Here is a 55,908-nt window from a genome sequence, read left to right on the forward strand (position 1 = left end):
CGACTGCCTGCTGGAACTGCAAGGCACGGCCAACGAGATCAACCTGATTGTCTCGGACATCGAGATGTCGGAGATGGACGGCTATGCCCTGACCCGCACCTTGCGGGAAACCCCGGATTTCGCCCACCTCTACGTGCTGCTGCACACCTCACTGGACAGCGCCATGAACAGCGAGAAAGCCCGCGTGGCCGGTGCCAACGCCGTGCTCACCAAGTTTTCCTCGCCAGAACTGACCCGCTGCCTGATCGACGCAGCCAAGACCATCGCCACCCAGGGCGCCTGAGGCATGAGCCAGATCCACTGCTTGTTGATGCGCCGCGATCTCACTGCCCCTTTGGCAGCGCCACAGTGGCCTGCCGGCGTCACTGTGCACAACTACAGCCCCGAGCATGCGCAGGCTGTGCATCAGTTGATGCATCTGGGCTACCAGGACGGAGGCGGCGACGTCCCGGTGCTGGACAGCTGGCGCCAGGCCTTCGAGAGCGATGCCGAATACGACCCCGAACTGTGCCTGGTGGCCCGGGATGCCGAAGGCATGATCGGCGTCGCCCAGTGCTGGACCAGCGCCTACATCAAGGACCTGGTGGTACACCCCCGCGCGCGCGGCCAGGGCCTGGGGCGCGCCTTGCTGCAACAAGCCTTCATCCTGTTCGCCGAACGCCGGGAAGGCTGCGTCGATCTGCGGGTACTGGAAGGCAACCAGAGGGCCCGGCGCCTCTACGAAAGCGCCGGCATGTACATCGTGCGTCATGAAACCCTCGACTGATCCTCCGGTCACTATCCTGTAGCTGCCGAAGGCGGCCAACGGCCGGATCAGCCCCGACGATCCCTGCGCCCCCCAAGGAACCGCCCCATGAACGCCAAGCCTCTGTGCCTGCTCTGCCTGGCCATACTCGCCGGCCAGGCCCGCGCCTCCAGCGACGATGCCTGGGCCGCCCTGGAGCAGGCCATCCGAATCAGCTGTACCCAGGCCAGCGGCCTGCAAAACCCCGAACCCGTGGGAACCCTCGCGCAATTTCCCGACCAGGTCGGCGTCAGCGCCCTGTTGCTGCAAGGCCGCTACCGGCAGAAACACATGCGCGGCCAATCGGGCATCGAACTGTGCCTGTACAACAGGCAGACCGGCCAGGCTGCGGTCAGCGAGTGGAACTCGATCCGGCCGGCCCTCAAGGCCCGGTGAATGGCGCATAACTTGCTTCGGCATAGACCCGGGTAGCGTCCATGACGGTTTTCCCACCTGACCTCTGCTGATCCACAAGGCGCTTCGTGCAATGAACACTCAGTTTTCCTGCGTCGGCTGCGGCAAATGCTGCAACGATCACCATGTCCCCCTGACCCTGCTGGAAGCCCGCGACTGGGCGGCCGACGGCGGCCAGGTGATCATTCTGGTGGAAGCCTTCCTCGGCAATGGCCTGGGGCTGCCGATGCAGCAGCGCGAGCACGCCGAACGGCGTTCCTGCCGGGTCCGCAGTGGCGCCACCGATGCCTATGTGGCGATCACCTTCGCCGCCTACAACGTCGGCCCCTGCCGGAATCTTGACGAAGACCAGCTGTGCCGCATCTACCAGCGCCGGCCCCTGGTGTGCCGCATCTACCCCATGGAAATCAATCCGCACATTCCCCTCAACCCGCAGGCCAAGGATTGCCCGCCGGAATCCTGGGAACAGGGCCCGCAACTGATTCTGGGCAATGAACTGGTGGATCAGGAACTGGCCGAGCTGATCCGCCGCTCGCGCCAGGCTGACCGCGACGACATCCACACCAAGGAAGCCATTTGCGCCTTGCTGGGCATTCGCACCACGGCGCTCAAGGGCGACGGTTTCACCGCTTACCTGCCGGACATGGGCGCCCTGGCTAACGCCATCGACCAGGTCCAGGCCGCACCGCCCGGAGCACCGGGCCAGCCCTGGCGCTTTCACCTGTCCGGAGACGATATCGCCGGGCAGGTCCAGGCCGCCGGCGCCCAGGTGGTCAGTGAAACACCTCTGGACTACGCCTTCATTCCCCTGCGCGCCGCTTGAGCCGCGGGCAACAGCAAGCCGGCGAAGAGCCCTAGCCGCGCTTGTGCCAGAACTCCAGGGCCAGTTGCCGCAAATCCCCCGCCAGCCCGGCCACGTCGCCTGAATTGACGTGGCTGAGCTGGCCGGCATTGACGGTCGCTTCACAGGCATTGCGAATGCCGATGATGTTGCGGTTGATGTCCTCGCTGACCGCGCTCTGCTCTTCCACTGCTGCGGCGATCTGCAAACTCATCTCGGTAATCTGGTTGACCCGCTGGCTGATGCCGTCCAGGGCCACCGCCGCGCGCTTGGCCTGATCGACACTGCTCTCCACGTGCTGGCTGCTGTGCTGCATGGCTTCCACTGCATTGCGCGCGCCCATTTGCAGGGTGCTGATCATGCGCTGGATCTCGTTGGTGGAATCCTGGGTGCGCTGGGCCAGCCCGCGCACCTCATCGGCGACCACGGCAAAACCCCGGCCCTGCTCCCCGGCCCGCGCCGCCTCGATTGCCGCATTCAGGGCCAGCAGGTTGGTCTGCTCGGCGATGCTGCGGATCACCTCCAGCACCCCGGAAATGTCGGTGCTATGGCTTTCCAGTTGATGGATGACCTCGGTGGCCCGCTCCAGCTCGCTGGCCAGGCGCAGCACCGCACTGCGGCTTTCGCCCACCAGCAGGTGGCCCTCACGGGTTTCGCTTTCCGCCTGGTCCGCCGCCACCGAAGCCTGCTGGGCATGGGTGGCGACTTCGGCGACGCTGGCCGCCATCTGGTGAATGGCCGCCGCCACTTGATCGGTTTCCGCCTGCTGTTCCAGGGTGCTGTTGTGGCTGCTGTGCAGATGCTCCACCAGTTCCGCGGCATGCCCCTCCAGACGCTGGGACGCATCGCCGATGCGCCCCACTACCGCGCCCACCTGGGCTTCGAGCATCTGCAGGGCGAACTCGATGCGCCCGAACTCGTCGGTACGGCCGGTATAGATGCCCTGGCTCAAGGGGTTGTCACCGATCTGCCGGGCGCGCTCGGCCAATCGATCCAGTGGTCGCGTTTGCACGCCGACCGCGGTCAGGCTCAGGCACCACCCCATGGCCATCACGGCCCCCTGGACCATCCAGGATTCGGGCAGCAACCACACTGAAACGCCGTAGCTCCCCATGAAGCCGGCGCTGATGGAGGCCCACAGACGCAACCGCAGGCTGATCACCGGCAACAGGCTCCACCACGAGGGGCCGGCACCGTTGAGCTGGGCATAGGCCCGCTCCGCCGCCTCGATCTGGCGGACGCTGGGTTTGGTGCGCACCGACTGGTATTCCACCGCCTGGCCATCGCGGGTCACGGGCGTGACATAGGCACTGACCCAATAGTGATCGCCGTTCTTGCAACGGTTCTTCACCATGCCCATCCACGAACGGCCGCGCTTGAGGGTGCGCCACATGTGGGCGAAGGCCGCGGAGGGCATGTCCGGGTGGCGCAACAGGTTATGGGGCGAGCCCAGCAACTCCTCACGGCTGTAGCCACTGATCTTGATGAAATCAGGGTTGGCGTAGGTGATCGCGCTAGTCAGATCAGTGGTCGAAAGGATATTCGCATCAGGGGCAAAGTCCACGTTTCGCCCAGTAACCGGAAGGTTGATCTTCATGGATAGCGCGCTCGTATGTGTTGAGTGGAGTCGGCAGGGCTGCTGACTCTAAGCGCACTGATGCCACAAATACTGATCCAGCTCAGGTTTAAAGCAATTAGCCATCATTGCGATTAAAAAAGCGCAAATCGGGATTTTTTCTGCGAATGTCGGCGATATCAGCGTTTGCCCATGGAGCGACGGGTACCGGGAGGCGCTGCGCCGGGGGTCTTGGTGTGTCCGTTGCTGGCACCATTTTTGTACCAGGGCTGCTGGGCATTCTTGGCTGGAGCAAACTCGGAAGGCTTGAAAGGAAACTTGAACGCCGGGATCGCCGCTGTGCTCGGGGTGTCGGTAGCGGTTGCGTCGGCGGCCGGGTCGACGTTCAGGGCGTCATCCGCAGCGGGTTGTGCAGGGGAAGTCATGGAAACTCCAGGAGAGAAAGGAAATCCGCGCCGGGGTAGAGGCCGCAGTGGGCGCCAGTATACCTGTGCGCCAGCCATCTTTGATCGGGGCCCACCGGGAGTTTTCTGACAGCGCTGACAGCTGGCCGTCACGGTGCTGACCGGGTTGTCGGGCTATAACTGTGCCCAGATCATGGCCATCTTTCCGACATCATTGCCCGGCGCTCTCCTCCCATGCCCATTGCCAAGAAAACAGTCGTGACCGCAGCGGTACTCGTGGTGTTCATCGCCGGTGTCGCGTGGTTCCTGAACAAGCCCGCCACCGCCAGGCTGGCCGCGCCCACGGCCATTCCGGTACGGGTGGTCAGCGTGCAGCAGCAGGATGTGCCACGTTACGCCAGCGGCATCGGCACGGTGCTGTCGCTGCACAGCGTGGTGATTCGCCCGCAGGTGGATGGCATCCTGACCCGGCTGCTGGTCAAGGAGGGGCAACTGGTCAAGACCGGCGACCTGCTGGCGACCATCGATGATCGTTCGATACGCGCCAACCTCGATCAGGCCCGAGCCCAGCTGGCGCAGAACCAGGCCCAGTTGCAGGTGGCCCAGATCAACCTCAAGCGCTACAAGCTGCTGTCGGTGGATGACGGCATCTCGAAGCAGACCTATGACCAGCAAGTGGCCCTGGTCAATCAGCTCAACGCCACGGCCCAGGGTAACCAGGCCGCCATTGATGCCGCTCAGGTACAGCTTTCCTACACTCAAATCCGCTCTCCCGTCAGCGGCCGGGTGGGGATTCGTACCGTTGATGAAGGCAACTTCCTGCGCATGAGCGATACCCAGGGCCTGTTCTCGGTGACCCAGATCGACCCGATTGCCGTGGAGTTTTCCCTGCCCCAGCAAATGCTGCCGACCCTGCAGCAACTGATCGGCGCCCAGGACCCGGCAGCGGTCAAGGCCTTCCTCGGCGCTGACAGCAACAGCGCCGGGGCCCTGCTGGGCAACGGCCACCTGACCCTGATCGACAACCAGATCAACACCGGAACCGGCACCATCCGCGCCAAGGCGGAGTTCAGCAACGCCCAGCAGCAGCTATGGCCAGGGCAACTGGTGACGGTGAAGATCCAGACCGCCCTGGACCGGAGTGCCCTCACCGTACCGCCGACTGTGGTCCAGCGCGGCCTGGACCAGCATTTCGTATACCGGGTCAAGGGCCAGCAGGTGGAAGTCGTGCCGGTGCAGGTGGTGTATCAGGACAGCGGGTTGAACATCATTTCCGGGGTCCAGGCTGGCGATGTGCTGGTCAGTGACGGCCAGTCGCGGCTCAAGCCCGGCTCCCAGGTCCAGGTACTGAGCGATCCCCCCCAGGTGGTACAGGCGACGGAGCCCCAGCCATGAAAGGCCATGGCTCGGTGTCCGCCTGGTGCGTCGACCATCCGGTCGCCACCGTCCTGCTGACCTTCGCCCTGGTGCTGTTGGGCGCCATTGCCTTCCCGCGCCTGCCGGTGGCCCCGCTGCCAGAGGCCGAGTTCCCGACCATCCAGGTGTCCGCGGCCCTGCCCGGTGCCAGCCCGGACACCATGGCCTCTTCCGTAGCCACGCCCCTGGAGGTGCAATTCAGCGCCATTCCCGGCATGACCCAGATGACCTCAAGCAGTGCCCTGGGCTCGTCCCTGCTGACCCTGCAGTTCACCTTGAACAAGAGCATCGACACCGCCGCCCAGGAAGTGCAGGCGGCGATCAACACCGCCGCTGGCAAGCTGCCCAAGGACATGCCCACCCTGCCCACCTGGAAGAAGGTCAACCCGGCGGACAGCCCGGTGCTGATCCTCAGCATCAGTTCGACGCAGATGCCCGGCACCGAGCTGAGTGACTACGCGGAAACCCTGCTGGCCCGACAGATCAGCCAGATCGACGGGGTCGGCCAGATCAACATCACCGGCCAGCAGCGACCAGCGATCCGGGTCCAGGCTTCGGCGGACAAACTGGCGGCCATCGGCCTGACCCTGGCCGACATCCGCCTGGCGATCCAGCAGACCAGCCTCAACCTGGCCAAGGGTGCACTGTACGGCGAGTCGAGCATCTCCACCCTGTCCACCAACGACCAGTTGTTCCACCCTGAGGAATACGGCCAGTTGATCGTTTCCTACAAGGACAGTGCCCCCGTGCACCTGCAAGATGTGGCGCGGGTGGTCAACGGTTCGGAAGATGCCTACGTCCAGGCCTGGTCCGGCGACCAACCGGGGGTCAACCTGGTGATCTCGCGCCAGCCCGGGGCCAATATCGTCGAGACCGTGGACCGCATCCAGGCTGCCCTGCCGGGCCTGGAGGCCATGCTCCCGGCCTCGGTGCAGGTCAAGGTGCTGGTGGACCGGACCCAGACCATCCGCGCGTCGCTGCATGAAGTGGAGATCACCCTGCTGATCGCCGTGCTGCTGGTGGTGGCGGTGATGGCGCTGTTCCTGCGCCAGTGGTCGGCGACCCTGATCGTCTCCGCGGTGCTGGGCGTGTCCCTGACCGCCAGTTTCGCCTTGATGTACGTGCTGGGCTTCAGCCTGAACAACCTGACGCTGGTGGCCATTGTCGTGGCCGTGGGCTTTGTGGTGGATGACGCCATCGTCGTGGTGGAGAACATCCACCGCCACCTGGAAGCCGGCGACGGCATGCGCGAGGCGGCAATCAAGGGCGCCGGAGAAATCGGCTTCACCGTGGTCTCCATCAGCTTCTCCCTGGTGGCGGCGTTCATTCCCCTGCTGTTCATGGGCGGCGTGGTGGGCCGGCTGTTCAAGGAATTCGCCCTGACCGCTACTTCCACCATCATGATTTCGGTGGTGGTCTCGCTGACCCTGGCCCCCACCCTGGCGGCCCTGTTCATGCGCGCGCCGGTGCACCCGGCCCATGCCAAGCCGGGCTTCGGCGAGCGCCTGCTGGCGGTCTACGAGCGCGGCCTGCGCAAGGCCCTGGCCCATCAGAAACTGATGCTGGGGATCTTCGGCCTGACCCTGAGCATGGCCATTGCCGGCTATATCCTGATCCCCAAGGGCTTCTTCCCCGTGCAGGACACCGGCTTCGTGCTTGGGACTACCGAGGCTGCGGCGGACATTTCCTACCCGGACATGGTGAAAAAGCACCAGGCGCTGGCTGAGATCGTCGCCGCCGACCCGGCGGTGCAGGCGTTCTCCCACTCCGTGGGGGTCTCCGGCAGCAACCAGACCATCGCCAACGGCCGTTTCTGGATTTCCCTCAAGAACCGTGGCGACCGGGACGTGTCTGCCAGTGCCTTTATCGACCGCATCCGCCCGCAACTGATGAAGGTGCCCGGCATTGTCCTGTACCTGCGGGCCGGCCAGGACATCAACCTCAGCTCTGGTCCCAGCCGCGCCCAGTACCAGTACGTACTCAAAAGCAATGACGGCCCGACCCTGAGCACCTGGACCCAGCGCCTGACGGAGAAGCTGCGCAGCAACCCGGCCTTCCGTGACATCTCCAACGACCTGCAACTGGGCGGCAGCATCACCCACATCCATATCGATCGCACGGCCGCCGCGCGTTTCGGCCTTACCGCCAGCGATGTCGACGAGGCGCTGTACGACGCCTTCGGCCAGCGCCAGATCAACGAGTTCCAGACCGAGATCAACCAGTACAACGTGATCCTTGAACTCGACACGCAGCAACGGGGCAAGGCCGAGAGCCTCAACTATTTCTACCTGCGCTCGCCGCTGACCGGAGAAATGGTCCCGCTCTCTGCCCTGGCGCGCTTCGATGCACCCACCATCGGCCCGCTGTCGATTGCCCACGACGGCATGTTCCCAGCGGCCAACCTGTCCTTCAACCTGGCCCCCGGCGTTGCTCTGGGCGATGCGGTGATCCTGCTCAACCAGGCCAAGAGCGAAATCGGCATGCCAGCGGCCATCAGCGGCAATTTCCAGGGCGCGGCCCAGGCCTTCCAGAGCTCCCTGGCCAGCCAGCCTTACCTGATCCTGGCGGCGCTGGTGGCGGTGTACATCATTCTCGGGGTGCTGTACGAAAGCTTCGTGCATCCCTTGACCATCATTTCCACCCTGCCTTCGGCCGGGCTGGGCGCCTTGCTGATGCTCTGGCTGTGCGGCCAGGACTTTTCCATCATGGCGCTGATCGGCCTGGTGCTGCTGATCGGCATCGTCAAGAAGAACGGCATCCTAATGATCGACTTCGCCCTGGAAGCCCAGCGCCACGGCGGCCTGCCTCCCGAGGAGGCGATCTACCAGGCCTGCATCACCCGCTTCCGGCCGATCATCATGACCACCCTGGCCGCCCTGCTCGGTGCCCTGCCGCTGATGCTCGGCTACGGCGCCGGCGCCGAACTGCGCCAGCCCCTGGGGATAGCCGTGGTGGGCGGCCTGCTGGTCAGCCAGGCCCTGACGCTGTTCACCACGCCGGTCATATACTTGTGGCTTGAGCGGCTGTTCCACCGGCCCCAGCCGGCCCTGTTGCCGGCCACCACTACCTGAGGCGGGTCATGCGCGTTCTGATTATCGAAGACGAAGAAAAAACGGCCGATTACCTGCACCGCGGGTTGACCGAGCAAGGCTACACCGTCGACCTGGCCCGGGACGGCGTCGAGGGCCTGCACATGGCCCTGGAGGGCGACTATGCCGTGATAGTGCTGGATGTGATGCTGCCCGGCCTGGATGGCTTTGGCGTATTGCGGGCACTGCGTGCGCGCAAGCAGACCCCGGTGATCATGCTCACCGCCCGCGAACGCGTGGAAGACCGCATCAAGGGCCTGCGCGATGGCGCCGACGACTACCTGGGCAAGCCCTTCTCCTTCCTTGAACTGGTGGCCCGCCTGCAAGCCCTGACCCGTCGCAGCGGCGGGCATGAGCCGGTGCAGATCAGCATCGCCGACTTGTGGGTCGACCTGATCAGCCGCAAGGCCAGCCGTGCCGGCAGCCGCCTGGACCTGACCGCCAAGGAGTTTTCCCTGCTCAGCGTGCTGGCCCGGCGCCAGGGCGAGATCCTGTCCAAGACCGCCATCGCGGAAATGGTCTGGGACATCAATTTCGACAGCGACGCGAATGTCGTCGAAGTGGCGATCAAGCGCCTGCGGGCCAAGCTCGACGGCCCCTTCGAACAGAAACTGCTGCACACCATCCGTGGCATGGGCTATGTGCTGGAGAGCCGCAGTGCCGAGTAACTCCATCGCCCTGCGCCTGAGCGGGCTGTTCACTCTGGTGGCGCTGCTGATCTTCCTGCTGATTGGCGGAGCCCTCTACCAGCAGGTCGACAAGGGCCTGGGGCTGCTCCCGGAAGCCGAACTGGATGCGCGCTACAGCGTGCTGGAGTCGGCCCTAACCCGCTACGGCAATCCCGAACACTGGGCCAAGATCAACGCCAAGCTCAAGCTGCTGAGCGAGGAAGACAAACGCATCCGCTTCTGGGCCATCAGCGGCGACCCCGGCTATGAATACGGCAGCCCCGACGCGCAGATCCGCGAATTCGCCCAAGGCCCCCTGGGCATGCGTGACCTGAACCTGAGCGATCACCCCTATCCGCTGAAAGTCCTGGTCAGCCAGTTGCCGGCCAAGGAACAACGCCCGGCCATGCGCTTTCTGATCGCCATCGACACCGACACCTTCCACCAGACCCAGCATCAGTTGCTGATGGCCCTGATCGGGCTGGCCATTGCCGGCGTGCTGCTGGCCTCGGCCCTGGGCTACTGGGTGGCGCGGATCGGCCTCAAGCCGCTGATCAAGCTCTCCCAGGAGGCCCAGCGCCTGGCACCGCCACGGCTGTCCGGGCGCCTGCAACTGTCGCCGCTGCCGCCGGAGCTGAAGCAGTTCGTCAATTCCTTCAACTCCACGTTGGAACGGGTCGAACACGCCTACTCTCGCCTGGAGTCGTTCAACGCCGATGTGGCCCACGAACTGCGCTCGCCCCTGACCAACCTGATCGGCCAGACCCAGGTCGCCCTGACCCGGGGGCGCTCGGCGGAGCATTACTTCGAGGTACTGCAATCGAACCTTGAAGAGCTGGAACGGCTGCGTTCGATCATCAACGACATGCTGTTCCTGGCCAGTGCCGACCAGGGCAGCAAAGCCACCCAGCTCACCACCAGTTCCCTGGCGGCGGAAGTGGCAACGACCCTGGACTACCTGGACTTCATCCTCGAAGACGCCCAGGTCAGGGTCGAGGTCCAGGGCGACGCCCAGGTGCGGATCGAGGTTGCCCACCTGCGCCGGGCCCTGATCAACCTGCTGAGCAATGCAGTGCAGCACACCGCAGCGGGGGAAGTGATCCAGGTGCGGATCGAGGTCCAGGAACACCAGGTGGCGATCGCCGTCAGCAACCCGGGGCAGGACATTGCCAGTGAACACCTGCCACGGCTGTTCGAGCGTTTCTACCGGGTGGATGCCTCGCGCAGCAACAGCGGTGCCAATCACGGCTTGGGGCTGGCCATCGTCAAGGCCATCGCCCTGATGCATGGCGGCGATGTGTTCGTGCGCAGCGACCGGGGCATCAATACCTTTGGCCTGTACCTGCCCCTGTAGCTCTCGGATTCTGTAGGAGCCGGCTTGCCGGCGCAGGCGTCAACACATCCGGCGCAAGGCGATCTGGCGCGTTCGCTGGCAAGCCAGCTCCTACAAGCCAGCGCCTACTATTGTTTTTTTTGTAACAGTCCTTATCCTGTTCGACTCTTTTTCCAGCAGCCACGTGGTTATATTTTTGTCGCACCGAATTGAACTTGCTCTGCAAGAAGGTCTTCAGAAATGTCCAACAGTATGGGTATCGCCAGCGCGTTTGTTTTGTCTTCCCTGTTCGTGGCCCCGATGGCCATGGCCGAAGAATCCCAAGGATTCGTGGCAAGAAATACCGCACGCGCCGCCGCTTTCGAACAAGCCCAGATCGCCCAGGCAGCCCAGCAGCAAAACACTCAGCAAGCCCAGAAGATCACTGCCGAACAGAGCAAGAGCGACACGCAGAAAGACAGTTGATCCTAGCTTTCGACTTGTTTCCCTCGACAACTTCTCTGCTTTCAACCCGGGAGTAAGTTGTCTTAAAGCCGCTGAGTTCAGCGGCTTTTTTTTGCCGTATGGAAACCCTCGGCACACTCGTCATACCCAGAACAAGAAACACCCGAATTCACAATAAGAAGCCATTGTCGTTCACCAAAGGAGCTAAACGTTGTTCAAGACCTCACTGAAGATCAGCCCCCTGTTCATTGCAATCGCCGCAACGATCCCAACACTCGGGCAAGCCGCCGAAGACCCCAGGGCCGAGGGTTTTGTCGAGGGTTCGAGCCTCAAGCTCAACGCCCGCAACTACTACATGAACCGCAACCGCCTGCAGCAGAACAACGACAACATCGAATGGGGCCAGGGTTTGCTCGGCGTCTTCGAGTCGGGCTACACCCAGGGCACCGTGGGTTTCGGCCTTGATGCCAACGCCATGCTCGGCCTCAAGCTGGACGGCGGTGGCGGCACCACCAATTCGAGTATCCTGCCTATCAGCGACGATGGCCGGCACAAGGCACCCGGCTCGTTCTCCACCGCCGGCGCCACCTTGAAAATGCGCGCCTTCGATACCGAGCTCAAGGCAGGCGACCTGTTCCTCAACAACCCGGTGATCGCCGGCGGCATGAGCCGCATGCTGCCCCAGACCTTCCGCGGCGTGAGCCTGACCAACCACAGCTTCGACGGCTGGTTGATCGAGGGCGGCCAGGCCAGCTTCACCAAGCCGTACAACCAGAGCGGACACAAGCGCATCGGTACTTCCTACGGCAGCCTGCGCGAGGGCGACGAGAGCCTGCACCTGAACTGGGCCGGCGTGGCCTGGAGCGGCGTTCCAGGACTGACCAGCAGCCTCTATGCGTCCGAACTCAAGGACATCTGGAATCAGTACTACTACGACCTGGACTACACCTACGCGGTCAACGAACTGGTCAGCCTCAACCCGGGCCTGCACTTCTATCACACCCAGGACACCGGCCAGGCGCTGCTGGGCAACATCGACAACAACACCTACAGCCTGCACTTCACCGTCGGCGTGGGGAACCACAGCGTCACTGCGGCCTACCAGCGGGTCAATGGCAACACGCCATTCGACTACATCGCCCAGGGCGACAGCATCTACCTGGACAACTCCCAGCAGTATTCGGACTTCAACGGGCCCAACGAGCGTTCGTGGAAGCTCAAGTACGCCTATGACTTTGCCGGCCTCGGCCTGCCGGGCCTGACTTCGGCGCTGTCCTACTCGCGTGGCGAGCTGGACCTGACCAAGGTCGATCCCGCCAGCCGCGGCTATGCCAGCTGGTACAGCGCCGACGGCAAGAACGCCAAGCACTGGGAGCGCGACCTGGACCTCAAGTACGTGGTGCAGGGCGGCAGCGCCAAGGACCTCGCCGTACGCCTGCAGTGGGCCACCAACCGTGGCGGCAACGGCTACGGCGCGCTGGACAACGACACCGACGAATACCGGGTGATCGTCGACTACCCGATCAACGTCTTCTAATAAGCCACTCAAACAAAAAGACCAGCATGTTTTGCTGGTCTTTTTTTTATCGGAGATTTATACAGGCGCGCAGGCGTGACCGATTTCTGTAGCCCACGTCCACACTAGACTCAAAACTGTCGACGCAGCAGAAATCAAAATCATGAACGTGAGTAGTGCGACACCCCGCACAGGGAAAATCGCGTCAAATACCGAGCGCCTGCTGATCCTCTCCAGCTCGCTGATCGTTGTAGCCATTCTCGGCATCGTCACCTACCTGTTGATCCGCGAGCACGCCGCTGCCGAACAGGCTGCCACACGTGCCGCCAACAACATCGTGCAATTGATCGACGCCGATGTATTGCGCAACGTCGAGCTCTACGACCTGTCTCTCAAGGGACTGATCAGTGCCGCGCAACGTGACGATCTGAAGGATGCCTCGGCGTCCATACGTCACCTGGCGCTGTTCGACCGGGCCACCGCAGCGCCCTACAAGGGCGACATCCTCCTGCTGGACAGGCACGGCGACGTGCTGGCCGACTCGGCCTCGGTCGTGCCGCGCACGGGCAACTACGCCGATCGCGAGTACTTTCGATCGCACATCGACAATCCCGACCCGAGGATGATGATCAGCCCGCCGTTTCGCGCGCGCACCGGCGATCACGACTGGCGGATCAGCTTCAGTCGGCGGCTCAGCGACGAGCATGGCCAATTCATCGGGGTGGCCGAAGCGGCCATGCGCCTGAGCTACTTCAATGAGCTGTTCAGAAACCTGGATATCGGTCGCAACGGTACGATCAATCTGGTGAGCCGCGACGGCGTTCTGCTGGCCCAGCAACCCCCGCTGGCGGACGACCTGATAGGCAAGAACTTCAGCAGTCGCCCCAACTTCGTCCGCATTTTGCGCGAAGGCAACGGCAGCTTCAGCAGCGTCTCCAGCGTTGATCAGAAGCAGCGGCTGTACACCTTTTCCCAGGTCGGCGATCTGCCGCTGATCGTGATTGTCGCGCTGTCCATCGACGAGGTCTTCGGTGCCTGGCAACGCACCGCGTTGCTGATCAGCGGCGCCACTGGCGCCCTCTGCATCGCCCTGTTCTGGCTGACCTGGCAACTGTGTCGCGAACTGAGGCGCCGGCAGAACGCCGAGCAGGAACTGGCGCGCCTGGCAGCCGTCGATGCCCTCACCGGCCTGGCCAATCGCCGTACCCTGGACCAGGTGCTGAGCAACGAATGGTCGCGGGCCCGGCGCGCCAACCTGCCGTTGTCGCTATTGATGGTCGATGTCGATCACTTCAAATCCTTCAACGACCGCTTCGGCCACCCGCTGGGGGACCAGGCCTTGCGTGCGGTGGCACAGAGCATCGGCGCCTGCGTCGGGCGCCCATCGGACCTGGCGGCGCGCTATGGCGGCGAGGAGTTTGCGGTCATCCTGCCAGGAACAGACAGTGCCGGCGCCGCCGTACTCGCTGAGAAGATCCGCACCAGCATCGCCGCCTTGCCGGCCATCAGCGAACACGCCGCGCCGCTGACCGTGAGCATTGGCATCAACACCTGGTCGGGTAACCCCGATATCACTCTTGAACAATGGGTGAGCGACGCCGACAAGGCGCTGTATCAGGCCAAGTACAGCGGGCGCAACCGAGTGGTGTCCAATATGTCCCAGGGCGGCTTCAAGCGCGGCGCCTGAAACCGCAGGCATAAAAAAAGGCCATCCGGGGGGATGGCCTTCAAAAACAAAAGGAAAGAGAGAGTGACTTACACGGCCGCAACCGGACGCATGTAAGAGATCGGTGCAGTGCTGGCATCTTCGAAGGTCACGACTTCCCAGGCATCTTTCTGCTCAATCAACTTGCGCAGCAGCTGGTTGTTCAGTGCATGGCCCGACTTGAAGCCTTTGAACTCACCTATCAGGCTGTTGCCCAGCAGGTAGAGGTCGCCAATTGCATCCAGGATCTTGTGCTTGACGAATTCGTCTTCGTAGCGAAGACCGTCTTCATTCAGTACGCCATCCGAATCGACCACAATTGCGTTTTCCACGCTACCGCCGAGTGCGAGGTTGTGCTTGCGCAGGTACTCGATATCACTCATGAAACCAAAGGTACGGGCGCGGCTGACTTCTTTTACAAACGAAGTGCTGGAGAAGTCCACGCTTGCACTTTGGGTGCGGTCACGGAAAACCGGGTGATCGAAATCGATCTCGAAGCTCACTTTAAAACCATCGAAAGGCACGAAAGTGGCGCGCTTGTCGCCGTCTTCCACGGTCACTTCACGAAGGATGCGGATGAACTTTTTAGCTGCGTCCTGTTCTTCGAGGCCAGCAGATTGAATCAGGAATACGAAGGGTCCGGCACTGCCATCCATGATCGGGACTTCAGACGCGGAGAGCTCGACGTAGGCGTTATCGATGCCCAGGCCAGCCATGGCCGAGAGCAAGTGCTCCACCGTGTCCACTTTGACGTCACCGTTGACCAGAGTGGTCGACATCGTGGTTTCGCCAACATTTTCCGCGCGAGCAGGAATCTGCACCACAGGGTCCAGGTCGGCACGACAAAACACAATGCCGGTGTCGACAGGCGCAGGCTTGAGGGTCAGGTATACCTTCTCCCCGGAATGCAGGCCTACACCTGTGGCACGGATAATATTCTTCAGGGTGCGTTGTTTAATCATGGCTTGGGCCGCTTCAGCGCAAATTGCGAACTGGTATCAACAAAGGCTGGCGATAATAGCAGACCATGCCTTTGCTGAACACCAATCACCCTAATACCCCTGATGCATTCCATCAATCGGCCTGACGACGCAAGAATGCCGGGATGTCCAGGTAGTCCAGATCATCTTGCGGATTCAGCTTCGCCGCGGTGGCCGCGTTCGACTGCGCCTGATTGCGCATGACGGTCGGACGGTCCAGGTCACGGTAGTTCACCGACGGCAGTTCCTGGCGAGCAGGGGCTGGCGCTTGCGACTGGGCGGACATGGAAGTCTGGACGGTGTTGTCGATGACCTTCACAGGCTTCTCGATTTTCGCGCCCAGGCCGGTGGCCACGACGGTTACATGCAGCTCGTCACGCATGTCCGGATCGATAACGGTACCGACCTTGACCATGGCGTGCTCGGAAGCGAAGGCCTCGATGATGCTACCCACGTCGGAGTACTCGCCCAGGGACAAGTCGGGACCGGCGGTGATGTTCACCAGGATGCCGCGTGCGCCTTCCAGGTTCACGTCTTCCAGCAGCGGGTTGCGGATCGCCGCTTCAGTGGCTTCACGTGCACGGTTAGGACCGCTGGCGCAGCCAGTGCCCATCATCGCCATGCCCATTTCGCTCATCACGGTACGTACGTCGGCGAAGTCGACGTTGATCATGCCCGGACGCTTGATGATGTCGGAGATACCGCGAACGGCACCGGCCAACACGTCGTCCGCCTTGGCGAAAGCCGACAGCAGGCTGGCGTCCTTGCCGAGGATGGTCAGCAGCTTCTCGTTGGGGATGGTGATCAACGAGTCGACGCTTTCGCTCAGCGCGCGGATGCCCTCATCAGCGATCTGCATGCGCTTGCGGCCTTCGAACGGGAACGGACGGGTCACCACCGCAACGGTGAGGATGCCCATTTCCTTGGCCACTTCAGCAATGATCGGCGCCGCACCGGTACCGGTACCACCGCCCATGCCGGTGGTGATGAACACCATGTTGGTGCCCGCCAGTACTTCAGCGATACGCTCGCGGTCTTCCAGAGCGGCTTGGCGGCCGACTTCCGGATTGGCACCCGCACCCAGGCCCTTGGTCACGCCGGTACCCAGTTGCAGGATGGTCCGCGCGCCAATGTTTTTCAGCGCTTGAGCATCAGTGTTGGCGCAGATGAATTCGACGCCTTCGATGTTGCTCTTGACCATGTGATTGACCGCGTTGCCGCCGCCACCGCCAACACCGATAACCTTGATTACCGGACTTTGCGGGATGTTGTCTACGAGTTCGAACATTTTCCCTCTCCTTTCATTTCTCTAGTTTTTCGCCTACTGCCTACTGCTTTGAAACGGTGTTGCGGTAAATCTTTAGAAGTTGCCCTGCACCCAGCTCTTGATACGATCGAGCAGTGGCGCCTTGGGCTCGTCGCTGCTGTAGCTGTCGCGGCTGCCAATGCCGGAGAACGAGATGCCGTCGGACTGTTTCTGCAGTCCATACAGCAGCAAGCCGACACCGGTGGAATAGATCGGGTTGCGCACCACGTCGGACAGGCCCTTGACACTGTGGGGCACGCCCAGGCGAACCGGCATGTGGAAAATTTCCTCGGCCAGTTCCACCGCGCCCTCCATCTTCGAAGTGCCGCCAGTGAGCACGATGCCCGCCGGGATCAGGTCTTCGTAGCCACTGCGGCGCAGTTCGGCCTGGATCAGGGTGAACAGTTCGTCGTAACGCGGTTCGACCACCTCGGCCAGGGCCTGGCGCGACAGTTCGCGCGGAGGGCGGTCACCAACGCTTGGCACCTTGATGGTTTCGCCGGCACCGGCCAGCTTGGCCAGCGCGCAGGCGTAACGGATCTTGATTTCCTCGGCGTACTGGGTCGGTGTACGCAGGGCCATGGCGATGTCGTTGGTCACCTGATCGCCGGCAATCGGAATCACCGCGGTGTGGCGGATCGCGCCTTCGGTGAAGATCGCCATGTCGGTGGTGCCGCCGCCGATGTCCACCAGGCATACGCCCAGCTCTTTCTCGTCGTCGGTGAGCACCGAGTAGGCCGAAGCCAGTTGCTCAAGGATGATGTCGTCGATTTCCAGACCGCAGCGGCGCACGCATTTTTCGATATTCTGCGCGGCATTCACTGCACAGGTGACCACGTGCACCTTGGCTTCCAGGCGTACACCGGACATGCCCAGGGGTTCACGCACGCCTTCCTGGTTGTCGATCACGTAATCCTGCGGCAGGGTGTGCAGAACCCGCTGGTCAGCCGGGATCGCCACGGCCTGGGCAGCGTCGAGGACCCGCTCCAGGTCCGCCGAGCTGACCTCACGGTCGCGAATCGCCACGATGCCGTGGGAGTTCAGGCTGCGGATGTGATTGCCCGCCACACCGACGAACGCCGAGTGGATACGGCAGCCAGCCATCAGTTGCGCCTCTTCCACCGCACGCTGGATCGACTGCACGGTGGATTCGATATTCACCACCACGCCCTTCTTCAGGCCGCGGGAAGGATGGGTGCCGATGCCGACGATTTCCAGCGAGCCATCGGCCGCGACTTCGCCCACCAGCGCCACCACCTTGGAGGTACCGATATCCAGGCCGACGATCATTTTGCCGCTTTGCACATTTGCCATGGTCCTGCCTCTTCTTAATTCTTCGCGACGGCAGGTTGCGCCGTCGTGGGTGCCGCCGGATCGCGCCAGCCGACGGCCAGGCCGTTGGCGTAGCGCAGATCAATGCGCGCGATGTTCGTGATCTGTTCTTTCAGCGTTTTTTCATAAATGGCAATGAAGCGGCGCATCTTCTCCACCAGGTGATCGCGGCCCAGAAGCAGTTCGATACCCGGACCGGCACTGCCGGCGCCGGTGGTCAGGAACCAGCTGCCGCGCTCGCGCAGCTCCAGACGGGCGATCGAAAAGCCCAGCGGCCGCAGCATCTGGCTCAACACCTGATACTGCTGCATCACTTGCTGCTGGGCCCGCTGCGGCCCGAACAACTGCGGCAAGTGCTCATAGTTCGCCAGTTCACGCGGGGTGAAGGCCTGGCCCTGGTTGTTCAACAGCGCCTCGTCGCCCCAGCGGGCCACCGGCAGTTGTTCTTCCAGGCGAATCACCACTTGGTCCGGCCACACCCGACGTACCTCGGCGTGAGCGATCCAGGGCATCTGCTCCAGCTCGGTGCGCATGCTCGCCAGGTCGATGGTGAAGAAGCTCGCCGCGACGTAAGGCGCGATCCGCTGCTGCACCGCCTGCTGGCTGATGTAGCTCAAGTCCCCCTGCACCGCGACCTTGGTGATCGGGCGGTCGGCGTACGGCAGCAGGCGCTGGGCCCCTTCATAGGTGCCGAACCCCAGAGCCACCAGCAGCACCGGCCAGAACAGGCTTTTCAGAAAGCCGAAGTTGGCTTTCGGCAGGCGCACCGACATCGGCTCTTTGGCCACCATTCGGCTGGCACCCCGCGGCACCGGCTTGCGGCCGGGTGCGGGTTGCTGATGACGAAGCGACGCGCCTTGCATGGACTTAACCTCTCGCCTCAAGACTGGCTGCCAGGATGGCCAATACCAGTTGCTGGAAATCCAGGCCGGCCGCGCGGGCCGCCATCGGAACCAGACTGTGATCGGTCATGCCCGGAGCGGTATTCACTTCCAGGAACCAGAACTGCCCCTGGGCGTCCTGCATCACGTCGGCACGCGCCCAACCGGCGATACCGAGCGCCTCACAGGCTTTCGCCGTGAGTTCCATGAGTTCCTGTTCCTTGGAGCTGTCGAGCCCGCACGGGATCCGGTACTGGGTATCGGAAGCCAGGTACTTGGCGTCGTAGTCGTAAAATGTGTGGGGAGTGCCCAGGGCAATGGGTGGCAGCACCTGGTCACGCAGGGTCGCGATGGTGAACTCCGGACCCTGGATCCATTGCTCGACCAACACTTGCGAATCGTAGGTACTGGCCGCCTTCCAGGCGTCGATCAATTCGGGCGCGGAAGTCACCTTGGCCATACCGATACTGGAGCCTTCATGAGCCGGTTTGACGATCAAAGGCAGGCCCAGTTCCGCCACCGCAGAAATACAGTCGGCCTCGGAACTCAATACGGCGTGGCGCGGCGTCGGAATGCCCAGGCTGTGCCAGACCTGCTTGGTACGCAGTTTGTCCATGGCCAGGGCCGAAGCGAGGATGCCGCTGCCGGTGTAAGGAATCCCCAGGCACTCCAGCAGGCCTTGCATGCTGCCGTCTTCACCGCCACGACCGTGGAGAATGATGAAGGCACGATCGATCTTCTCGCTCAAGAGACGCTGCAGCAGATCATCGCCCACGTCGATGCCGAAGGCGTCCACACCGCCGCTCTGCAGCGCTTCAAGCACGGCCTTGCCGGACTTGAGCGACACTTCGCGCTCGGCGCTCTTGCCACCGTAAAGAACGGCGACGCGCCCGAAATCGCTCGGTTTCACGGTAGAGAACAGGTTGGCGTAGGCAGCGGTCATTTCGCCCCCTTGCCAGCGGCTACAGCACCGGCGAACAGCGGGCTGGCGAGCAGTTTTGGCGCCAGGCCACCGATGTCACCGGCACCCTGGCACAGCAGGATGTCACCGGCGCGCAGCAACGGCTTGACCAGCGGTGCCAGGTCGACCCCACGTTCGATGTAGATCGGATCCAGTTGGCCACGTTGACGGATGCTGTGGCACAGCTGACGGCTGTCGGCGCCCGGGATCGGCTCTTCACCGGCCGGGTAGACCTCCATCAGCAGCAATACGTTGGCATCGGCCAATACCTGCACGAAGTCGTCGTACAGGTCGCGGGTACGGCTGAAACGGTGCGGTTGGTAGACCATCACCAGGCGGCGTTCCGGCCAGCCACCGCGCACGGCCTTGATCACCGCAGCGACCTCGGTCGGGTGGTGACCGTAGTCGTCCACCAGCATCACCTTGCCCCCTTCCACCGGCAGTTCGCCGTAGACCTGGAAGCGTCGGCCCACACCCTGGAAGCCCGACAGGCCCTGGACAATGGCTTCGTCACTGATGCCTTCGTCAGTGGCGATGCAGATGGTCGCCAGGGAGTTCAGCACGTTGTGGTTGCCCGGCATGTTCACCGACACGTCCAGCGGCTCGCGGTCGCGACGCAGTACGGTGAAGAAGGTCTGCATGCCTTGCTGGCGTACATTGATGGCGCGCACGTCGGCTTCTTCGCTGAAGCCGTAAGTCACGGTCGGACGCTTGACCTGCGGCAGGATCTCGCGCACCACCGGGTCGTCCAGGCACATCACCGCCAGCCCGTAGAACGGCAGGTTGTGCAGGAAGTCGACAAAGGTTTTCTTCAGTTTGTTGAAGTCACCGTCGTAGGTCGCCATATGGTCGGCGTCGATGTTGGTGACCACAGCCACCAGCGGTTGCAGGTGCAGGAAGCTGGCATCGCTTTCGTCGGCTTCGGCAATCAGGTAACGGCTGGTACCCAGTTGTGCATTGGTGCCCGCTGCATTCAGCCGGCCGCCGATGACGAACGTCGGGTCCAGGCCGCCCGCGGCGAATACCGAGGCCAGCAGGCTGGTGGTGGTGGTCTTGCCGTGGGTGCCGGCCACGGCCACACCGTGACGGTAGCGCATCAGTTCGGCGAGCATTTCCGCCCGCGGCACCACTGGAATGCGCCGTTCCAGAGCGGTGGCTACTTCCGGGTTGGAGGTGTTCACGGCGCTGGAAACCACCAGCACATCGGCATTGGCAGCGTTCTCGGCGCGGTGGCCGATGAAAATCTGTGCGCCAAAGGACTCCAGGCGCTCGGTAACCGGCGATGCCTTGAGGTCGGAACCGGATACCTGGTAGCCCAGGTTCAGCAGCACTTCAGCAATCCCGCACATGCCCACGCCGCCGATACCGACGAAGTGGATGCGGCGGATGCGGCGCATTTCCGGCTGCGGCATGGCTTTCTGATTCTCAACCATGGGCCACCTCCAGGCAGATATTCACTACGTCGTGGGTGGCGCCGGGCTTGGCCAGGCGGCGGGCGGCCTGGGCCATGTTGTCGAGTCGTTCTGGTTGCATCAAAACCTCTGTCAGGCGAGCGGCAAGGTCCGCAGCACCAGTCGTTCTTTGCGGCATCAGGAAGGCAGCACCTTCACGAGCCAAATATTCGGCATTGCGGGTCTGGTGGTCGTCGATCGCATGGGGCAAAGGCACCAGCATCGAGGGCAGACCGGCGGCAGCCAGTTCGCTGACGGTCAACGCGCCTGCGCGACAGACCACCAGGTCGGCCCAGCCATAGGCTTGGGCCATGTCTTTGATAAAGGGCTGCACCTGCGCCTCGACGCCGGCGGCGCGATAGCGCTCTGCAGTGACTTCATCGTGGTTTTTGCCGGCCTGATGGAACACCTCCGGGCGCAGCTCGGGGGCGACCTGTGCCAGGGCTTGCGGCAACAGCTTGTTCAACGGCTCGGCCCCCAGGCTTCCGCCCAGGATCAGCAAACGCGCCTTGCGTCCGGCCAGGGCCTCGCGCGGCGTTTCGAGGAACAGTTCGGTGCGTACCGGGTTACCCGTGGTGCGCCGGCTTTGCGAGGCACCGAAGGTGTCCGGGAAAGCTTCGCAGACTCGGGCAGCCAACGGCACCAGCAGCCGATTGGCGGTACCGGCCACGGCGTTCTGTTCGTGAACGATGACCGGTACCCCGGACAACTTCGCGGCAACCCCGCCAGGGCCGGTCACATAACCACCAAAACCCAGGACACAGACCGGCTTCAACCGGCGAATGACCCGCCGCGCCTGGAGCACGGCCTTGATCAACACGAACGGCGCCTTGAGCAGAGACAGCTTGCCCTTGCCCCGCAAACCGCTGACGTTGATCAGGTGCAACGGCAGCCCGGCCGCAGGCACCAGATCGTTTTCGATGCCGCGCGGGGTGCCCAGCCAGTGCACGGTGTAGCCACGGGCCTGGAACTCACGGGCGCAGGCCAGCGCCGGGAACACGTGGCCACCGGTGCCGCCGGCCATGATCAGGACGTTAGCGCCCATGGCTCGGCTCCTCGGCAAAGTCACTTTCACTGAACTCCATCTCCTCGCTGCCCAGGTGGGTCCTGCTCTCCCATTCGATACGCAGCAACAACCCCAGACAGGCGCAGCAGATCACCAGCGAGCTGCCGCCATAACTGAGGAAAGGCAGGGTCAGGCCCTTGGTCGGCAACAGGCCGACGTTCACCCCGATGTTGATCAGGAATTGGCCAATCCACAGGAACGACAGCCCGTAGGCGACATAAGCGGCAAAGAACTGCTTGGCCTTTTCCGCCCACAGGCCGATGTACATGCCGCGGATACAGACAAAGACGAACAGCGCCACCGTGCACAGCGAACCGACGGCGCCCAGCTCTTCAGCCAGTACCGAGAACACGAAGTCGGTGTGGGCCTCGGGCAGGTAGAACTGTTTCTGCACGCTGTTGCCCAGGCCGACGCCCAACCACTCGCCGCGACCAAAGGCGATCAACGCCTGGGACAGCTGGTAGCCGGCACCGAACTGGTCGGCCCAGGGGTCGGCAAAGTTGGTCAGACGAGCCATACGATAGGGCTGCATCTGGATCAGCAGCACCACTGCGGCAACCGCCAGCACCACCATCAGGGAAAACCGGAACAGCCCGACCCCACCCAGGAACAGCATGGCCGCAGCGGCGCCCATCATTACAACAGTGGCACCGAAGTCCGGCTCCATCAGCAGCAGGCCAGCCATGGGCAGCAGCACGATGAACGGCTTGAAGAAGCCCATCCAGCTCTCGCGCACTTCTTTCTGGCGCCGCACCAGGTAACCGGCGAGGTAGATCACCACGAACACCTTGGCGATCTCGGAAGGCTGGACGTTGAAAAAGCTGAAGCCGATCCAGCGCATCGAACCGTTCACTTCCCGGCCGATCCCCGGAATGATCACCATCACCAGCAGGCCGAAGGCACCGATCAGCATCAACCAGCCCAGGCGCTGCCAGGTGGCGATCGGGATCATCATGGTGACGATGCAGGCACCCAGGCCCAGCAGGATGTAGATCAGGTGGCGAATCATGTAGTACAGGGCGCTGCCCGACTGCGCCGCCGCCACTTCAGTGGAGGCCGAGGCAATCATGACCAGGCCCAGGCCGAGCAGGGTCAGGCAACCGGCGAGCATCGGGAAGTCGAGATCGATGCCTCGACCGGTGATGATCGGCGATGGATAGGGCTTGATGATATTCCTGAAGTTCATGCCAGTTCCTCCACAATGCGGACGAACTGGTGGCCACGGTCTTCGTAGTTCTTGAACATGTCGAAACTGGCGCAGGCCGGAGACAGCAGCACTACATCACCGGCCTGGGCGGTAGCGCGGCATTGCTCCACGGCTTGCTGCAGCGAGCCGACACGAATCAGCGGCACGGCATCGCCGATGGCTTCGCCGATCTGATCGGAGTCGCGCCCCATCAGGATCACCGCGCGGCAGTTGGCCGCCACCGGGCCGCGCAGATCCTTGAAGTCGGCGCCCTTGCCGTCACCACCGGCGATCAGCACGATCTTGCCTTCAATGTCGGCGCCAAGGCCTTCGATGGCCGCCAGGGCAGCGCCCACGTTGGTGGCCTTGGAGTCGTTGTAGTACGCCACGCCATCCAGGTCGCGAACCCACTGGCAACGATGCTCGAGGCCGGCGAAGGTACGCAGCGCCGCGAGCATGGCGTCGAACGGCAAGCCCACTGCATGACCCAGGGCCAAGGCCGCCAGAGCGTTGGACTGGTTATGGGCGCCGCGGATCTTCAGCTCGCGCACTGGCATCAGGTTCTGGAACTCGAAGGCCAGGTACTTCTCGCCATCCTCTTCGCGCAGGCCGAAAGCCTTGAAATCGGGCTTGCTCAGGCCGAAGGTCCAGCATGGCAGGCCTTCACCGATCAATGGGCGGGTCAGAGCGTCCTGGCGGTTGAACACCACCTGCCGGGCACCACGGAAGATCCGGTGCTTGGCCAGGTGGTAGGCCGGCAGGCCGCTGTAACGGTCCATGTGGTCTTCGCTGATGTTGAGCACGGTGGCCACTTCGGCACACAGCTGGTCGGTGGTCTCCAGCTGGAAGCTGGACAACTCCATCACGTACAGCTCGACGTCATCGCTGAGCAGGTCCAGGGCCGGGGTCCCGAGGTTGCCACCGACCGCCACGCGCTTGCCCGCCGCCGCCGCCATCTCACCCACCAGGGTGGTCACGGTGCTCTTGGCGTTGGAACCGCTGATTGCCACGATCGGTGCCTTTGCGTTACGCGCGAACAGCTCGATATCACCGGACAATTTCACCCCACGGGCAGCGGCAGCCTGCAGGGCCGGGGTCGCCAGGGCCAGGCCTGGGCTCACGTAGAGTTCGTCGGCACGGCACAGGAAGTCCACGTCCAGCTCGCCACAACGCACCTCCACCTGCGGGTAATCACGACGCAGCGTGGCCAGCTCAGGCGGATTTTCCCGCGTATCGGCCACCGCAAAGGCAACGCCCCGGCTCGCCAGGAAGCGAACCAGGGACATGCCGCTCTTGCCGAGGCCGACAACGATGCGGAAGTGGTCAGAAGCGATCAGAGACACTCGTTCTACCTCAGCTTCAGGGTGGCAAGGCCGATCAACACCAGAATCACGGTGATGATCCAGAAACGGACGATCACGCGCGGCTCGGGCCAGCCCTTGAGTTCAAAATGGTGGTGAATCGGTGCCATGCGAAACACACGGCGGCCGGTCAACTTGAAGGAGGCAACCTGGATCACCACGGACAGGGTTTCCATCACGAACACGCCGCCCATGATGAACAGAACGATTTCCTGACGGACGATGACCGCGATAGTGCCCAGGGCCGCGCCCAGCGCCAGGGCACCGACATCACCCATGAACACCTGAGCCGGGTAAGTGTTGAACCACAAGAAGCCCAGGCCCGCGCCAATCAGCGCCCCACAGAAGACAATCAGCTCCCCCGCCCCGGGGACATAGGGAATCAGCAGGTATTCGGCGAACTTCACGTTACCCGACAGGTAGCAGAAGATCCCCAGCGCACCGCCGACCATCACCGTAGGCATGATCGCCAGGCCATCGAGGCCATCGGTCAGGTTGACCGCGTTGCTTGAACCGACGATGACGAAATAGGTCAGGACCACGAAGCCGATGCCAAGGGGAATGCTCACGTCCTTGAGCATCGGGATCAGCAGAGTGGTTTCCACCGGACTCTGGGCAGTCATATAAAGGAAGATCGCTGCGCCCAGGCCGAACACCGATTGCCAGAAATACTTCCAGCGGCTGGGCAGGCCACGGGAATTCTTCTCGATCACCTTGCGATAGTCGTCGACCCAGCCGATGGCGCCAAAGGCCAGGGTCACCAGCAGCACGACCCACACATAGTGGTTGCGCAGGTCGGCCCACAGCAGGGTGCTGATACCGATGGCCGAGAGAATCAGCGCGCCGCCCATGGTCGGTGTGCCCGATTTGGACAGGTGAGATTGCGGACCATCGTTACGCACGGACTGGCCGATCTGGCGGTTCTGCAGAGTACGGATCATCCACGGACCCAGGCACAGCGCCAAAGACAGCGCAGTCAGTACCCCGAGGATCCCGCGCAGGGTCAGGTACTGGAAGACCGCGAAGCCTTTGTAGAACTGTTGCAGGTACTCCGCTAGCAGCAGCAGCATCAATGTTTCTCCGTACTGGAGCCGCACAAAGCCGCGACGATGTTTTCCATCACCGCGCTGCGCGATCCTTTGATCAAAATGGTGGTATTTGGGTCTTGCTCGACGCCCAGGGCGGCAATCAGGTCAGCCTGGCTGGCGAAGTGGCGTGCGTGCTCGCCGAAGGCGGCAACGGCATGAGCCATCATCGGGCCTACGGCGTAGAGGGCCGAAACCTTGCCAGCGGCATATGCACCTACTTCGCGGTGCCCCTGCTCCGCCCACTCGCCCAACTCGCCGATGTCTCCGAGCACCAGGACGGTGCGACCGGAAAAGCCGGCGAGTATATCAACGGCGGCGCACATTGAGGTGGGGTTTGCGTTGTAAGTGTCATCAATAACCCGCATGCCATTCTTGGCCAGTTGGGCGACGGTGCGCCCCTTGACCGGCTGCACCGCATTCAGGCCGGTGACGATGCCGAACAGCGAGACGCCCATGGCGTGGGCCGCGGCTGCCGCGGCCAGGGCATTGGCAACGTTATGGGTGCCCAGCAGGTTCAATTGCACCGTCTGCACACCCTTGGGGCTGTGCAACTTGAAGGATGGGCAGCCACGGGCATCGCGACCGATATCGGAGGCAAAGAAATCGGCAGAGCTGTCAGTCAGGGCGAAGCTCAGCACCTGACGGCCGGCAGCACGGGCTTTCCAGATAGAGAACGCCTTGTCGTCCAGGTTGAGCACGGCGACCCCGGCGCTATCGAGGCCTTCCAGGATTTCCCCCTTGGCCTCGACAATCTTCTCCGGCCCGCCAAACTCACCGACGTGAGCGGTGCCGGCGTTGTTGATGATCGCTACGTGAGGGCGAGTCATGGCCACGGTGTAGGCAATCTCGCCGATGCGCGAAGCGCCCAGCTCTATCACTGCGGCTGTGTGTTCCGGGGCCAGTTCCAGCAGGGTCAGGGGCGCCCCCAGGTCATTGTTCAGGTTGCCCCGAGTGGCGTGTACCGGACCACGGGTGCGCAGGATGCTGGCGAGCATTTCCTTGACCGTGGTCTTGCCGCTGGAGCCGGTTACCGCAGCGACCGGGCGGCTGAACGCGGCGCGATTGAGCGCCCCCAACTGCCCCAGCGCCAGGCGAGTGTCCTTGACCAGCAGTTGCGGCAGCGTGCTGTCGGGAACTTCACGTTCAACCAACGCCGCCACCGCGCCCTTGGCCGCCACTTCATTCAGGTAATCGTGGCCGTCGAAGCGTGGACCGGTCAGAGCAATAAACAGTTGGCCGGCCTGAATTGCCCGGCTATCGATACTGACGCCGCTAAAACGAGCATCGCCCGCGATCAGGCGGGCGTCCAATGGAGCCGAGACTTCACTGAGTTGCAGGGCTTTAAGCATGGCCCACCTCCCACGCGGTCAAGGCTTTGTCCGCCTCGGCGAGATCAGAAAAATCATGTCGCTGGCCGTTTATTTCCTGGTAATCCTCATGGCCTTTACCGGCCAGCACCACCACGTCATCGGCCGACGCGCAAGCGATCAGGCGAGCAATGGCCAACCCGCGACCGGCTACGAATTCCACCTTTTCTACCGCGCTGAAACCGGCACGAATATCGTCGAAGATTTGGGCAGGGTCTTCGCTGCGCGGGTTGTCATCAGTCACCAGCACGCCGTCGGCCAGACGCTCGACCACCTCAGCCATCAACGGACGCTTGCCGCGGTCCCGGTCGCCGCCACAACCGAACAGGCACAGCAGGCGGCCCTTGGCGTGCGGACGCAGGGCCAGCAAGACTTTTTCCAGGGCATCCGGGGTGTGGGCGTAATCCACCACCACCAACGGCTGAGTACCACCACCCAAACGCTGCATGCGTCCGGCGGGGCCTTCCAGCTTGGGCAGGACCGCAAGAATTTCGTCCAGCGCGTATTCAAGCCCCAGCAACGCACCGACCGCCGCCAGCACGTTGCTCAGGTTGAAGCGCCCGAGCAGGCAACTGCGCAGGTGGTGTTCACCCTGCGGGGTCACCAGGGTCGCGCGAACGCCATCATCGTCAAAACGCGCTTCGCGGCAGTACAGATAAGCAGCGGTGTCTTCGAGGCTGTAGGTGATCAGTCGCGACTCGTGTTTGTCCGCCGCCAGTTGCCGGCCAAAATCGTCGTCGAGGTTGATCACCCGGCAACGCAGGTCGTTCCAGGCAAAGAGCTTGGCCTTGGCTGCGCCATAGGCTTCCATGGTCCCGTGGTAGTCCAGATGGTCACGGGACAGGTTGGTCAGCACCGCCACATCGAAAGCCAGTGCCGCCACGCGCCCCTGATCCAGGCCATGGGAAGAGACCTCCATGGCCACCGCCTTGGCTCCTGCATTCTTCAGGTCCGCCAGGGTGGCTTGCACGGCAATCGGGTTCGGCGTGGTGTGCATGCCGCTTTGCAGCGCGCCATGAAACCCGGTCCCCAGGGTACCTACCAGGCCACAACGCTGGCCCAGCAGATCCAGGGCCTGAGCCACCAGTTGGGTAACGCTGGTCTTACCGTTGGTGCCGGTTACGCCCACCAGGTTCAACTGGCGGCTCGGGTCACCATAGAAGCGCCCGGCTATGTCCGACAGCTGCGCCGCCAGGCCCTTGACCGGAATCAGCGGGACATCGGTCAGCGGCAACACAGTTGCCCCTTCCACTTCATAAGCCACCGCGGCGGCACCGCGCTGCAGGGCATCGGCAATGTGCGCACGGCCATCGAACCTGGCGCCTGGCACCGCAAGAAACAGGTCCCCGGCCCGCACGTTACGGCTGTCCAGGGTCAACTCACGAATCAGCAGATCGTGACCGGCATGGGCGAAAATCTTGTTCAGGCTAAGAGACATCAGCCGCGCCCTCCATTGGCTCGTACAGGGGTGCCGGATGCTGCGTTGGCCTGCTGCGTGGTCGGCAGGTTGTCCGGGGTAATGTTCATCAGGCGCAGGGTGCCGGACATCACTTTGCTGAACACCGGCGCCGATACCAGGCCACCGAAGTAACCGGCTTTGCTCGGTTCGTCGATCACCACCACGATGGCGTAACGCGGATCACTCATCGGACCGAAGCCGGCGAACAGCGAACGGTAGGAGTTCTCGGCGTAACCCTTGGTGCCCACCGAAGTCTTGCGCGCAGTACCACTCTTGCCGGCCACGTGATAGGCCGGAACCTGCGCACGGAATACTCCGCGCGGGGCCTCGATCACTTGCTGCAGCATGCCTTGCATGGTCTTGGCGACATTTTCCGGAATCACCTGGGTAGTCTGCGGAGTCTTGTCGGACTTGATCAGTGTCAGCGGCGCAATGCGGCCGTTGTTGGCCAATGCGGAAAAGGCGTGCACCAGCTGGATCGCAGTCACCGACAGGCCGTAGCCATAGGACAGGGTCGCGGTTTCCGCCTTGCGCCATTCGCGGTAGTTCGGCAGGTTGCCGACCCGCTCACCAGGGAAGCCGAGCCCCGTGTCCTGGCCCAGACCGATTTTCTGTGCCAGACGGAAAATGGTTTCGCCGCCAATATCGAAGGCCACCTTACTCATGCCGACGTTACTGGAGTTGATCAGGATGCCGGTCAGGTCGAGTACCGGGCCTTCGGTCTTGGAAACGTCACGGATGGTGTATTTACCCAACTGCAGGGTGCCCGGGTAGACCTCGACGGTATCGCTGGGCTTCCAGCGTCCGGTTTCCAGTGCGGCACTCATGGAGATCGCTTTCATGGTCGAGCCAGGCTCGAACACGTCGATCATCGCGCGGTTGCGCATCATCGCCGGCTGCAGGTTGCGCCGGTTGTTCGGGTTGTAGGTCGGCTGGTTGACCATGGCCAGGATCTCGCCAGTCTTCACATCCATGATCACCAGGCTGCCGGCCTTGGCACCGTTCTCGACGATGGCGTTGCGCAGCTCGCGGTTGGCCAGGTATTGCAGGCGCAGGTCAATCGACAACGCCAAGGGCTTGCCGGCCTTGGCGTTCTTGGTGACCTGGACGTCCTTGATCAGCCTGCCGCGCCGGTCCTTGATCACCTGGCGCTTGCCCGGAACCCCTGCGAGCCATTCGTCGTAGGCCAGTTCCACCCCTTCGCGACCGCGGTCATCGATATCGGTGAAACCCACCATATGCGCGGTTACTTCGCCGGCAGGATAGAAGCGTCGGAACTCCTCGATGCCATAGACACCGGGAACCTTCAGATCCAATACGGCCTGGCCCTGTTCAGGCGTCAGGCCCCGGACCAGATAGATGAATTCTTTATTGGCCTGTGCTTCAAGACGTTCGGCCAGGGCTTTCGGGTCTTGGCCAAGTGCCATGGCCAGCGCCGGCCAGCGATCCTTGGCCAGCTGCATTTCCTTGGCATTGGCCCACAGGGTGGTCACGGGCGTACTGACGGCCAGAGGCTCGCCATTGCGATCGGTGATCAGACCGCGGTGCGCGGGAATCGGAATGTGCCGGACACTGCGCGCATCGCCCTGCCCCTTGAGGAAGTCACGGTCGACCACTTGCAGGTCGATGATGCGCCAGGCAATCGCCGACACCATGACCGCCAGCAAACCCAGCACTACACGGAAACGCCACGGATAAAGCGCGCCTTCGAGCTTCATGGCGCCACCATGCGAACTTCGGCCGCGCCGGGAATGTGCATTTTCAACTGTTCGGTGGCCAGCACTTCAATGCGGCTGTGAGCAGTCCAGGTGCTTTGTTCGAGAATCAGCCGGCCCCATTCGGCCTGGGCTTTGTCACGCAAGTTCAACTCGCCGTACAGCGTGTTGAGCAACTGACGGTTCCAGTGGGCGCTGTAGGACACCGCAATCGCGGAAACCAGTACGCCGACGAATAGCAGGAACATGAAAAAGCTTCCGCCCGGAAGTGGCTTGGCGAAAAGCTTGCTCACCGAAGCTTCTCCGCGACGCGCATGACGGCACTACGGGCACGCGGGTTGGCCTTGAGCTCTGCCTCGGAGGCGAACTGCGCTTTGCCGTGGATCTTGATTTTCGGCACAAAGGCTTCGAAACGTACCGGCAGATTGCGCGGCAGGTTATCCGTTTCGCCCTTGACCAGACGACGCATGAACAATTTGACGATGCGGTCTTCCAGGGAATGGAAGCTGATCACCACCAGGCGACCACCCACTTCCAGGGACTCCAGTGCAGCTTCAAGGCCAGCCTCGAGATCACCCAGTTCATTGTTGACGTGAATGCGCAGCCCCTGGAAAGCACGGGTAGCCGGGTTCTTGCCCTTCTCCCAAGCCGGGTTGGCGACTTTCAACACTTCAGCCAGATCGGCGGTACGCTCGAACGGCTGGATCTCGCGGCGTTCGACCACGGCGCGCGCCATGCGACCGGAGAAACGCTCCTCGCCGTACTCCTTGAATACCCGGGCAATTTCCTCCACCGGTGCGGTGGCGATGAACTGCGCAGCACTGATGCCACGAGTCGGGTCCATGCGCATATCCAGCGGGCCGTCATTGAGAAAGCTGAAGCCGCGCTCAGGGTCGTCCAACTGCGGCGAAGACACCCCCAGATCCAGCAGGACACCGCTGACCTTGCCCGCCAGGCCGCGCTCGGCAACTTCCGAACCGAGCTCGGCAAAACTGCGCTGTACAACGACAAAGCGGCCGTCTTCGGCCGCTAGCGCTTGCCCTGTGGCAATCGCCTGGGGATCCTTGTCGAATCCGAGGAGGCGCCCCTGGGGCCCGAGCTTGCTGAGAATCAGCCGGCTATGCCCGCCACGCCCGAAGGTGCCATCCAGATAGCAGCCATCAGGACGTACGGCGAGAGCCTCGACGGCTTCGTCAAGCAGTACGGTGATGTGGTTAAAGCCGCTATCAATAGTCACAGGATCAAATCACGCAGTTCATCAGGCATGGCGCCCGGTTGTTGAATAGCTGCCAGGTCCGCTGCGGAAACAGCATTCCAGGCATCCTCGTCCCACAGTTGGAACTTGTTCAGTTGGCCCACCAGCATTGCGCGCTTATCCAACTTGGCATATTCACGCAGCCGCGGCGGCACCAGAAAACGACCACTGCCATCAAGTTCAAGATCGACGGCATTACCAATCAGCAAACGCTGCAAGCGACGGTTCTCTTCACGAAGAGAAGGCAGTGCGCGCAGTTTGGTTTCAATCAGCTCCCACTCATCGAGGGGGTAAACACACAAACAGGGATCAACGGCATCGATAGTGACGATTAACTGTCCGGAACTTCGCGAAACGAGCTCGTCACGATACCGGCTCGGCATGGCGAGACGGCCTTTTGCATCGAGACTGATAGCGTTAGCTCCGCGAAACACGTCAGCGTTTCTCCAAATTTTAGCGTTTTGCGCTCAAAAAACCCACTTCATGCCACTTTCCGCCACTTGCGCACACTATAGGAATGCGCCCACACCACCGTCAAGGCGCGCGGCGACGGAAAAGCCTTATAGAACGGAGATTTAGGAGACTTAAAGGAGAGGCAACGAGAATTCGAGGGGTATTCCAGAGCATCAACTTCCAACAGCTCAATAAGCTGCAGAGCGAAGTTAAAGTAATTTATTAAGAGTAAGATTTTTTCGGTATTACAAAAACGCTTCTGCTATTGATTCAAGCAGGGAGGGAAAAGGTGGAGAGTCGATCTGTAAGCCGGGTTCTGTCGAGGACAGTCATTCCTCTACGATGGCCATCACTGGACATCTTTAGCAACCTACCCGGTTCCAGCGCGGGCCACGCCTTGGAACCCTATTTGGTCTTGCTCCGAGTGGGGTTTACCTAGCCACGAACTGTTACCAGACGTGCGGTGCGCTCTTACCGCACCTTTTCACCCTTACCGGCACCGAAGTGCTTAGGCGGTTATTTTCTGTGGCACTTTCCGTAGGCTCACGCCCCCCAGGCATTACCTGGCACTCCGCCCTATGGAGCCCGGACTTTCCTCCCCCCTCTAATTTTCATAGAGGGCAGCGACTGTCCAATCGACTCTCCGCCGCGCAGGTTAACGGCAGAGCGAACGAAGAACAAGCGCTAAAAGCCTTTGGCCACCCTGCTACGCAATTTATTGTTCTTTCTGTTTATTCAGGGCCACCTGATACAGCACATTCTTGCGCTCGCCAGTGATTTCCGCCGCCAAAGCAGCAGCCCGCTTCAGCGGCATTTCCTTGAGCAACAAGTCTAGGATACGCATCGACTCACTACTGATCGCCTCATCACTTTCCGGCGCTGTCCAGCCCGCGACCAACACCACGCACTCCCCACGCTGCTGATTGCTGTCGGACTCGACGAACTGGCGCAGCTCGGAAAGTGGCAGCCCCTTGAGGGTTTCAAAGGTCTTGGTCAATTCACGCGCCAGCAATGCCGGCCGCTCACCACCGAATACCAACTCCATATCCTGCAGGCATTCAAGTATGCGATGCGGCGCCTCATAGAAAATCAGCGTACGCGGCTCTTCCTTGACCGCTTCCAGCCGCGCCCTGCGCCCGACCGCCTTGGCCGGCAGAAAGCCTTCGAAGATGAACCGGTCTGAAGGCAAACCCGCCGCCGACAACGCCGCGATCAGAGCACAGGCCCCCGGCACCGGAACCACGTTAATACCCGCCGCCCGCGCCTGGCGCACCAGGTGATAGCCTGGATCGGAAATCAGCGGCGTGCCCGCATCGGAGATCAAGGCAACATTATCCCCAGCCAGCAGACGAGTAATGAAGCGACTCCCCTCATCACGCTCGTTGTGCTCATGGCAGGCAGCCAGGGGCGTGGAAATCCCAAAGTGCTGCATCAGACGCTGGGAATGCCGGGTATCTTCGGCAGCGATCAACGACACCTCGCGCAACAGCTTCAAGGCCCGGGCACTGATATCGTCCAGGTTGCCGATGGGCGTCGCCACCACATAAAGCGAGCCAGCAGCGGAATTCAAAGGACCTGGAGCAGTCAAAGCGCACACCTCTTGATCGGCAAAAGCGCCATTGTAGCGCGTTGAAGCATTCTCAATACGCCTTGCGATCAGCCGGTATGGCGCTGCGCTGCGACCTTTCAGGCAACCAAGCAACATTTGCTTGAGCTAAATCGACGGTTTATCGCCAGTAACATCGCACCCCAGCCAGCGCTTGGGTACAATTCCACGCTCATTTGATCGAGTATCAGGAACACTTACATGATCGCTTGCCTGCGGCTGTTTCTTGCCCTCTGCCTAGCTACCCTTCTGGTGGCTTGCGCCAGCTCCCCCTCTTCCAGCCTTGGCGAACTTCCACGAACACCGGATGCCAGCATCGAGCAACTGCTCGAACAGGCCGCCACCAGCAAAACTCCGGAAAAAGCAGCCCTGCTGCGCTTGAGTGCCGCCGACCTGGCGTATCGTCAAGGCAATGCCGGACGCGCCGGACAAATCCTGCAGCAAGTACCGCTGGATCAACTCAAGCCTGCCCAGCAAATCTTCGCCAGCACGCTGTCCGCAGAGCTGGCCCTGGTGCGCAACCAGCCAAAGGCTGCCCTCACCGCATTGAGCCATCCAAGCCTGCAACACCTGAGCGAGCTGCCGGCAGCCCAACAGATTCGCACTGGCAGCGTTCATGCTCGCGCACTGGAAGCCGACGGCCAGACATTGGCCGCCGCCAAAGAGCGCATCACTATCGCGCCCTTGCTCAAGGATGACGCAGCAGCCAAAAACCACGAAGCCATCTGGGCACTGATTGCCGCCCTGCCGACCGATCAGTTGCAGCCTGCCGGCAATGACGACCTGGCCGGCTGGATGAGCCTGGCCCTGGCAGTCAAGAGCGCCGGCACCCTGGAACAGCAGCAGGCAGCCATCGATACCTGGCGCGCCCAGAATCCAAAGCACCCGGCTGCCATTCAACTGCCCCAACCCCTGATCAAGCTCAAGGAGCTGGCCAGCCAGCCGGTATCGAAAATTGCCTTGCTGCTGCCACAGGACGGCCCCCTCGCATCGGTTTCCAAAGCGCTGCGCGAAGGTTTCATGGCTGCTCACTACCAGGCCCAACAAGCCGGACAGAATCCACCCAGCATCGAGTTCTATGACAGCTCGCGCCTAAGCTCGCTGGATGATTTCTACCGCAAGGCTCAGGCCGCTGGCGTGCAACTGGTCGTCGGCCCACTGGAAAAGCCCCTGGTCAAGCAACTTGCCGCTCGCCCGCAACTGCCGATCACCACCCTGGCCCTGAACTACAGCGAAGGCGAACAAGGCCCTGCGCAACTGTTCCAGTTCGGCCTGGCAGCCGAAGACGAAGCCCGCGAGGTTTCCCGCCGCGCCCGCGCCGACGGCCTGCACCGCGCCGCGGCCCTGGTTCCGAAGGGCGAATGGGGCGATCGCGTGCTCAAGGCATTTCGTCAGGATTGGGAAGCCAACGGTGGCAGCGTAATCGGTATCGAACGCGTCGATCAGCCCGTCGCCCTGGCACAGCAGATTGCCGACCTGTTCCAACTGCGCCAGAGCGAAGGCCGCGCCAAGAGCCTGCAGAGCACCGTAGGCACCCAGGTAGCCGCACAGCCATCACGTCGCCAGGATATCGAGTTCATTTTCCTTGCCTCTACCCCGCAACAGGCTCAGCAGATCAAGCCGACCTTGAACTTCCAATACGCTGGTGATGTACCGGTCTACGCCACCTCCAACGTGTTCAGCGCCAGCGGCGACCAGAACCAGTACAACGACATGAACGGCGTGATGTTCTGCGAAACCCCATGGCTGCTGGATGCCAACGGCCCGCTGCGCCGCCAGGTCACCGCACAATGGCCACAAGCCGGCGGCAGCCTCGGACGCTTGTATGCCATGGGCGTCGACGCCTACCGCTTGGCGCCACGCCTGGGCCAACTCAAGGCCCTGCCAGACAGCCGGATAGAAGGTGAATCCGGCAGCCTGGGCATGGCTGCCGGGCAACGCATCGAGCGTCAACTGCCCTGGGCCAAGTTCGTCGGGGGCCAAGTGACCCGCCTGCCCGACACGCCGCGCTAATGCTCCAAGGATCAGGCCAGCACAGCGGACGAGATGCCGAAAGCCAAGCACTTCGGCATCTCCAACAGCACGGACTGCGCCTGCTGGCGCAGAACTGGTTGTGCAAACGCGGCGAGCTTGATCTGGTCATGCTTGACGGCGATACAGTAGTATTCGTCGAAGTCCGCTACAGAAAACACACGCAATGGGGTGGCGCGCTGGGCAGTATCGATGGGCGCAAGCGTCAAAAACTGATCCTTGCCGCGCAGCTTTTCCTGCAAAGCGAATCACGCTGGTCCAGCCATCCCTGCCGTTTCGACGTGGTCGCCATTGACGGCGCCTCGGGTGCAGAAGCCCGCTTGAACTGGCTACGCAATGCCTTCGACAGCTGAAAGAAGCCCTCAGGCCGCACCCATTTTCACTCAACTTTTTTGCTCTTTGCTTTGCGGGCTGCACATTTACGTGCCACCAAGCCGCGCCACTTAAGGTCACACAGATGGACATGCAATCCCGAATTCGCCAGCTTTTTCAGGCCAGTATCGACACCAAGCAACAGGCGATGGACGTACTTGCACCGCACATCGAGCAAGCCAGCCAGGTCATGGTCAACGCCCTGCTCAACGAGGGCAAGATGCTCTCTTGCGGCAACGGCGGCTCCGCCGGCGATGCCCAGCATTTCTCCTCCGAACTGCTCAACCGCTTCGAGCGCGAACGCCCGAGCCTGCCGGCCATTGCCCTGACTACCGACAGCTCTACCATCACCTCGATCGCCAACGACTACAGCTACAACGAAGTCTTCTCCAAGCAGATCCGCGCACTGGGCCAGCCCGGCGACGTATTGCTGGCGATTTCCACCAGCGGCAACTCCGCAAACATTATTCAAGCGATCCAGGCCGCACATGATCGCGAAATGATTGTCGTAGCATTGACCGGTCGCGACGGCGGCGGCATGGCTTCCCTGCTGCTGCCTGAAGATGTCGAGATCCGCGTACCGGCCACCGTCACTGCACGCATTCAAGAAGTCCACCTGCTGGCGATCCATTGCCTCTGCGATCTGATCGACAGCCAATTGTTCGGGAGTGAAGAATGACCCCTAATCGCCTTGGCCTCCTGGCCTTGACCTTGTGCCTGAGCATCACTGGTTGCAGCTCGGTGATTACCGCCACCCGCGACAAACCCATCGATGATGACCGCGGCACCCGTACCTTTGGCAGCAAGATCGACGACTCGCTGATCGAGACCAAAGTCGCCGTCAACGTTGCCAAAGCCAGCCCAGACCTGGAAAACAACTCGCACATCGTTGTCACCAGCTTCAACGGCATCGTCCTGCTGGCCGGGCAAACACCCCGCCCGGACCTCAAGGCCATGGCCGAACAAGCCGCCAGCGAAGTACAGCGCGTCAAGAAGGTGCATAACGAACTGCAGGTACTGCCACCTTCCGGTTTCCTGGCCCGCCAGAACGATAGCTGGCTGACCACCAAGATAAAGACCCAGATGCTCACCGACGCCAGCGTGCCTGCCTCGCGAATCAAGGTGGTGACCGAGAACGGCATCGTCTACCTGCTGGGCTTGCTGACCCAACAGGAGGCCACCCAGGCCACTAACCTGGTTCAGGGCGTATCGGGCGTGCAGAAGATCGTCAAATTGTTCGAATACATCGACTGACACACAACGGCGAGATACAAAAAAGGCGATCCGGATGGATCGCCTTTTTTATTACTTGACCACTTTCAAGCTCGGTCGGCCACTGGGGCGCGGCGGCTCACTGTCCGGTGGCGGCAAATCGTCATCCGGCTCGAGATCATCCTCTTCATCCAGAGGCGACTCCAGATCGAAGACCATGCCCTGGCCATTCTCACGGGCATAGATCCCCAGGATCGCCGCAACCGGTACATGCAGGCTGTGCGGCACACCACCGAAGCGCCCTTCGAAGGTCACTACGTCGTTATCCATATGCAGATGACGCACGGCACTGGGAGAAATGTTCAGGACGATCTGCCCATCACTGGCAAAGCCCTGGGGCACCTGCACTGCCGGATAGTCGGAGTTGACCAGCATGTGCGGGGTGCAATCGTTGTCCACAATCCACTCATAGAGCGCGCGGACCAGATAAGGTCGACTGGAGTTCATAGCGGCTCCTTAAGCCTCAGCGCATATCGCGTTCGACACCAGACAGACTCGCCTGGAAAGCCTCACGCGCAAATTGGCGTTCCATATAATCAAGCAACGGCTTGGCCTGCCGCGGCAGTTCGATACCCAGGACTGGCAATCTCCAGAGTATGGGCAGTAGGCAGCAGTCCACCAGACTTTGTTCCTCACTGAGGAAAAATGGCTTGTCGGCAAACAAAGGAGAAACGCCCGTCAGGCTTTCACGCAATTCCTTGCGCGCCTGCACTCGAGCAGCCTCCTTGGTCCGCGGATCAAGAATCAGATCCACTTGCCCACACCAGTCACGCTGGATCCGGTGTATCAGCAGACGACTGTTGGCTCGCGCCACAGGATAAACCGGCAGCAGTGGCGGATGCGGATAACGCTCATCCAAATACTCCATTACCACTGTCGACTCCCACAACGCCAGGTCGCGGTCGACCAGCGTTGGCAAGCTCCCATAAGGGTTCACTTCGATCAGCTTCGGCGGCTGACGCCCCGCCTCCACACTGATGATCTCGGCGCTGACACCCTTCTCTGCGAGCACAATGCGCACCCGGTGGGAATAGTGGTCGGCGGGGTCGGAGTAACAGGCCAACCGATTGGTCACGCCCATGGCGATCCTCCTCGCTTGTTGAAATTATCGGAAGCAGAAAAAACGAGCGCGCCCTCAGGGCGCCTCTGGTAACCCCCGAATGATACAGGGTTGTTACAGCTCCAGAGACGCCCTTGGGCGCGCACGTTCAACAACTGATGCTTAAAACGCTATCAATGCACATCCTTCCAGTATTCGCGCTTGAGCAGATAGGCGAACACGAAGAAGAAGGCCAGGTACAGCAGTACGTAGGTACCGATGCGCTGGTGCTGCAGCTTGACCGGGTTGGCCGAGTAAGCCAGGAAGGTCACCAGATTCTTGACCTTCTCGTCGAACTGAGCCTCGTTGAGGGTCCCGGTGTTTTCCTTGATGGTCAACTGATCACAAGCTTCATGGGTCAGCGGCGTGCCGGTCAGCGGATCGTATTGCTTCTTGCCATCTTCGACGATCTGCACCTGCTTGCAACCAATCACCTGGCGACCCTGCAGGCCAACCAGAACGTTAGGCATGCCGACGTTCGGGAAAACCTTGTTATTCACACCCCAAGGGCGCGCCGGATCCTCGTAGAAGGACTTGAGGTAGCCATAGAGCCAGTCGGTACCCCGTACACGGGCCACCAGAGTCAGATCCGGTGGCGCAGCGCCAAACCAGGTCTTGGCATCTGACGGCTGCATGCCGATGTTCATGTGGTCACCGATCTTGGCACCGGTGAAGACCAGCTTGCTCAACATCAGATCGTGAGGAATGCCCAGATCGTCGGCAACCCGCTCATAACGCTGGAACTTGGCGCTGTGGCAACCCATGCAGTAGTTGGCAAAGGTACGCGCGCCGTCTTGCAGGGCAGCTTTGTCGGTCAGGTCGATGTCAACCTTCTCCAACTCAGGGCCGCCGTGCTCGGCCGCGAAAGACAATACAGGCATAGCAGCAAGAATCAGTACAGCAAATAGCTTTTTCATCAGCCAGTCACCCTTTCCGGAACCGGTTTGGTCTTCTCGAGCCTGGTGTAGAACGGCATCAGAATGAAGTAGGCGAAGTACAGGAAGGTACATACCTGCGACAACAGCGTACGGCCCGGAGTCGGTGCCAATACGCCCAGTACACCCAGGATCACGAACGAGATGCAGAACACCAGCAGCCAGATCTTGCTCAGCCAGCCTTTGTAGCGCATGGACTTGACCGGGCTACGGTCGAGCCAAGGCAGTACGAACAGCACGGCAATGGCAGCCCCCATGGCGATGACGCCCATGAGCTTGTCCGGCACCGCACGCAGGATCGCGTAGAACGGAGTGAAGTACCAAACCGGAGCAATATGCTCAGGCGTCTTGAACGGGTTGGCCTGTTCGAAGTTCGGCTTCTCGAGGAAGTAGCCACCCATTTCCGGGAAGAAGAACACGATCGAGCAGAAGATGAAGAGGAACACCACCACGCCGACAATGTCTTTCACGGTGTAGTAAGGGTGGAAGGGAATGCCATCCAGCGGGATGCCGTTCTCGTCCTTTTTCTTCTTGATATCGACGCCATCCGGGTTGTTCGAACCCACTTCGTGCAACGCCAGGATGTGCAGCACCACCAGACCGAGAATCACGATCGGCAGAGCCACTACGTGCAGGGCGAAGAAGCGGTTCAGGGTAATCCCGGAAATCAGGTAGTCACCTCGGATCCACTGAGTCAGGTCGTTGCCGATGACCGGGATCGCACCGAACAGCGAGATGATCACCTGGGCGCCCCAGTAGGACATCTGGCCCCACGGCAGCAGGTAGCCCATGAAGGCCTCGGCCATCAGTGCCAGGTAGATCAGCATGCCGAACAGCCACACCAGCTCACGGGGCTTCTGGTAGGAACCGTAGAGCAGGCCACGGAACATGTGCAGATAGACCACGATGAAGAACGCCGAAGCGCCGGTGGAGTGGAGCAGACGCAGGATCGCGCCGTACTCGACGTCGCGCATGATGTATTCAACGGAAGCGAAGGCCTCTTCCGCCGAAGGGGTGTAGCTCATGGTCAGCCAGACACCGGTTACGATCTGGTTGACCAGAACCAGCAGCGCCAGGGAGCCAAAGAAATAGAAGAAGTTGAAGTTCTTCGGAGCGTAATACTTGCTGAGATGGTCTTCCCACATCTTGGTCGCGGGGAAGCGCGCATCAACCCAATCCATGAACTTGCTCATCACGCTTTCTCCGTGTCGACGCCAATGACGATGATGTCATCCGACTCATAGGAATGCGGGGGTACTGGCAGGTTCAAAGGCGCAGGTTGCGACTTGTAGACGCGACCAGCCAGATCGTAGTGGGAACCGTGGCAAGGGCAGAAATAGCCACCTACCCAGTCCTTGCCCAGATCCGCGGGCGCCACTTCAGGACGGAAGGTCGGAGAACAGCCCAGGTGGGTGCAGATACCGATCAGCAGCAGAATCTCTGGCTTGATCGAGCGCACTTCCGGGTCGACGTAGGTTGGTTGTACTGAGTTCTTGGAGTCAGGGTCAGACAACTGGCCCTCGATCTTTTTAAGATTCCCCAGGATTTCCTCGGTACGGCGGACGATGAATACCGGCTGACCACGCCATTCAGCAATCATCTGCTGACCTGGGTCGATCTTGCTGATATTCACCTTCACCGGTGCACCTGCGGCTTTCGCCTTGGCACTGGGAAACCATGACCCCACGAACGGGACCGCAGCCCCCACCGCTCCAGCAGCACCCACCACGGATGTGGCTGCTACTAGGAAGCGACGCCGGCCTGCATTCACGCCGTCATTGCTCATTCAGTCCTCTCCCATCAGCTTTGTGGCCTGTTAAATCAGGCATCTACTAAGTAAAAATCTGAACTTATAAAAATTTTGCCGAATGGTAATGAAAAGCCCCTATTCTGACAAGGTAATTACCAAGCCGAGCTGGCCCGAAGCCTTGTAGTATAGGGCCTGCGCGGATGTGGCAAGTTGTCACAGAGCAAATTCTAGACAATAAAAAACGCCCAGCTCCGCGAGGAGACTGGGCGTTTTTGAACGCAGTAGCGAATTAACGCTTGGAGTATTGCGGACGCTTACGCGCTTTACGCAGACCCACTTTCTTACGTTCAACTTCACGTGCGTCACGGGTTACGAAACCAGCTTTACGCAGCGCGCTGCGCAGAGTTTCGTCGTAATCCATCAGAGCGCGAGTGATACCGTGGCGGATTGCGCCAGCTTGACCACTTACACCGCCGCCGATAACGGTGACGTAGATATCGAACTTCTCAACGGTCTCGGTCAGCTCCAGCGGTTGACGAACTACCATGCGAGCAGTTTCGCGACCGAAGAAGTTATCCAGGGAGCGGTTGTTGATCGAGATGTTGCCAGTGCCCGGACGCAGGAAAACGCGTGCGGTTGCAGTCTTGCGACGGCCAGTGCCGTAATTTTGAGTCGCCGACATAATGAACTATTCCGTTAAATCTTCAGTTCTTGGGGCTGCTGAGCAGTATGAGGGTGTGCAGCGCCCGCATAGACTTTCAGCTTACGGTACATGTCGCGACCCAGCGGGTTCTTAGGCAGCATGCCTTTTACCGCGGTCTCGATCACGCGCTCAGGGGCTTTGGCGATCAGCTTTTCGAAGTTGATCGACTTGATGCCGCCCGGGAAACCGGAGTGGGAGTAGTACATTTTGTCAGTGGTTTTAGCGCCAGTAACACGTACCTGCTCGGCATTGATCACGACGATGTAGTCGCCGGTGTCAACGTGAGGAGTGTACTCAGGCTTGTGCTTGCCACGCAGACGGCTCGCGATTTCGGTGGCCAGACGACCCAGGGTCTGACCAGCAGCGTCGACGACGAACCAGTCGCGCTTTACTGTTTCCGGTTTAGCAGTAAAAGTTTTCATTCTTTATAGCCTCAGGGGCCGCCCAGCAAAATAGACGGCGGATCTTACTGAATAGTGCTTACTTTGACAAGGTCAAAGGCAGCCGGACACAGACGCTATCGGGGGCTCGGGTCAGCGCGTCTGATATACGGCAAGATTCTTCGGCAGGCGGCGCATCACTTCCACTGCAGAAAGAGCTGCCGAATTATGCAGATTGCGAAAAAAATTTCAACCTGCTTTTATGATTGTTTTGCCAAGGGAGCACCCGATGGACTACCGCCAGCTGGGCCGAACCGATCTGAATGTGAGTGCCATTTGCCTGGGCACCATGACCTGGGGCGAGCAGAACACCGAGGCTGAAGCCTTCGCTCAGATCGAGCGGGCCAAGAACGCCGGAATCAACTTCATCGACACCGCCGAGATGTACCCGGTGCCGCCAAAGGCCGAAACCTACGCCACCACCGAGCGCTATATCGGCAACTGGTTCAAGCAGCGTGGCGACCGCGCCGACTGGATCCTGGCCAGCAAGATCGCAGGTCCGGGCAACACCATCGACTACATTCGCGACAAACAGCTCAAGCACAACCGCAAGCATATAGTCGAAGCCGTGGATGCCAGCCTCAAGCGCCTGCAGACCGACTGGATCGACCTGTACCAACTGCACTGGCCCGAGCGCAGCACCAACTTCTTCGGCCAACTGGGCTACAAGCACCAGGCCGATGAAGACTTCACTCCGCTGGAAGAAACCCTCGAAGCCCTGGACGAGCAGGTCAAGGCCGGCAAGATCCGCCATATCGGCCTGTCCAACGAAACGCCATGGGGCACCATGAAGTTCCTTGCCCTGGCCGAGAGCCGTGGCTGGCCGCGGGCGGTTTCGATCCAGAACCCCTACAACCTGCTCAACCGCAGCTTCGAAGTGGGCCTGGCGGAAATCGCCATTCGTGAACAATGTGGCCTGCTGGCCTACTCTCCCCTGGCGTTTGGCTACCTGTCCGGCAAGTACGAAAGCGGCGCACGGCCAGCCAAGGCACGGCTGAGCCTCTACAGCCGCTTCAGCCGCTACTTCAACCCTCAGTCGGAAGCGGCCTGCAGCCGTTATGTGGCGCTGGCCCGCGAGCACGGCCTGGATCCGGCACAGATGGCCCTGGCCTTCGTCACTCAACAGCCGTTCGTGACCAGCAACATCATCGGCGCCACCACTCTGGAACAGCTGGACAGCAACATCGCCAGCGCCACCTTGAAGCTGTCGGAAGAGGTCCTCGCCGGGATCGAGGCAATCCACAAGGATCACCCCAACCCCGCGCCTTAATAGGCCCACAGTTGCCGGCTTGCCAGCGAATGGATACGTCGCTCACCCGCTTCGCAGCCTTCGCTGGCGGCCCGCTTCCTATAGTGAGCGGGCAATGATCTCCTTCATGATCTCGTTGGTCCCGGCATAAATGCGCTGCACCCGCGCATCGGCCCAGGCCCGGGCCACCGGGTATTCCCACATGAAGCCGTAGCCGCCGTGCAACTGCACGCATTCATCAAGCACCTTGCACTGCAGGTCAGTCCCCCAGCACTTGGCCATGGCCGCCGTCGGCACATCGAGCTTGCCCTGCAAGTGCAGCTCCAGGCAACGATCGACAAATACGCGGCCGATCTGAATTTCCGTGGCCATTTCCGCCAGCTTGAAACGGCTGTTCTGGAAATCGGCAATTGCCTTGCCAAAAGCCTTGCGTTCGCGGGTGTACTCCAGGGTCCACTGCAACGCCGCCTCGGCACTGGCCAGGCCGCCAATGGCTACGGTCAGGCGCTCCTGGGGCAACTCCTGCATCAAATAGGCAAAACCAGCCCCAGCCTGCCCCAGCAGATTTTCCTTGGGCACTCGCACATCCTGGAAAAACAGCTCGGAGGTGTCCTGAGCCTTCATTCCCACCTTTTCCAGGCGCTTGCCCTTGGAGAACCCGGGAGTATCGGCTTCAACCAGAAACAGGCTGGTGCCCTTGGCTCCGGCCTTGGGGTCGGTCTTGGCCACGACTATCACCAGGTCCGCCAGGTAGCCGTTGGTAATAAAGGTCTTGGAACCATTGATCACGTACTCGTCGCCGTCGAGCACTGCCGTGGTCTTCACCCCTTGCAGGTCGGAGCCCGCTCCCGGCTCGGTCATGGCAATGGCCGTGACCATTTCCCCCGACACCAGCCGGGGCAGGTACTTGTGTTTCAGCGACTCACTGCCGTAATGCAGGATGTAGGGCGCGACAATGTCCGAATGCAGGGAAAAACCAATGCCCGTCAGCCCCAGCCGGCCAATCTCCTCGATCACCACTGCGCTGTAGAGAAAGTCCGCCCCCAGGCCGCCGTATTCCTCGGGAATGTGCGAACACAGCATTCCGGCCTCCCCCGCCTTGCTCCACAGCTGACGGTCGATATAGCCCTGTTTTTCCCATTCGCCATGGAAGGGCACGGCCTCTTTCTCAAGGAATGTACGCACACTGTCACGGAAGAGTTCGTGCTCGGAGCTGAACAAGGTTCTAGGGATCATGCAGGCACCTGTGATGGTTATTGATCATGGGTTGGCTGCCAGAGCCTAAGGCTAGCCACCTGCACGGGACACTGGACACATCCGACAAAAAATAAGACGATCCAGCCGTCTGGTGACCACTTTCCCCTATAAGAACAATTGAATTATGTCTAACCAAACCTCCACGCCCTTGCGGCGCGTCAGCATCCTGGCTATCGACCGGGTTTTCGCTTCCACCCTCATGCAAGCCAAGGATTTCTTCCATCTGGCCAGCCTGCGCTACGGCAAACAACTGGGCCAAGGCCTGACCCCGGCGTTCGAAACCCGCCTGGTCAGCCCCGACGGCCAGCCCGTATGCAGTTTCAGCGATGTGATCATGCCGGTGGACGGCCCGCTGGAAGACACCGATATCATCATCCTCCCGGCGTTCTGGGACGACTTCGACACCCTGTGCCAGCGTTACCCGCAGATCTTGCCCTGGCTGCGCGCCCAGCACGCTCGCGGCGCGGTCCTCTGCGGCGAAGCCACTGGGGTGTTCTGGCTGGCTGAAGCCGGCCTGCTCGATGGCAAGGAGGCCACTACCTACTGGCGCTTCTTCAGTGCCTTCAGCGAGCGCTTCCCCCAGATCCAGCTCAATCAGGACAAACACCTGACCGACGCCGACAACCTCTACTGCGCGGGTGGCACCACCTCGGCCTGCGACCTGTACATCTACCTGATCGAACGCTTCTGCGGTGCCAACGTGGCCCAGGCCGTGGCCCGGGACATCCTCTATGAAGTGCAGCGCAGCTACGCCCCAGGGCGCATCGGCTTCGGCGGCCAGAAGCTGCATCAGGATGTGATCATCCTGCAGATCCAGCACTGGCTCGAAGAGCACTTCGCCGACAAGTTCCGCTTCGAGGACGTGGCCCGCGAGCACGGCATGAGCATTCGCAACTTCATGCGCCGCTTCCAGACCGCCACCGGCGACAAGCCCCTGCATTACCTGCAGCGCCTGCGCATCGAAACCGCCAAGGGCCTGCTCTCGGGAACGCGCAAGAGCATCAAGACCATCAGCTACGAAGTCGGCTACGACGATGCCAGTTTCTTCGCCCGCCTGTTCCGCCAGCACACCGAGCTTTCACCCAACCAGTACCGCCAACAGTTCCAGCAACAGGCGGCATAAAAAAAGGGCCTGCAATGCAGGCCCTTTTTCATCTGGCAACGCTTATGGCTTGTGCGCCCGCGACAGGAACTCGTGCGACTGCATCTCCAGCAGGCGGCTGAGGGTGCGCTGGAACTCGAACGTCAGGCGGCCACCGGTGTAGAGGTCCTTGAGTTCGACCTCGGCGGAAATGATCAGCTTGACGTTGCGGTCATAGAATTCGTCGACCATGTTGATAAAGCGCCGGGCGATGTCGTCGGTGGTGACGCTCATCTGCTCCACGCCACTGAGCAACACGGCGTGGAAGATCTTGCCCAGCTCGATGTAGTCGTTCTGGCTGCGCGGGCCGTCGCACAGTTCCCGGAAGTCAAACCAGGCCACATCATCGCAGGTACGCAATGCGCGGATCTCGCGGTTCTCGATGATCAACACATCGTTTTCCACCGCCTGGGTGCACTCCGGCGTCAATGCCCGGAAGCTCTTGCGCAAGCTTTCTTGTGCTTCTTCGTTCAATGGATAGTGGAACAGCTCCGCCTGCTCCAGGTGACGCAAGCGGTAGTCGACACCGCTGTCGACGTTGACGATCTCGGTGTTCTGCTTGATCAGGGCAATCGCCGGCAGGAAGCGCGCGCGCTGCAAGCCATCCTTGTACAGGCCATCCGGGACGATGTTCGAGGTGGCGACCAGGGTCACGCCATTCTTGAACAGTTCCTCCATGAGGGTGCCAAGAATCATCGCGTCGGTAATGTCAGACACGAAGAATTCGTCGAAGCAGATCACCCGCGCCTCTTGCGAGAAACGCTTGGCGATGATGGTCAGCGGGTTCTTCTCACCGCCCAGGGTCTTCATTTCTTCATGTACGCGCTTCATGAAACGGTGAAAGTGCGTGCGTACCTTTTCCTTGAACGGCAAGGCTTCGAAGAAGGTGTCCACCAGATAGGTCTTGCCGCGCCCCACTCCACCCCAGAAATACAGGCCCTTGACCGGCGTCTGATCCTTCTTGCCAAAGAGCTTGCCGAGCAGGCCCGGCTTGTTTTGCTCGGCCGCGATCAGATCGTCATACAGGCGCTGCAGATGACGCACAGCCGTTTCCTGTGCCGCATCATGAAAGAAATCCGGGCGTTTCAGATCTGCTTGGTATCGTTCTAGGGGCGTCATAATTCGTTAGCAAGGCAACAAAAACGGGCCGTCACTTTAGCGACGGCCCTGGGGAATGGCAATCAGCCCTTGGTCGGGAAGATGCCGATTAGTCCTGCGCTGGGGTCAGAGCGATGCGCAGCGCATCTACAGCAGCGTCGCGGGCGCCGGCATCGCTAAAGTCCGGGCTGTCAGCCACGCAGGTGCCGTCCAGCCAGATACTGAATGCATTGCCCTCGGTCCGCAGATCCAGCTCCTGGCCCGATTGCAGTTGCTTGGTGACAGCACCTGCAGCCTTGCCATCAGCGAAATTGCGCGACAGCAGCAACTGCTCGCCATCGGCCGACAGCAAACGGAAACGGAAGCTGCCGTCATCCTCGCGAAAGCTGATGAAACGCGCGGCCTTGGCGGCTTTTTTCTTGGTGGTGGCTGCCACCTGTACCTGGGCGGCGAAAGAGCGCAGGCCCACGGCTTCGCGCAGTTCGTTGAGGAACGGCGTGGCCACGGCACGGGCCTTGACGGCGCCAGCACGCAAGATGTCTTCCAGGTCCGAAGGGCGTGCGATCAGTTGGTGATAACGCTCGCGGGCTTCGCCCAGTTCGGCATCCAGCAACTGGAACAGGCGGTTCTTGGCTTCGCCCCAACCCAGGCCCTGAAGCAGCTCGCTGCGGAACTCGTCGGCTTGCGCAGGGGTGGAGAACGCCTGGTACAGGGTGAACAAATGAGAGTTGTCCGGATCCTTGGCCTCGCCTGGCGCCTTGGAGTCGGTGACGATACGCGAGATCGCGTCCTTCATGTCCTTGGCGCTGGTGAACAGCGGGATGGTGTTGTCGTAACTCTTGGACATCTTGCGGCCATCGAGACCTGGCAAGGTGGCAACGCTTTCCTCGATCAGCGCCTCGGGCATGGTGAAGAACTCCTTGCCCTGGCCGAACAGGTGGTTGAAACGCTGGCCAATGTCCCGGGCCATTTCCACGTGCTGGATCTGGTCGCGGCCCACCGGCACCTTGTGCGCGTTGAACATCAGGATGTCCGCCGCCATCAGTACCGGGTAGCTGTACAAGCCCATGGTGATGCCGGCGTCCGGGTCTTCACCGGCCTCGACATTCTTGTCCACCGAAGCCTTGTAGGCATGGGCACGGTTGAGCAGCCCCTTGGCCGCCACGCAGGTCAACAGCCAGGTCAGCTCGGGGATCTCCGGGATGTCCGACTGGCGATAGAAAGTCACGCGCTCCACATCCAGGCCACCGGCCAACCAGGTGGCGGCGATTTCCTGGCGCGAACGCTGGATACGCAGCGGGTCATCGCACTTGATCAGTGCGTGGTAGTCGGCCAGAAAGTAGAAGGAATCGGCATTGCTGTCGCGGCTGGCGATGATCGCCGGGCGGATCGCACCGGCATAGTTGCCCAGGTGCGGAGTGCCGGTGGTAGTAATGCCGGTGAGGATACGCGTACGAGTAGTCATGGGTAATCGCTTATCAGACTGCTATCAATTCGAAAGTCGCGGCAGCACCAGATCTTTCAGATCGGTGAGCTTGCCATGAAAAAAGTGCCCGCATTCTGCCACTTTCAGCAGCTCATGGGGGCGAACAAGCGCGTCGGACCAGTCGTAGACCGCCTGAGGGTCGATGACTTCATCAGTTTGCGGCTGGATCAGAGTCAACGGGCAGTTCTGCGGCAGCAGGTCGCTATCACGCAGGCGGGTGACCGCCGGCGCCACCATGAACAAGTGCTTGAGCTGCGCACCTTGGGCTTCCAGGCGCCCGCCAAGGCTGGCCGCGACAAAACCGCCAAAGGAGAACCCGAACAGGGTCAAGGGCAGTTGCGGATGCTGGGCCTGCAACCACTGGGCTGCCGCCTGGGCATCGTCGACTTCACCGCTGCCCATGTCGTGGCTGCCTTCACTAGCGCCCACGCCACGGTAGTTGAAACGCAGGGTGGTCAGGCCGGCATCCCGCGCAGTGCGCTGCAGGGTGGACACCACCTTATTGAGCATGGTGCCGCCCTGCACCGGATTGGGGTGGCAGATCAGCGCCACACCACGTGCATCGGGCACCTGCAGATACAGGGCTTCCAGTTGGCCCACCGGGCCGGCAATCACTACAGGGGTTTCACGCATAAGCAAGGAAGGAACTCCGTGACCTCGAAGGGGGTCGACTCGTCTAGCAAATGGTCTGTGCCAATCTATTGCGAGTGAATCGCGGTATACAGCGCAGGTTCGAGCCGTTAACGTAAAGCAAAGCCGTTTATAGAGGAAGGACTCGTGGAACACTCGCTCTTAGTTTGGTTGTTGCCGACTCTTGCCCTGGTCGCGGGTGTCGCCATTGGATTCCTGGTCGCTCGCCTGCTGCCCAATGCCGCGCCTAACCGCACGCAGCGTCAGTTGGATGATATTCAGGAACGTTTCGACAATTATCAGAATGAAGTGGTCACTCACTTCAACAGCACCGCAACCCTGGTCAAGAAACTGACCCAGAGTTACCAGGAAGTGCAGGATCACCTTGCCGAGGGCGCCAATCGACTGGCCCTGGACGAACTGACCCGCCAGCGCCTGCTGGCCGCCCTGCACTCGGAGTCGGTGCAGGCTCCACGTGAGCGCCTGACCCCTCCACGGGACCAGGAACCACCACGGGACTACGCGCCCAAGACGCCGAATGCCCCAGGCATGCTCGACGAACAATATGGCCTGAAGAAGTAATACGCTTCAGCCATTAAAAAAGCCCGCCCGATCTGCATCGGGCGGGCTTTTTTGTGCCTGGGGTTCAGCCAGTCCGGTCAGGGATACTGCTGGTATTGCTGACCTTGCTGCTGATAGGGCTGCTGGTATTGCTGGTTGGGTTGCTGGTATTGCTGGCCCGGAATCGCCTTGAGGTTGACCTCGACCCGACGGTTCTGCGCACGACCGTTGACATCGGCGTTGCTGGCGATCGGGTTGTCCGGACCGGCGCCACGAGCGGACAGGTTGGCACTGCTGACCCCCTGGGACGTCAGGTAGGTCGCCACGCTCTGGGCGCGACGCTGGGACAGGTCCATGTTGTGCTGGCGGCTGCCGGTGCTGTCGGTGTAGCCAACGATCTCGATCTGGTTCTGGTTGAACTCACGCAGGGAGTTGGCCAGGTTGTTCAGGGGCTGGTAGAAGCTGGGTGCGATATTCGCCGAGTCGGTGGCGAAGGTGATATTGCCCGGCATGATCAACTTGATCTGATCACCCTGGCGCTGCACCTCGACCCCGGTGTTAGCCATGCTGGCGCGCAGTTTTTTCTCCTGCTGGTCAGCGTAGTAGCCATAACCTGCAGCGGAAGCACCGACCACTGCCGCACCGATCAGGGCCCCCTTGCCACGGTTGTTGTGGTCGATGGCAGCACCAGCCAACGCACCGGCCAAGGCTCCCAGCCCACCGTACTTGGCGGTTTTACTCATGCCAGACGAGCCGCCGTCGGCCTGCCCCTGGTTGTCATAGGGGTTAGGCGAAGCGCAGCCGGACAACAAGGCCACAGCAGTAGCGACAACAATCAAACGACGTGAGGTGAACATGGAAAGCTCCTACATTTTGCATTTTGTGGTGCAGCGGACGTTGGCAATAGACCTTTGCTGGCGTTGGAACACGCAGAACGGCAAAAATTCCGTGAACCAACGGGCAATATAGTCAGACTCGCACGAACGGATTCTGACGCATCTCATCTCCCAGCCGAGTGTCTGGGCCGTGCCCGGCAACCACAGTGGCGTCTTCGTCGAGGGTATAGAGACGCTGCTTGATCGAACGCACCAGCGTGGCCTGATCGCCACCCCACAAATCCGTACGCCCGACCCCGCGCTTGAACAGCGTGTCGCCGGCAATCAGAAGCTTAGCCTCGGAAAACCAAAAGCTCATGGAACCTGGGGTATGCCCTGGAGTGTGCAAGGCCACGCCACAACCACAGGCCAGCTCTTCGTCATCACCCAGCCAGCGATCCGGGGACGGCACAGGGGTGTAGGGCACGCCGAACATGCTGCACTGCATCTCGAGGTTGTCCCAGAGAAACTGGTCGTCCTTGTGCAAGTGCAAGGTAGCGCCGGTCTTTTCCTTCATCTGCCCGGAGGCCAGGAAGTGATCCAGATGGGCATGGGTATGGATGATGCTCACCACCTTCAGACCCAGTGCGTCCAGGCGCGCCATGATCAGGTCGGGGTTGCCGCCCGGATCGACGACGATGGCTTTCTTGGTCAGCGGGTCGCCAATGATGGTGCAGTTGCACTGCAGCGGGCCGACGGGGAAGGTTTCACGGATGAGGCTGGGCTTGGCGGCGTCCATGGGAAGGCTCCAGAAAAATCGATGGGCCATTCTGTCACAGCTCGCCGCCACTGCTTACTCAGAACGCCAATTGCAACGTCTCCTCGCCTTCCAGTGCCAACAGGAACTGCTTGGCCTCAAGGCCGCCGGCGAAACCGGTGAGGCTGCCCGAGGCGCCGATCACCCGGTGGCAGGGGGCGACGATCGAGATCGGATTACGCCCATTGGCCGCCCCTACCGCACGCACTGCAGCGGGATTGCCGATCTGTCGGGCGATCTGGCTATAACTGCGGGTCTCGCCGAAAGGAATGGTCAGCAGGGCTTGCCAGACCTGGCGCTGGAACTCGGTGCCGACAAAGTCCAGCTCAAGCTCGAAACGCTCGCGGGTACCGGCAAAATATTCGCGCAACTGGCGCTCGGTCTCCAGCAACAGCGGATGCTCCGCGGCTTCCTGCAGTGGACCCAGGCGCACCCGGTTCTGCCGCTCGTGCTCCCAGAGAATCGCCGCCAGCTTCGCTCCCCGGGCAACCAGGGTCAGTTGGCCAACCGGGGACGCCATTTTCTTGAATACGCAGGACATCGCAGTTCTCCTTCAATCCGCCAGGGAAATCAGGCCGGCAACCCTGGGGTTCGCCGCCTTCATCTCAGTACGCCTGCACTGTAGAACGAGATTTCAGCGCAAGAACCTCGTTTCTTGCGCTGGAACTCGAAGGCGGATCATTCTGGGCGCTGCCAGGCGGCGAGGCTAGTCGTCCTCGTCCACCAGGTAACAATTGTCGCTGCTGCTAAGCCGGCCATGGGGGTCGACGATAAAGGCCCCCCGCCCCTGGCCACACTCCAGCAAGTGCACCGGCGCCAACTCGCGCTGGCGGTCGATCTGGGCGTTGAAGCGCACGATATAGGCCCCCAGAGAAATCGATACACACAGGATCAGCACCAGGCACAACACCAGTTGGTCGGTGTAGCCGGCGCCGCCATCGTCAGACGATACCCGCGACATGATCGGCCTCCGCCCGTTGCAGGTCCTGCCCCAGCAGGAACAGGTTCAAGGGGCCACCGTCCCCAAGGCGCACCATGGGTGCCACGGACGGCAGGACGCAAGCCATCAGGCCGAGAAGAATCAACACCAGCAGGATGCCTTTGAGCACTGAAGACAGGTTCATGGCTGTGCCGCGCTCTGCAGTTAAGAAGAGCCTGAGCTTAGAGAGCGCTGGGTTAACAGCGGGTAAACATCGATGGAAAAGCCTTGGCTTCCGCTATCCTTCGGCCCATCGAGTGCCAAGGGTCCAAGGGGACGTTTCCGTGCATATTCACCTGCTGCTGGTCGAGGACAACCTCGACCTGGCCAATACCGTCATCGAGTACCTGGAAATCGGTGGCATCGTCTGCGACCACGCCAGCAACGGCCAGACCGGCCTTAACCTGGCCCTGAGCCAGCATTACGACGTGATCCTCCTGGACATCATGCTGCCGCGGCTGGACGGCCAGCAGCTGTGCGAACAACTGCGCCAGCACGGCAGCCAGACCCCCATCCTCATGCTCACCTCGCTGGATGCCCTGTCGGACAAGCTCGCCAGCTTTGCCGCCGGTGCCGACGATTATCTGGTCAAGCCCTTCGAACTGGCCGAGCTGGTGGCCAGGATCCGTGCCCTGAGCCTGCGCCGCAGCGGCCAGGCCAGCCGCCTGCAGGTGGCCGACCTGGTGATGGAGCTGACCACCCGCAAGGTCAGCCGCGCCGGCCAGGAACTGCACCTGTCGCCCATTTGCTGGACCCTGCTGGAGTGCCTGATGCGCGCCAGCCCCGAGCCCGTCACCCGGGAACGCCTGGAGGCGAGCATCTGGGGCGACGAGCCACCCGACAGCAACACCCTCAAGGTGCATATGCACCGGCTGCGCAAGACTGTGGACAAATCCTTCGACCAGCCCCTGATCCACACCCTTCCCGGTATTGGCATACAGCTGAGGTCACATGCGTAACGGCCTGAGTTTGAAATGGGTGATCAGCGGCAGCTTCCTCCTGCTGATCGCCGTGGTACTGCTGATCTACAGCCTGCTGCTGCCGGAATACAGCGTCCGCGGCCTGCTCTACACCGCCAGCGCGATGATGGAGGAAGAAGCCCAGTACTTCGCCAGGCACTACAACAAGGACCCCACGACCCCGCCGCCGCACAACTATTTCTATACCAGCGTCATCGGCAAGGAAGCGCTGCCCGAGAAGGTCCGCCAATTGCTGGACACGCCCCCGAGCCTGTCCTTCGGGGCTGTCCAGGTCTTTGGCGACCTGGATTCCGATGACGACGATGAAGGCCGGGCGATCCTTGCCCAACCCCTGGCGGACGGCAAGACCCTGTACATGTACGACGTCGACCATGACCAGGAAGAAGGCGGCGAAGTCGAGACGCCACTGTCCGACGCCTACCTGGACCGTGAACTGCGCGGGGTGATTTTCATCAGCCTGGCGGTGTTCATACCGGCGCTGATCATCATTGCCCTGCTGGTCTGGTGGCTGGTGCGGCCCCTGGGGCGCCTTTCCCAGTGGTCCAGTACCCTCAAGGACCCCGACACGGTTGCCGGCGAACGGCCCAATTTCAGCTTCAAGGAATTCAACATGCTGGCCGACGCCCTGGCCCAGAGCATGCAACAGGTCCAGGCTGCCAGCCAGCGAGAAGGCCGGCTGCTGCGCTACACCAGCCATGAACTGCGTACCCCGCTGGCAGTGCTCAAGGCCAATATCGAGCTGCTGACCCTGCAAGCCGGCGGTGCCCTGCCGCCGCCCCTGCAACGTATCGAACGCTCGGTACTGAACATGCAGCGCATCGCCGAGACTTTGCTGTGGATGAGCCGCGAGCTGCCCGAAGCCCTGCCCGAGGAGCCCATCGACATGAGCGGGCTGGTCAACGAACTGATTCAGGAGCAGCGCTACCTGATCGGGACACGGGATATCGAACTGATCCTGGACATCAGCACCACCCCTTGCCGACTGCCCCTGACCGCTTGCCGGATCGTGGTTGGCAATTTCCTGCGCAACGCCCTGCAATACGCCGATGACGGCAGCATCGAGATCCACTTCGACTACCCGCGCCTGCGCATTCTCAACCGCATCCGCGAAACCAAGCAGATCGAGCCTTCCAGCGACTACGGCTATGGCCTGGGCCTGGAACTGATGCGCCAGTTGTGTGCCCGCCTGGGTTGGCGCATAGACGTGCTGGTGGAGGAGCAACGCTTCAGCGTCACCTTGGACTTCGACGCCGCCCCAACCGAGGAAGCCCCGAGCGCCAGCCCCGGCGAGGAGACTGCCTGAGGCCAAGCGAGGAAAAATGTGCTCGCAAGCGATGAAAAAACTGCCTCGGCCACGCCCTCCCTTCCAGCAGTTGTGAGTATTGTTGCGGAACAAAAAAACACGCCGGGGGAGCCTTGCCGGTGCGTAACTTGCTTGCATCAAGCGCGCTGCATGCGCCGTGATGCATGCAAGTCCCGGGTCACCCTGACCCGGCCGCCCTTCCCCCGTGCCCGGGCAAAGAACGAGGTTCGCTGTGGCTGCCTACAATCTGCGTCAACTGAAGTACTTCATCACCACCGTCGAGTGCGGCAGCGTCGCCGAGGCATCACGCAAGCTGTACATCGCCCAGCCGTCGATCTCCACCGCCATCAAGGGCCTGGAGGACAGCTTCGGCGTGCAATTGCTGATTCGTCACCATGCCCTCGGCGTGTCCCTGACCCCCAGCGGGGCACGTTTCTACCGCAAGGCCCAGGAGCTGCTGCGCATGGCCAAGGAGTTCGAGCAGAACGCCCTGGCAGACAACGACGTGGTCGCCGGGCAGATCGACATCGGCTGCTTCGAAACCGTGGCACCGCTGTACCTGCCACAGCTGATCGCCGGCTTCAGCGCGCTCTATCCCGGGGTGGAAATCCGCATCCGTGATGGCGAGCAGCAGGAACTGGTACAGGGCCTGACCGGTGGCGCATTCGATCTGGCGATCCTCTATGAGCATGACCTGGACGGCACCATCGAAACCGAGCCACTGATGCCGCCACAACGGCCTTACGCCTTGCTGCCGGCCGGCCATCGCTACGCCAAGCAGCCCCAGGTATCGCTGCGCGACCTGTGCCTGGAGCCGATGATCCTGCTGGACGTGCAACCGAGCCGCACCTATTTCGTCAGCCTGTTCGAAGAACTGGGGCTGACGCCACAGATTGCCTTCAGCTCACCGTCCATCGAGATGGTGCGCGGGATGGTCGGCCAGGGCTTCGGTTTCTCGATCCTGGTCACCCGCCCCCACTCGCCGTTTTCCTACGATGGCAAGCCGGTGGTGTGTGTCGATATTGTCGAGGATGTCACAGGTTCAGGCCTGGTGGCCGCCTGGCTCAAACGTGGCCAATTGACCAAGCCGGCGCGGTTGTTCGCCGACTACTGCAAGGAGCACCTGGCCCGCTAGCCAGTGGCGCAACGCCTACCCCAGCAACCCCAGTTCCTGGGCCCGGGCCACGGCCTGGGTCCGGCGCTCTACCCCCAGCTTGCTGTTGATATGGCTGGCATGGGTTTTCACCGTATGCAGCGAGATGAACAGGCGCTCGCTGATTTCCTGGTTGGAGCAGCCCTGGGCGATCAACTGCAACACTGAAAGCTCCCGGGA

Annotated in this window: 57 protein-coding genes and 1 other RNA gene (2 of these 58 cut by a window edge); 21 read left to right on the forward strand and 37 right to left on the reverse strand. The window is 61.5% G+C overall.

Annotated features, from left to right (window positions below):
• The 4 genes from KCG88_RS11145 to KCG88_RS11160 all read left to right on the forward strand — a co-directional run.
• On the forward strand, positions 1–283 hold the final stretch of the coding sequence (locus KCG88_RS11145) for a chemotaxis protein (protein WP_011063291.1). Its footprint begins 620 nt before the window's first position; 283 of the gene's 903 nt are visible here — the last part of the coding sequence; its start codon lies off the left edge, out of view; it ends in the stop codon at positions 281–283.
• A 3-nt stretch (positions 284–286) separates the two neighbouring features.
• Positions 287–766: a GNAT family N-acetyltransferase gene (locus KCG88_RS11150; protein WP_047285210.1), complete on the forward strand. Its 480-nt coding sequence runs from the start codon at positions 287–289 to the stop codon at positions 764–766.
• 87 nt (positions 767–853) lie between these two features.
• Positions 854–1,180 (forward strand): hypothetical protein, encoded by a 327-nt coding sequence (locus KCG88_RS11155; protein WP_047285211.1) that lies wholly within the window; start codon positions 854–856, stop codon positions 1,178–1,180.
• A 91-nt stretch (positions 1,181–1,271) separates the two neighbouring features.
• Positions 1,272–2,021, forward strand: a complete 750-nt coding sequence (locus KCG88_RS11160; protein ID WP_047285213.1) for a YkgJ family cysteine cluster protein — start codon at positions 1,272–1,274, stop codon at positions 2,019–2,021.
• A gap of 31 nt (positions 2,022–2,052) precedes the next feature.
• On the opposite strand, the gene KCG88_RS11165 is transcribed toward KCG88_RS11160, so the two are convergent.
• Together KCG88_RS11165 and KCG88_RS11170 are read right to left on the reverse strand one after the other, a co-directional pair.
• Complete coding sequence (locus tag KCG88_RS11165; RefSeq protein WP_047285215.1) at positions 2,053–3,636, reverse strand: PAS domain-containing methyl-accepting chemotaxis protein; 1,584 nt, start codon at positions 3,634–3,636, stop codon at positions 2,053–2,055.
• Positions 3,637–3,794: 158 nt separating this feature from the next.
• Complete coding sequence (locus tag KCG88_RS11170) at positions 3,795–4,040, reverse strand: hypothetical protein (protein ID WP_011063296.1); 246 nt, start codon at positions 4,038–4,040, stop codon at positions 3,795–3,797.
• A 213-nt stretch (positions 4,041–4,253) separates the two neighbouring features.
• Between KCG88_RS11170 and KCG88_RS11175 the strand changes: the two genes are divergently transcribed.
• The 7 genes from KCG88_RS11175 to KCG88_RS11205 all read left to right on the forward strand — a co-directional run bounded on the left by KCG88_RS11175 (position 4,254) and on the right by KCG88_RS11205 (position 14,172).
• On the forward strand, positions 4,254–5,414 hold the full coding sequence (locus KCG88_RS11175; RefSeq protein ID WP_210712376.1) for an efflux RND transporter periplasmic adaptor subunit: 1,161 nt from the start codon (positions 4,254–4,256) through the stop codon (positions 5,412–5,414).
• A complete protein-coding gene (locus tag KCG88_RS11180) occupies positions 5,411–8,506 on the forward strand; it encodes a multidrug efflux RND transporter permease subunit (RefSeq protein ID WP_210712377.1) in 3,096 nt (1,031 codons plus the stop codon). The genes KCG88_RS11175 and KCG88_RS11180 overlap by 4 nt, the downstream gene beginning before the upstream one ends.
• Positions 8,507–8,514: 8 nt before the next feature.
• A complete protein-coding gene (locus KCG88_RS11185) occupies positions 8,515–9,192 on the forward strand; it encodes a heavy metal response regulator transcription factor (RefSeq protein ID WP_210712378.1) in 678 nt (225 codons plus the stop codon).
• On the forward strand, positions 9,182–10,546 hold the full coding sequence (locus tag KCG88_RS11190) for a heavy metal sensor histidine kinase (RefSeq protein WP_047285223.1): 1,365 nt from the start codon (positions 9,182–9,184) through the stop codon (positions 10,544–10,546). Before KCG88_RS11185 ends, KCG88_RS11190 begins: the two co-directional genes overlap by 11 nt.
• Positions 10,547–10,765: 219 nt before the next feature.
• Positions 10,766–10,990: a hypothetical protein gene (locus KCG88_RS11195; protein ID WP_210712379.1), complete on the forward strand. Its 225-nt coding sequence runs from the start codon at positions 10,766–10,768 to the stop codon at positions 10,988–10,990.
• A 190-nt stretch (positions 10,991–11,180) separates the two neighbouring features.
• Positions 11,181–12,506, forward strand: a complete 1,326-nt coding sequence (locus KCG88_RS11200; RefSeq protein WP_047337756.1) for an OprD family porin — start codon at positions 11,181–11,183, stop codon at positions 12,504–12,506.
• Positions 12,507–12,648: 142 nt separating this feature from the next.
• Positions 12,649–14,172 (forward strand): diguanylate cyclase, encoded by a 1,524-nt coding sequence (locus KCG88_RS11205; protein ID WP_047285228.1) that lies wholly within the window; start codon positions 12,649–12,651, stop codon positions 14,170–14,172.
• Positions 14,173–14,240: 68 nt separating this feature from the next.
• Here KCG88_RS11205 and lpxC read toward each other — a convergent pair whose 3' ends face one another.
• From lpxC to rsmI, 18 genes are all read right to left on the reverse strand, one after another.
• Entirely contained in the window at positions 14,241–15,152 is a 912-nt protein-coding gene (gene lpxC / locus KCG88_RS11210) for a UDP-3-O-acyl-N-acetylglucosamine deacetylase (RefSeq protein WP_011063304.1), read from the reverse strand.
• A 112-nt stretch (positions 15,153–15,264) separates the two neighbouring features.
• Positions 15,265–16,458 (reverse strand): cell division protein FtsZ, encoded by a 1,194-nt coding sequence (gene ftsZ, locus KCG88_RS11215; RefSeq protein ID WP_011063305.1) that lies wholly within the window; start codon positions 16,456–16,458, stop codon positions 15,265–15,267.
• A gap of 72 nt (positions 16,459–16,530) precedes the next feature.
• Entirely contained in the window at positions 16,531–17,790 is a 1,260-nt protein-coding gene (gene ftsA, locus KCG88_RS11220; protein WP_047285231.1) for a cell division protein FtsA, read from the reverse strand.
• 14 nt (positions 17,791–17,804) lie between these two features.
• Complete coding sequence (locus KCG88_RS11225) at positions 17,805–18,671, reverse strand: cell division protein FtsQ/DivIB (protein ID WP_047285233.1); 867 nt, start codon at positions 18,669–18,671, stop codon at positions 17,805–17,807.
• A 4-nt stretch (positions 18,672–18,675) separates the two neighbouring features.
• The gene (locus tag KCG88_RS11230; RefSeq protein ID WP_047285236.1) at positions 18,676–19,632 is read right to left on the reverse strand and encodes a D-alanine--D-alanine ligase; all 957 of its coding nucleotides are present in this window, start codon (positions 19,630–19,632) and stop codon (positions 18,676–18,678) included.
• Positions 19,629–21,083 carry a UDP-N-acetylmuramate--L-alanine ligase gene (gene murC, locus KCG88_RS11235; protein WP_047285239.1) on the reverse strand — a complete coding sequence of 485 codons (1,455 nt, stop codon included), beginning with the start codon at positions 21,081–21,083 and terminating at the stop codon, positions 19,629–19,631. Before murC ends, KCG88_RS11230 begins: the two co-directional genes overlap by 4 nt.
• Positions 21,076–22,146 (reverse strand): undecaprenyldiphospho-muramoylpentapeptide beta-N-acetylglucosaminyltransferase, encoded by a 1,071-nt coding sequence (gene murG, locus KCG88_RS11240; protein ID WP_047285240.1) that lies wholly within the window; start codon positions 22,144–22,146, stop codon positions 21,076–21,078. The genes murC and murG overlap by 8 nt, the downstream gene beginning before the upstream one ends.
• Positions 22,136–23,353, reverse strand: coding sequence for a putative lipid II flippase FtsW (gene ftsW, locus KCG88_RS11245; RefSeq protein ID WP_047337758.1), 1,218 nt, complete (start codon positions 23,351–23,353; stop codon positions 22,136–22,138). The genes murG and ftsW overlap by 11 nt, the downstream gene beginning before the upstream one ends.
• On the reverse strand, positions 23,350–24,696 hold the full coding sequence (gene murD, locus KCG88_RS11250; protein ID WP_210712380.1) for a UDP-N-acetylmuramoyl-L-alanine--D-glutamate ligase: 1,347 nt from the start codon (positions 24,694–24,696) through the stop codon (positions 23,350–23,352). Before murD ends, ftsW begins: the two co-directional genes overlap by 4 nt.
• Before the next feature lie 5 nt (positions 24,697–24,701).
• On the reverse strand, positions 24,702–25,784 hold the full coding sequence (gene mraY / locus KCG88_RS11255) for a phospho-N-acetylmuramoyl-pentapeptide-transferase (protein ID WP_011063313.1): 1,083 nt from the start codon (positions 25,782–25,784) through the stop codon (positions 24,702–24,704).
• Complete coding sequence (murF, locus tag KCG88_RS11260; protein ID WP_210712381.1) at positions 25,784–27,151, reverse strand: UDP-N-acetylmuramoyl-tripeptide--D-alanyl-D-alanine ligase; 1,368 nt, start codon at positions 27,149–27,151, stop codon at positions 25,784–25,786. Before murF ends, mraY begins: the two co-directional genes overlap by 1 nt.
• Entirely contained in the window at positions 27,144–28,607 is a 1,464-nt protein-coding gene (locus KCG88_RS11265; RefSeq protein ID WP_210712382.1) for a UDP-N-acetylmuramoyl-L-alanyl-D-glutamate--2,6-diaminopimelate ligase, read from the reverse strand. Before KCG88_RS11265 ends, murF begins: the two co-directional genes overlap by 8 nt.
• Positions 28,607–30,346, reverse strand: a complete 1,740-nt coding sequence (locus tag KCG88_RS11270; RefSeq protein ID WP_047285249.1) for a penicillin-binding protein 2 — start codon at positions 30,344–30,346, stop codon at positions 28,607–28,609. Before KCG88_RS11270 ends, KCG88_RS11265 begins: the two co-directional genes overlap by 1 nt.
• The gene (gene ftsL, locus KCG88_RS11275; RefSeq protein WP_210712383.1) at positions 30,343–30,636 is read right to left on the reverse strand and encodes a cell division protein FtsL; all 294 of its coding nucleotides are present in this window, start codon (positions 30,634–30,636) and stop codon (positions 30,343–30,345) included. The genes KCG88_RS11270 and ftsL overlap by 4 nt, the downstream gene beginning before the upstream one ends.
• Positions 30,633–31,574: a 16S rRNA (cytosine(1402)-N(4))-methyltransferase RsmH gene (gene rsmH / locus KCG88_RS11280; RefSeq protein WP_144417749.1), complete on the reverse strand. Its 942-nt coding sequence runs from the start codon at positions 31,572–31,574 to the stop codon at positions 30,633–30,635. The genes ftsL and rsmH overlap by 4 nt, the downstream gene beginning before the upstream one ends.
• Before the next feature lie 2 nt (positions 31,575–31,576).
• Positions 31,577–32,032 (reverse strand): division/cell wall cluster transcriptional repressor MraZ, encoded by a 456-nt coding sequence (mraZ, locus tag KCG88_RS11285; protein ID WP_011063319.1) that lies wholly within the window; start codon positions 32,030–32,032, stop codon positions 31,577–31,579.
• A 308-nt stretch (positions 32,033–32,340) separates the two neighbouring features.
• An RNA gene (gene rnpB / locus KCG88_RS11290) (RNase P RNA component class A) lies at positions 32,341–32,694 on the reverse strand.
• Positions 32,695–32,766: 72 nt separating this feature from the next.
• A complete protein-coding gene (gene rsmI, locus KCG88_RS11295; RefSeq protein ID WP_047285254.1) occupies positions 32,767–33,639 on the reverse strand; it encodes a 16S rRNA (cytidine(1402)-2'-O)-methyltransferase in 873 nt (290 codons plus the stop codon).
• Positions 33,640–33,858: 219 nt separating this feature from the next.
• Between rsmI and KCG88_RS11300 the strand changes: the two genes are divergently transcribed.
• From KCG88_RS11300 to KCG88_RS11315, 4 genes are all read left to right on the forward strand, one after another.
• Positions 33,859–35,670, forward strand: a complete 1,812-nt coding sequence (locus KCG88_RS11300; protein WP_047285255.1) for a penicillin-binding protein activator — start codon at positions 33,859–33,861, stop codon at positions 35,668–35,670.
• Positions 35,670–36,041 carry a YraN family protein gene (locus KCG88_RS11305; RefSeq protein ID WP_080965403.1) on the forward strand — a complete coding sequence of 124 codons (372 nt, stop codon included), beginning with the start codon at positions 35,670–35,672 and terminating at the stop codon, positions 36,039–36,041. The genes KCG88_RS11300 and KCG88_RS11305 overlap by 1 nt, the downstream gene beginning before the upstream one ends.
• Before the next feature lie 104 nt (positions 36,042–36,145).
• Complete coding sequence (locus KCG88_RS11310; protein ID WP_015636934.1) at positions 36,146–36,739, forward strand: phosphoheptose isomerase; 594 nt, start codon at positions 36,146–36,148, stop codon at positions 36,737–36,739.
• Positions 36,736–37,314: a BON domain-containing protein gene (locus KCG88_RS11315; protein WP_047337763.1), complete on the forward strand. Its 579-nt coding sequence runs from the start codon at positions 36,736–36,738 to the stop codon at positions 37,312–37,314. The genes KCG88_RS11310 and KCG88_RS11315 overlap by 4 nt, the downstream gene beginning before the upstream one ends.
• Positions 37,315–37,365: 51 nt before the next feature.
• Here the strand turns inward: KCG88_RS11315 and KCG88_RS11320 are convergent, their stop codons facing one another.
• The 7 genes from KCG88_RS11320 to rplM form a co-directional block, all read right to left on the reverse strand.
• Entirely contained in the window at positions 37,366–37,779 is a 414-nt protein-coding gene (locus tag KCG88_RS11320; RefSeq protein ID WP_011063325.1) for a ClpXP protease specificity-enhancing factor, read from the reverse strand.
• Positions 37,780–37,795: 16 nt separating this feature from the next.
• Complete coding sequence (locus tag KCG88_RS11325) at positions 37,796–38,413, reverse strand: glutathione S-transferase N-terminal domain-containing protein (protein WP_011063326.1); 618 nt, start codon at positions 38,411–38,413, stop codon at positions 37,796–37,798.
• Positions 38,414–38,565: 152 nt separating this feature from the next.
• A complete protein-coding gene (locus KCG88_RS11330; protein WP_047285260.1) occupies positions 38,566–39,348 on the reverse strand; it encodes a cytochrome c1 in 783 nt (260 codons plus the stop codon).
• A complete protein-coding gene (locus KCG88_RS11335; protein WP_047285262.1) occupies positions 39,348–40,559 on the reverse strand; it encodes a cytochrome bc complex cytochrome b subunit in 1,212 nt (403 codons plus the stop codon). The genes KCG88_RS11330 and KCG88_RS11335 overlap by 1 nt, the downstream gene beginning before the upstream one ends.
• On the reverse strand, positions 40,559–41,152 hold the full coding sequence (gene petA / locus KCG88_RS11340) for a ubiquinol-cytochrome c reductase iron-sulfur subunit (RefSeq protein ID WP_011063329.1): 594 nt from the start codon (positions 41,150–41,152) through the stop codon (positions 40,559–40,561). The genes KCG88_RS11335 and petA overlap by 1 nt, the downstream gene beginning before the upstream one ends.
• Before the next feature lie 253 nt (positions 41,153–41,405).
• The gene (gene rpsI / locus KCG88_RS11345; RefSeq protein WP_003228056.1) at positions 41,406–41,798 is read right to left on the reverse strand and encodes a 30S ribosomal protein S9; all 393 of its coding nucleotides are present in this window, start codon (positions 41,796–41,798) and stop codon (positions 41,406–41,408) included.
• Positions 41,799–41,812: 14 nt separating this feature from the next.
• Positions 41,813–42,241, reverse strand: a complete 429-nt coding sequence (rplM, locus tag KCG88_RS11350) for a 50S ribosomal protein L13 (protein ID WP_007928449.1) — start codon at positions 42,239–42,241, stop codon at positions 41,813–41,815.
• A 247-nt stretch (positions 42,242–42,488) separates the two neighbouring features.
• On the opposite strand from rplM, the gene KCG88_RS11355 reads away from it, so the two are divergent.
• Positions 42,489–43,529 carry an NADP(H)-dependent aldo-keto reductase gene (locus tag KCG88_RS11355; RefSeq protein WP_210712384.1) on the forward strand — a complete coding sequence of 347 codons (1,041 nt, stop codon included), beginning with the start codon at positions 42,489–42,491 and terminating at the stop codon, positions 43,527–43,529.
• 78 nt (positions 43,530–43,607) lie between these two features.
• Here the strand turns inward: KCG88_RS11355 and KCG88_RS11360 are convergent, their stop codons facing one another.
• A complete protein-coding gene (locus tag KCG88_RS11360) occupies positions 43,608–44,744 on the reverse strand; it encodes an acyl-CoA dehydrogenase family protein (protein WP_210712385.1) in 1,137 nt (378 codons plus the stop codon).
• Positions 44,745–44,988: 244 nt separating this feature from the next.
• On the opposite strand from KCG88_RS11360, the gene KCG88_RS11365 reads away from it, so the two are divergent.
• Entirely contained in the window at positions 44,989–45,888 is a 900-nt protein-coding gene (locus KCG88_RS11365) for a GlxA family transcriptional regulator (protein ID WP_199521949.1), read from the forward strand.
• A 42-nt stretch (positions 45,889–45,930) separates the two neighbouring features.
• Here the strand turns inward: KCG88_RS11365 and zapE are convergent, their stop codons facing one another.
• From zapE to KCG88_RS11380, 3 genes are all read right to left on the reverse strand, one after another.
• The gene (gene zapE, locus KCG88_RS11370; RefSeq protein WP_019093692.1) at positions 45,931–47,025 is read right to left on the reverse strand and encodes a cell division protein ZapE; all 1,095 of its coding nucleotides are present in this window, start codon (positions 47,023–47,025) and stop codon (positions 45,931–45,933) included.
• Positions 47,026–47,113: 88 nt separating this feature from the next.
• A complete protein-coding gene (locus KCG88_RS11375) occupies positions 47,114–48,469 on the reverse strand; it encodes a tryptophan--tRNA ligase (RefSeq protein ID WP_047285271.1) in 1,356 nt (451 codons plus the stop codon).
• Between the two features lie 24 nt (positions 48,470–48,493).
• Positions 48,494–49,123 carry an alpha/beta fold hydrolase gene (locus KCG88_RS11380; protein ID WP_047285273.1) on the reverse strand — a complete coding sequence of 210 codons (630 nt, stop codon included), beginning with the start codon at positions 49,121–49,123 and terminating at the stop codon, positions 48,494–48,496.
• A gap of 144 nt (positions 49,124–49,267) precedes the next feature.
• Between KCG88_RS11380 and KCG88_RS11385 the strand changes: the two genes are divergently transcribed.
• The gene (locus KCG88_RS11385) at positions 49,268–49,702 is read left to right on the forward strand and encodes a DUF1043 family protein (RefSeq protein WP_011063336.1); all 435 of its coding nucleotides are present in this window, start codon (positions 49,268–49,270) and stop codon (positions 49,700–49,702) included.
• 77 nt (positions 49,703–49,779) lie between these two features.
• Here KCG88_RS11385 and KCG88_RS11390 read toward each other — a convergent pair whose 3' ends face one another.
• The 5 genes from KCG88_RS11390 to KCG88_RS11410 form a co-directional block, all read right to left on the reverse strand.
• Positions 49,780–50,538, reverse strand: a complete 759-nt coding sequence (locus tag KCG88_RS11390) for an OmpA family protein (protein ID WP_047285276.1) — start codon at positions 50,536–50,538, stop codon at positions 49,780–49,782.
• Between the two features lie 112 nt (positions 50,539–50,650).
• Positions 50,651–51,295: an MBL fold metallo-hydrolase gene (locus tag KCG88_RS11395; protein WP_210712386.1), complete on the reverse strand. Its 645-nt coding sequence runs from the start codon at positions 51,293–51,295 to the stop codon at positions 50,651–50,653.
• A gap of 58 nt (positions 51,296–51,353) precedes the next feature.
• Positions 51,354–51,854, reverse strand: a complete 501-nt coding sequence (locus tag KCG88_RS11400; RefSeq protein ID WP_047337766.1) for a methylated-DNA--[protein]-cysteine S-methyltransferase — start codon at positions 51,852–51,854, stop codon at positions 51,354–51,356.
• Between the two features lie 165 nt (positions 51,855–52,019).
• Positions 52,020–52,274, reverse strand: a complete 255-nt coding sequence (locus tag KCG88_RS11405; RefSeq protein ID WP_047337767.1) for a hypothetical protein — start codon at positions 52,272–52,274, stop codon at positions 52,020–52,022.
• A complete protein-coding gene (locus tag KCG88_RS11410) occupies positions 52,255–52,437 on the reverse strand; it encodes a hypothetical protein (RefSeq protein WP_210712387.1) in 183 nt (60 codons plus the stop codon). The genes KCG88_RS11405 and KCG88_RS11410 overlap by 20 nt, the downstream gene beginning before the upstream one ends.
• 139 nt (positions 52,438–52,576) lie before the next feature.
• On the opposite strand from KCG88_RS11410, the gene KCG88_RS11415 reads away from it, so the two are divergent.
• The 3 genes from KCG88_RS11415 to KCG88_RS11425 all read left to right on the forward strand — a co-directional run bounded on the left by KCG88_RS11415 (position 52,577) and on the right by KCG88_RS11425 (position 55,710).
• On the forward strand, positions 52,577–53,251 hold the full coding sequence (locus KCG88_RS11415; RefSeq protein ID WP_047285282.1) for a response regulator transcription factor: 675 nt from the start codon (positions 52,577–52,579) through the stop codon (positions 53,249–53,251).
• Positions 53,244–54,575: a HAMP domain-containing sensor histidine kinase gene (locus KCG88_RS11420; protein ID WP_210712388.1), complete on the forward strand. Its 1,332-nt coding sequence runs from the start codon at positions 53,244–53,246 to the stop codon at positions 54,573–54,575. Before KCG88_RS11415 ends, KCG88_RS11420 begins: the two co-directional genes overlap by 8 nt.
• 232 nt (positions 54,576–54,807) lie before the next feature.
• The gene (locus tag KCG88_RS11425) at positions 54,808–55,710 is read left to right on the forward strand and encodes a LysR family transcriptional regulator (RefSeq protein WP_011063360.1); all 903 of its coding nucleotides are present in this window, start codon (positions 54,808–54,810) and stop codon (positions 55,708–55,710) included.
• Positions 55,711–55,725: 15 nt separating this feature from the next.
• On the opposite strand, the gene KCG88_RS11430 is transcribed toward KCG88_RS11425, so the two are convergent.
• Positions 55,726–55,908, reverse strand: the 3' end of a protein-coding gene (locus KCG88_RS11430) for a LuxR C-terminal-related transcriptional regulator (protein WP_210712389.1). The gene runs 2,553 nt beyond the window's last position; 183 of the gene's 2,736 nt are visible here — the last part of the coding sequence; its start codon lies off the right edge, out of view; the stop codon is at positions 55,726–55,728.

This window comes from Pseudomonas sp. MWU349, assembly GCF_017947325.1.
In the GTDB taxonomy this organism is placed as follows: domain Bacteria; phylum Pseudomonadota; class Gammaproteobacteria; order Pseudomonadales; family Pseudomonadaceae; genus Aquipseudomonas; species Aquipseudomonas protegens.

What these genes read in the sequence shown, in the direction of transcription:
- KCG88_RS11150 (WP_047285210.1), top strand. Translation starts at nt 287, where the DNA reads ATGAGCCAGATCCACTGCTTGTTGATGCGCCGCGATCTCACTGCCCCT.
- KCG88_RS11155 (WP_047285211.1), top strand. Translation starts at nt 854, where the DNA reads ATGAACGCCAAGCCTCTGTGCCTGCTCTGCCTGGCCATACTCGCCGGC.
- KCG88_RS11160 (WP_047285213.1), top strand. Translation starts at nt 1,272, where the DNA reads ATGAACACTCAGTTTTCCTGCGTCGGCTGCGGCAAATGCTGCAACGAT.
- KCG88_RS11165 (WP_047285215.1), bottom strand. Translation starts at nt 3,636, where the DNA reads ATGAAGATCAACCTTCCGGTTACTGGGCGAAACGTGGACTTTGCCCCT.
- KCG88_RS11170 (WP_011063296.1), bottom strand. Translation starts at nt 4,040, where the DNA reads ATGACTTCCCCTGCACAACCCGCTGCGGATGACGCCCTGAACGTCGAC.
- KCG88_RS11175 (WP_210712376.1), top strand. Translation starts at nt 4,254, where the DNA reads ATGCCCATTGCCAAGAAAACAGTCGTGACCGCAGCGGTACTCGTGGTG.
- KCG88_RS11180 (WP_210712377.1), top strand. Translation starts at nt 5,411, where the DNA reads ATGAAAGGCCATGGCTCGGTGTCCGCCTGGTGCGTCGACCATCCGGTC.
- KCG88_RS11185 (WP_210712378.1), top strand. Translation starts at nt 8,515, where the DNA reads ATGCGCGTTCTGATTATCGAAGACGAAGAAAAAACGGCCGATTACCTG.
- KCG88_RS11195 (WP_210712379.1), top strand. Translation starts at nt 10,766, where the DNA reads ATGTCCAACAGTATGGGTATCGCCAGCGCGTTTGTTTTGTCTTCCCTG.
- KCG88_RS11205 (WP_047285228.1), top strand. Translation starts at nt 12,649, where the DNA reads ATGAACGTGAGTAGTGCGACACCCCGCACAGGGAAAATCGCGTCAAAT.
- lpxC (WP_011063304.1), bottom strand. Translation starts at nt 15,152, where the DNA reads ATGATTAAACAACGCACCCTGAAGAATATTATCCGTGCCACAGGTGTA.
- ftsZ (WP_011063305.1), bottom strand. Translation starts at nt 16,458, where the DNA reads ATGTTCGAACTCGTAGACAACATCCCGCAAAGTCCGGTAATCAAGGTT.
- ftsA (WP_047285231.1), bottom strand. Translation starts at nt 17,790, where the DNA reads ATGGCAAATGTGCAAAGCGGCAAAATGATCGTCGGCCTGGATATCGGT.
- KCG88_RS11225 (WP_047285233.1), bottom strand. Translation starts at nt 18,671, where the DNA reads ATGCAAGGCGCGTCGCTTCGTCATCAGCAACCCGCACCCGGCCGCAAG.
- KCG88_RS11230 (WP_047285236.1), bottom strand. Translation starts at nt 19,632, where the DNA reads ATGACCGCTGCCTACGCCAACCTGTTCTCTACCGTGAAACCGAGCGAT.
- murC (WP_047285239.1), bottom strand. Translation starts at nt 21,083, where the DNA reads ATGGTTGAGAATCAGAAAGCCATGCCGCAGCCGGAAATGCGCCGCATC.
- murG (WP_047285240.1), bottom strand. Translation starts at nt 22,146, where the DNA reads ATGGGCGCTAACGTCCTGATCATGGCCGGCGGCACCGGTGGCCACGTG.
- ftsW (WP_047337758.1), bottom strand. Translation starts at nt 23,353, where the DNA reads ATGAACTTCAGGAATATCATCAAGCCCTATCCATCGCCGATCATCACC.
- mraY (WP_011063313.1), bottom strand. Translation starts at nt 25,784, where the DNA reads ATGCTGCTGCTGCTAGCGGAGTACCTGCAACAGTTCTACAAAGGCTTC.
- murF (WP_210712381.1), bottom strand. Translation starts at nt 27,151, where the DNA reads ATGCTTAAAGCCCTGCAACTCAGTGAAGTCTCGGCTCCATTGGACGCC.
- KCG88_RS11265 (WP_210712382.1), bottom strand. Translation starts at nt 28,607, where the DNA reads ATGTCTCTTAGCCTGAACAAGATTTTCGCCCATGCCGGTCACGATCTG.
- KCG88_RS11270 (WP_047285249.1), bottom strand. Translation starts at nt 30,346, where the DNA reads ATGAAGCTCGAAGGCGCGCTTTATCCGTGGCGTTTCCGTGTAGTGCTG.
- KCG88_RS11300 (WP_047285255.1), top strand. Translation starts at nt 33,859, where the DNA reads ATGATCGCTTGCCTGCGGCTGTTTCTTGCCCTCTGCCTAGCTACCCTT.
- KCG88_RS11305 (WP_080965403.1), top strand. Translation starts at nt 35,670, where the DNA reads ATGCTCCAAGGATCAGGCCAGCACAGCGGACGAGATGCCGAAAGCCAA.
- KCG88_RS11310 (WP_015636934.1), top strand. Translation starts at nt 36,146, where the DNA reads ATGGACATGCAATCCCGAATTCGCCAGCTTTTTCAGGCCAGTATCGAC.
- KCG88_RS11315 (WP_047337763.1), top strand. Translation starts at nt 36,736, where the DNA reads ATGACCCCTAATCGCCTTGGCCTCCTGGCCTTGACCTTGTGCCTGAGC.
- KCG88_RS11320 (WP_011063325.1), bottom strand. Translation starts at nt 37,779, where the DNA reads ATGAACTCCAGTCGACCTTATCTGGTCCGCGCGCTCTATGAGTGGATT.
- KCG88_RS11325 (WP_011063326.1), bottom strand. Translation starts at nt 38,413, where the DNA reads ATGGGCGTGACCAATCGGTTGGCCTGTTACTCCGACCCCGCCGACCAC.
- KCG88_RS11330 (WP_047285260.1), bottom strand. Translation starts at nt 39,348, where the DNA reads ATGAAAAAGCTATTTGCTGTACTGATTCTTGCTGCTATGCCTGTATTG.
- KCG88_RS11335 (WP_047285262.1), bottom strand. Translation starts at nt 40,559, where the DNA reads ATGAGCAAGTTCATGGATTGGGTTGATGCGCGCTTCCCCGCGACCAAG.
- petA (WP_011063329.1), bottom strand. Translation starts at nt 41,152, where the DNA reads ATGAGCAATGACGGCGTGAATGCAGGCCGGCGTCGCTTCCTAGTAGCA.
- rpsI (WP_003228056.1), bottom strand. Translation starts at nt 41,798, where the DNA reads ATGTCGGCGACTCAAAATTACGGCACTGGCCGTCGCAAGACTGCAACC.
- rplM (WP_007928449.1), bottom strand. Translation starts at nt 42,241, where the DNA reads ATGAAAACTTTTACTGCTAAACCGGAAACAGTAAAGCGCGACTGGTTC.
- KCG88_RS11355 (WP_210712384.1), top strand. Translation starts at nt 42,489, where the DNA reads ATGGACTACCGCCAGCTGGGCCGAACCGATCTGAATGTGAGTGCCATT.
- KCG88_RS11360 (WP_210712385.1), bottom strand. Translation starts at nt 44,744, where the DNA reads ATGATCCCTAGAACCTTGTTCAGCTCCGAGCACGAACTCTTCCGTGAC.
- zapE (WP_019093692.1), bottom strand. Translation starts at nt 47,025, where the DNA reads ATGACGCCCCTAGAACGATACCAAGCAGATCTGAAACGCCCGGATTTC.
- KCG88_RS11375 (WP_047285271.1), bottom strand. Translation starts at nt 48,469, where the DNA reads ATGACTACTCGTACGCGTATCCTCACCGGCATTACTACCACCGGCACT.
- KCG88_RS11380 (WP_047285273.1), bottom strand. Translation starts at nt 49,123, where the DNA reads ATGCGTGAAACCCCTGTAGTGATTGCCGGCCCGGTGGGCCAACTGGAA.
- KCG88_RS11390 (WP_047285276.1), bottom strand. Translation starts at nt 50,538, where the DNA reads ATGTTCACCTCACGTCGTTTGATTGTTGTCGCTACTGCTGTGGCCTTG.
- KCG88_RS11395 (WP_210712386.1), bottom strand. Translation starts at nt 51,295, where the DNA reads ATGGACGCCGCCAAGCCCAGCCTCATCCGTGAAACCTTCCCCGTCGGC.
- KCG88_RS11400 (WP_047337766.1), bottom strand. Translation starts at nt 51,854, where the DNA reads ATGTCCTGCGTATTCAAGAAAATGGCGTCCCCGGTTGGCCAACTGACC.
- KCG88_RS11405 (WP_047337767.1), bottom strand. Translation starts at nt 52,274, where the DNA reads ATGTCGCGGGTATCGTCTGACGATGGCGGCGCCGGCTACACCGACCAA.
- KCG88_RS11410 (WP_210712387.1), bottom strand. Translation starts at nt 52,437, where the DNA reads ATGAACCTGTCTTCAGTGCTCAAAGGCATCCTGCTGGTGTTGATTCTT.
- KCG88_RS11420 (WP_210712388.1), top strand. Translation starts at nt 53,244, where the DNA reads ATGCGTAACGGCCTGAGTTTGAAATGGGTGATCAGCGGCAGCTTCCTC.